Annotated in this window: 56 protein-coding genes (1 of these 56 cut by a window edge); 39 read left to right on the forward strand and 17 right to left on the reverse strand. The window is 62.7% G+C overall.

Translation table 11 applies throughout. From position 1 onward, the window contains the following. The first annotated feature begins 122 nt into the window (after nt 1–122). The 3 genes from argC to CTR53_RS18475 all read left to right on the forward strand — a co-directional run bounded on the left by argC (nt 123) and on the right by CTR53_RS18475 (nt 2,757). Nucleotides 123–1,169: an N-acetyl-gamma-glutamyl-phosphate reductase gene (gene argC / locus CTR53_RS18465; protein ID WP_290816975.1), complete on the forward strand. Its 1,047-nt coding sequence runs from the start codon at nt 123–125 to the stop codon at nt 1,167–1,169. Further along, nucleotides 1,166–1,696, forward strand: a complete 531-nt coding sequence (locus CTR53_RS18470; RefSeq protein ID WP_290816978.1) for a gamma carbonic anhydrase family protein — start codon at nt 1,166–1,168, stop codon at nt 1,694–1,696. The genes argC and CTR53_RS18470 overlap by 4 nt, the downstream gene beginning before the upstream one ends. A gap of 77 nt (nt 1,697–1,773) precedes the next feature. Beyond that, nucleotides 1,774–2,757, forward strand: a complete 984-nt coding sequence (locus CTR53_RS18475; RefSeq protein ID WP_290816981.1) for a pentapeptide repeat-containing protein — start codon at nt 1,774–1,776, stop codon at nt 2,755–2,757. Nucleotides 2,758–3,094: 337 nt separating this feature from the next. Here the strand turns inward: CTR53_RS18475 and CTR53_RS18480 are convergent, their stop codons facing one another. After that, complete coding sequence (locus CTR53_RS18480; protein WP_290816984.1) at nt 3,095–3,313, reverse strand: hypothetical protein; 219 nt, start codon at nt 3,311–3,313, stop codon at nt 3,095–3,097. A 62-nt stretch (nt 3,314–3,375) separates the two neighbouring features. Continuing rightward, on the reverse strand, nt 3,376–3,879 hold the full coding sequence (locus tag CTR53_RS18485; protein WP_290816987.1) for a hypothetical protein: 504 nt from the start codon (nt 3,877–3,879) through the stop codon (nt 3,376–3,378). A 395-nt stretch (nt 3,880–4,274) separates the two neighbouring features. On the opposite strand from CTR53_RS18485, the gene CTR53_RS18490 reads away from it, so the two are divergent. Further along, complete coding sequence (locus tag CTR53_RS18490) at nt 4,275–6,200, forward strand: methyl-accepting chemotaxis protein (RefSeq protein ID WP_290816990.1); 1,926 nt, start codon at nt 4,275–4,277, stop codon at nt 6,198–6,200. 59 nt (nt 6,201–6,259) lie between these two features. Here CTR53_RS18490 and pcaF read toward each other — a convergent pair whose 3' ends face one another. The 5 genes from pcaF to CTR53_RS18515 form a co-directional block, all read right to left on the reverse strand. Beyond that, nucleotides 6,260–7,462 carry a 3-oxoadipyl-CoA thiolase gene (pcaF, locus tag CTR53_RS18495; protein WP_290816993.1) on the reverse strand — a complete coding sequence of 401 codons (1,203 nt, stop codon included), beginning with the start codon at nt 7,460–7,462 and terminating at the stop codon, nt 6,260–6,262. A gap of 50 nt (nt 7,463–7,512) precedes the next feature. Further along, nucleotides 7,513–8,520, reverse strand: a complete 1,008-nt coding sequence (locus CTR53_RS18500; RefSeq protein WP_290816996.1) for a threonine/serine dehydratase — start codon at nt 8,518–8,520, stop codon at nt 7,513–7,515. A gap of 72 nt (nt 8,521–8,592) precedes the next feature. Next, nucleotides 8,593–9,456, reverse strand: coding sequence for an alpha/beta hydrolase (locus tag CTR53_RS18505; RefSeq protein WP_290816999.1), 864 nt, complete (start codon nt 9,454–9,456; stop codon nt 8,593–8,595). Then, a complete protein-coding gene (locus CTR53_RS18510; RefSeq protein WP_290817001.1) occupies nt 9,453–10,127 on the reverse strand; it encodes a haloacid dehalogenase type II in 675 nt (224 codons plus the stop codon). Before CTR53_RS18510 ends, CTR53_RS18505 begins: the two co-directional genes overlap by 4 nt. Before the next feature lie 14 nt (nt 10,128–10,141). Beyond that, nucleotides 10,142–12,244 (reverse strand): lytic transglycosylase domain-containing protein, encoded by a 2,103-nt coding sequence (locus tag CTR53_RS18515; protein WP_290817003.1) that lies wholly within the window; start codon nt 12,242–12,244, stop codon nt 10,142–10,144. A gap of 212 nt (nt 12,245–12,456) precedes the next feature. On the opposite strand from CTR53_RS18515, the gene dapA reads away from it, so the two are divergent. The 4 genes from dapA to CTR53_RS18535 are packed head-to-tail and all read left to right on the forward strand — an operon-like array spanning nt 12,457 to nt 15,611. Further along, entirely contained in the window at nt 12,457–13,392 is a 936-nt protein-coding gene (gene dapA / locus CTR53_RS18520; RefSeq protein WP_290817005.1) for a 4-hydroxy-tetrahydrodipicolinate synthase, read from the forward strand. A 6-nt stretch (nt 13,393–13,398) separates the two neighbouring features. Next, entirely contained in the window at nt 13,399–13,860 is a 462-nt protein-coding gene (smpB, locus tag CTR53_RS18525) for an SsrA-binding protein SmpB (RefSeq protein WP_290817008.1), read from the forward strand. Nucleotides 13,861–13,894: 34 nt separating this feature from the next. Then, nucleotides 13,895–14,566: a sulfite oxidase-like oxidoreductase gene (locus tag CTR53_RS18530; protein WP_290817010.1), complete on the forward strand. Its 672-nt coding sequence runs from the start codon at nt 13,895–13,897 to the stop codon at nt 14,564–14,566. Between the two features lie 40 nt (nt 14,567–14,606). Continuing rightward, the gene (locus tag CTR53_RS18535) at nt 14,607–15,611 is read left to right on the forward strand and encodes a zinc transporter ZntB (protein ID WP_290817012.1); all 1,005 of its coding nucleotides are present in this window, start codon (nt 14,607–14,609) and stop codon (nt 15,609–15,611) included. A gap of 1 nt (nt 15,612) precedes the next feature. Here CTR53_RS18535 and CTR53_RS18540 read toward each other — a convergent pair whose 3' ends face one another. Together CTR53_RS18540 and CTR53_RS18545 are read right to left on the reverse strand one after the other, a co-directional pair. Then, entirely contained in the window at nt 15,613–16,512 is a 900-nt protein-coding gene (locus tag CTR53_RS18540) for a hypothetical protein (RefSeq protein WP_290817014.1), read from the reverse strand. A gap of 73 nt (nt 16,513–16,585) precedes the next feature. Next, entirely contained in the window at nt 16,586–18,100 is a 1,515-nt protein-coding gene (locus tag CTR53_RS18545; RefSeq protein ID WP_290817016.1) for a M81 family metallopeptidase, read from the reverse strand. Between the two features lie 90 nt (nt 18,101–18,190). On the opposite strand from CTR53_RS18545, the gene CTR53_RS18550 reads away from it, so the two are divergent. After that, nucleotides 18,191–19,783 (forward strand): ABC transporter substrate-binding protein, encoded by a 1,593-nt coding sequence (locus tag CTR53_RS18550; RefSeq protein ID WP_290817019.1) that lies wholly within the window; start codon nt 18,191–18,193, stop codon nt 19,781–19,783. A gap of 18 nt (nt 19,784–19,801) precedes the next feature. On the opposite strand, the gene CTR53_RS18555 is transcribed toward CTR53_RS18550, so the two are convergent. Together CTR53_RS18555 and CTR53_RS18560 are read right to left on the reverse strand one after the other, a co-directional pair. Continuing rightward, entirely contained in the window at nt 19,802–20,449 is a 648-nt protein-coding gene (locus tag CTR53_RS18555; RefSeq protein ID WP_290817021.1) for a uracil-DNA glycosylase, read from the reverse strand. Nucleotides 20,450–20,468: 19 nt separating this feature from the next. Next, nucleotides 20,469–21,176 carry an NYN domain-containing protein gene (locus CTR53_RS18560; protein ID WP_290817024.1) on the reverse strand — a complete coding sequence of 236 codons (708 nt, stop codon included), beginning with the start codon at nt 21,174–21,176 and terminating at the stop codon, nt 20,469–20,471. Between the two features lie 90 nt (nt 21,177–21,266). Here CTR53_RS18560 and folK point away from each other — a divergent pair, with 90 nt between their 5' ends. From folK to era, 9 genes are all read left to right on the forward strand, one after another. Next, nucleotides 21,267–21,815 (forward strand): 2-amino-4-hydroxy-6-hydroxymethyldihydropteridine diphosphokinase, encoded by a 549-nt coding sequence (gene folK, locus CTR53_RS18565; RefSeq protein ID WP_290817026.1) that lies wholly within the window; start codon nt 21,267–21,269, stop codon nt 21,813–21,815. A 115-nt stretch (nt 21,816–21,930) separates the two neighbouring features. After that, nucleotides 21,931–22,338, forward strand: coding sequence for a DNA-directed RNA polymerase subunit omega (gene rpoZ, locus CTR53_RS18570; protein WP_290817028.1), 408 nt, complete (start codon nt 21,931–21,933; stop codon nt 22,336–22,338). Between the two features lie 130 nt (nt 22,339–22,468). Beyond that, nucleotides 22,469–24,640, forward strand: coding sequence for a bifunctional (p)ppGpp synthetase/guanosine-3',5'-bis(diphosphate) 3'-pyrophosphohydrolase (locus CTR53_RS18575; protein WP_290817031.1), 2,172 nt, complete (start codon nt 22,469–22,471; stop codon nt 24,638–24,640). 29 nt (nt 24,641–24,669) lie between these two features. Then, nucleotides 24,670–25,257 (forward strand): orotate phosphoribosyltransferase, encoded by a 588-nt coding sequence (gene pyrE, locus CTR53_RS18580; RefSeq protein ID WP_290817034.1) that lies wholly within the window; start codon nt 24,670–24,672, stop codon nt 25,255–25,257. 11 nt (nt 25,258–25,268) lie between these two features. After that, on the forward strand, nt 25,269–26,021 hold the full coding sequence (locus CTR53_RS18585; protein WP_290817036.1) for a pyridoxine 5'-phosphate synthase: 753 nt from the start codon (nt 25,269–25,271) through the stop codon (nt 26,019–26,021). Continuing rightward, nucleotides 26,018–26,428 (forward strand): holo-ACP synthase, encoded by a 411-nt coding sequence (gene acpS, locus CTR53_RS18590; protein ID WP_290817039.1) that lies wholly within the window; start codon nt 26,018–26,020, stop codon nt 26,426–26,428. The genes CTR53_RS18585 and acpS overlap by 4 nt, the downstream gene beginning before the upstream one ends. A gap of 93 nt (nt 26,429–26,521) precedes the next feature. After that, complete coding sequence (gene lepB / locus CTR53_RS18595) at nt 26,522–27,298, forward strand: signal peptidase I (protein WP_290817042.1); 777 nt, start codon at nt 26,522–26,524, stop codon at nt 27,296–27,298. Between the two features lie 8 nt (nt 27,299–27,306). Beyond that, nucleotides 27,307–28,056 (forward strand): ribonuclease III, encoded by a 750-nt coding sequence (gene rnc, locus CTR53_RS18600; RefSeq protein WP_290817045.1) that lies wholly within the window; start codon nt 27,307–27,309, stop codon nt 28,054–28,056. After that, nucleotides 28,053–28,979, forward strand: a complete 927-nt coding sequence (gene era / locus CTR53_RS18605) for a GTPase Era (RefSeq protein ID WP_290817047.1) — start codon at nt 28,053–28,055, stop codon at nt 28,977–28,979. Before rnc ends, era begins: the two co-directional genes overlap by 4 nt. Before the next feature lie 10 nt (nt 28,980–28,989). On the opposite strand, the gene CTR53_RS18610 is transcribed toward era, so the two are convergent. Both CTR53_RS18610 and CTR53_RS18615 read right to left on the reverse strand, forming a co-directional pair. After that, nucleotides 28,990–29,910: an AEC family transporter gene (locus tag CTR53_RS18610; protein ID WP_290817050.1), complete on the reverse strand. Its 921-nt coding sequence runs from the start codon at nt 29,908–29,910 to the stop codon at nt 28,990–28,992. A gap of 70 nt (nt 29,911–29,980) precedes the next feature. Beyond that, nucleotides 29,981–30,349: a hypothetical protein gene (locus tag CTR53_RS18615; protein WP_290817052.1), complete on the reverse strand. Its 369-nt coding sequence runs from the start codon at nt 30,347–30,349 to the stop codon at nt 29,981–29,983. A gap of 215 nt (nt 30,350–30,564) precedes the next feature. Between CTR53_RS18615 and CTR53_RS18620 the strand changes: the two genes are divergently transcribed. From CTR53_RS18620 to CTR53_RS18645, 6 genes are all read left to right on the forward strand, one after another. Then, nucleotides 30,565–32,535, forward strand: a complete 1,971-nt coding sequence (locus tag CTR53_RS18620) for an AsmA family protein (RefSeq protein WP_290817222.1) — start codon at nt 30,565–30,567, stop codon at nt 32,533–32,535. Next, nucleotides 32,532–33,416, forward strand: a complete 885-nt coding sequence (locus CTR53_RS18625; RefSeq protein ID WP_290817053.1) for a YihY/virulence factor BrkB family protein — start codon at nt 32,532–32,534, stop codon at nt 33,414–33,416. Before CTR53_RS18620 ends, CTR53_RS18625 begins: the two co-directional genes overlap by 4 nt. Nucleotides 33,417–33,473: 57 nt before the next feature. Further along, nucleotides 33,474–35,246: a dihydroxy-acid dehydratase gene (gene ilvD / locus CTR53_RS18630; protein ID WP_290817055.1), complete on the forward strand. Its 1,773-nt coding sequence runs from the start codon at nt 33,474–33,476 to the stop codon at nt 35,244–35,246. A 120-nt stretch (nt 35,247–35,366) separates the two neighbouring features. Next, nucleotides 35,367–36,875: a M81 family metallopeptidase gene (locus tag CTR53_RS18635; RefSeq protein WP_290817057.1), complete on the forward strand. Its 1,509-nt coding sequence runs from the start codon at nt 35,367–35,369 to the stop codon at nt 36,873–36,875. A 511-nt stretch (nt 36,876–37,386) separates the two neighbouring features. Next, on the forward strand, nt 37,387–38,361 hold the full coding sequence (locus CTR53_RS18640; protein ID WP_290817060.1) for a fatty acid desaturase family protein: 975 nt from the start codon (nt 37,387–37,389) through the stop codon (nt 38,359–38,361). Between the two features lie 48 nt (nt 38,362–38,409). Beyond that, the gene (locus CTR53_RS18645; RefSeq protein WP_290817063.1) at nt 38,410–39,510 is read left to right on the forward strand and encodes a hypothetical protein; all 1,101 of its coding nucleotides are present in this window, start codon (nt 38,410–38,412) and stop codon (nt 39,508–39,510) included. A 254-nt stretch (nt 39,511–39,764) separates the two neighbouring features. Here the strand turns inward: CTR53_RS18645 and CTR53_RS18650 are convergent, their stop codons facing one another. Both CTR53_RS18650 and CTR53_RS18655 read right to left on the reverse strand, forming a co-directional pair. After that, nucleotides 39,765–40,193 carry a GFA family protein gene (locus CTR53_RS18650; protein ID WP_290817065.1) on the reverse strand — a complete coding sequence of 143 codons (429 nt, stop codon included), beginning with the start codon at nt 40,191–40,193 and terminating at the stop codon, nt 39,765–39,767. 93 nt (nt 40,194–40,286) lie between these two features. Continuing rightward, the gene (locus tag CTR53_RS18655; protein ID WP_290817068.1) at nt 40,287–40,979 is read right to left on the reverse strand and encodes a TetR/AcrR family transcriptional regulator; all 693 of its coding nucleotides are present in this window, start codon (nt 40,977–40,979) and stop codon (nt 40,287–40,289) included. 98 nt (nt 40,980–41,077) lie between these two features. Here CTR53_RS18655 and CTR53_RS18660 point away from each other — a divergent pair, with 98 nt between their 5' ends. From CTR53_RS18660 to CTR53_RS18670, 3 genes are all read left to right on the forward strand, one after another. Further along, nucleotides 41,078–42,271 carry a nitrate/nitrite transporter gene (locus CTR53_RS18660; protein WP_290817071.1) on the forward strand — a complete coding sequence of 398 codons (1,194 nt, stop codon included), beginning with the start codon at nt 41,078–41,080 and terminating at the stop codon, nt 42,269–42,271. Between the two features lie 32 nt (nt 42,272–42,303). After that, the gene (locus CTR53_RS18665) at nt 42,304–42,981 is read left to right on the forward strand and encodes a glutathione S-transferase (RefSeq protein ID WP_290817074.1); all 678 of its coding nucleotides are present in this window, start codon (nt 42,304–42,306) and stop codon (nt 42,979–42,981) included. A 146-nt stretch (nt 42,982–43,127) separates the two neighbouring features. Beyond that, nucleotides 43,128–43,553 (forward strand): DUF427 domain-containing protein, encoded by a 426-nt coding sequence (locus tag CTR53_RS18670; RefSeq protein ID WP_290817077.1) that lies wholly within the window; start codon nt 43,128–43,130, stop codon nt 43,551–43,553. On the opposite strand, the gene xth is transcribed toward CTR53_RS18670, so the two are convergent. After that, entirely contained in the window at nt 43,550–44,320 is a 771-nt protein-coding gene (gene xth, locus CTR53_RS18675; protein WP_290817080.1) for an exodeoxyribonuclease III, read from the reverse strand. The genes CTR53_RS18670 and xth overlap by 4 nt on opposite strands. Before the next feature lie 40 nt (nt 44,321–44,360). Next, nucleotides 44,361–44,744: an iron-sulfur cluster insertion protein ErpA gene (erpA, locus tag CTR53_RS18680; protein ID WP_290817083.1), complete on the reverse strand. Its 384-nt coding sequence runs from the start codon at nt 44,742–44,744 to the stop codon at nt 44,361–44,363. 193 nt (nt 44,745–44,937) lie between these two features. Here erpA and argS point away from each other — a divergent pair, with 193 nt between their 5' ends. From argS to serS, 12 genes are all read left to right on the forward strand, one after another. Beyond that, entirely contained in the window at nt 44,938–46,677 is a 1,740-nt protein-coding gene (gene argS, locus CTR53_RS18685; RefSeq protein WP_290817086.1) for an arginine--tRNA ligase, read from the forward strand. A 3-nt stretch (nt 46,678–46,680) separates the two neighbouring features. After that, a complete protein-coding gene (locus CTR53_RS18690) occupies nt 46,681–47,562 on the forward strand; it encodes an SPOR domain-containing protein (protein WP_290817089.1) in 882 nt (293 codons plus the stop codon). Continuing rightward, on the forward strand, nt 47,549–48,592 hold the full coding sequence (nagZ, locus tag CTR53_RS18695) for a beta-N-acetylhexosaminidase (RefSeq protein ID WP_290817092.1): 1,044 nt from the start codon (nt 47,549–47,551) through the stop codon (nt 48,590–48,592). Before CTR53_RS18690 ends, nagZ begins: the two co-directional genes overlap by 14 nt. 7 nt (nt 48,593–48,599) lie before the next feature. Then, complete coding sequence (locus CTR53_RS18700; protein WP_290817095.1) at nt 48,600–49,283, forward strand: site-2 protease family protein; 684 nt, start codon at nt 48,600–48,602, stop codon at nt 49,281–49,283. 60 nt (nt 49,284–49,343) lie between these two features. After that, nucleotides 49,344–50,237: a ScpA family protein gene (locus CTR53_RS18705; protein WP_290817098.1), complete on the forward strand. Its 894-nt coding sequence runs from the start codon at nt 49,344–49,346 to the stop codon at nt 50,235–50,237. 6 nt (nt 50,238–50,243) lie between these two features. Continuing rightward, complete coding sequence (locus CTR53_RS18710; protein WP_290817225.1) at nt 50,244–51,227, forward strand: SMC-Scp complex subunit ScpB; 984 nt, start codon at nt 50,244–50,246, stop codon at nt 51,225–51,227. Further along, nucleotides 51,196–51,336, forward strand: a complete 141-nt coding sequence (locus CTR53_RS18715) for a hypothetical protein (protein WP_290817101.1) — start codon at nt 51,196–51,198, stop codon at nt 51,334–51,336. Before CTR53_RS18710 ends, CTR53_RS18715 begins: the two co-directional genes overlap by 32 nt. Further along, nucleotides 51,329–52,405 carry an ABC transporter ATP-binding protein gene (locus CTR53_RS18720; protein ID WP_290817104.1) on the forward strand — a complete coding sequence of 359 codons (1,077 nt, stop codon included), beginning with the start codon at nt 51,329–51,331 and terminating at the stop codon, nt 52,403–52,405. The genes CTR53_RS18715 and CTR53_RS18720 overlap by 8 nt, the downstream gene beginning before the upstream one ends. Nucleotides 52,406–52,524: 119 nt before the next feature. Beyond that, a complete protein-coding gene (locus tag CTR53_RS18725) occupies nt 52,525–52,776 on the forward strand; it encodes a twin-arginine translocase TatA/TatE family subunit (protein WP_290817107.1) in 252 nt (83 codons plus the stop codon). A gap of 65 nt (nt 52,777–52,841) precedes the next feature. Then, nucleotides 52,842–53,273, forward strand: a complete 432-nt coding sequence (gene tatB / locus CTR53_RS18730) for a Sec-independent protein translocase protein TatB (RefSeq protein ID WP_290817109.1) — start codon at nt 52,842–52,844, stop codon at nt 53,271–53,273. Continuing rightward, nucleotides 53,270–54,151 carry a twin-arginine translocase subunit TatC gene (gene tatC / locus CTR53_RS18735; protein WP_367159002.1) on the forward strand — a complete coding sequence of 294 codons (882 nt, stop codon included), beginning with the start codon at nt 53,270–53,272 and terminating at the stop codon, nt 54,149–54,151. The genes tatB and tatC overlap by 4 nt, the downstream gene beginning before the upstream one ends. A gap of 26 nt (nt 54,152–54,177) precedes the next feature. Further along, nucleotides 54,178–55,195, forward strand: partial view of a serine--tRNA ligase gene (gene serS / locus CTR53_RS21320; RefSeq protein ID WP_367159003.1) — the 5' portion only. The gene runs 419 nt beyond the window's last position; 1,018 of the gene's 1,437 nt are visible here — the first part of the coding sequence; the start codon lies at nt 54,178–54,180; its stop codon lies beyond the right edge, outside the window.

The following is a 55,195-nucleotide window of genomic DNA, read 5'->3' on the forward strand; positions in this document are numbered from 1 at the left end:
TTGGCTGATTTAGTGGGTCAATTCCGCGTCTGAAGGGGGCAATTTAGCTATTGAACCCGGCGGCTGGCGCGTTATACCCATCCTCCTCGTCTTTTCAGGCCCTTTTTCCTCAGGAGGTTGTTATGGCCACGGACGCCATTCGGGTCGCGATTTTGGGTGCCAGCGGTTATACGGGCGCGGAACTGCTCCGCGTGCTGCTGCGTCATCCGCGCGTCCGCGTGGTCGCCCTGACGGCCGACCGGAAGGCAGGCGAGGGGATCGACACGGTCTTCCCGCAGTTCATGGGCCTCAACCTGCCCAAGCTGGTGACCATCAAGGAGGTCGACTGGAGCGGTGTCGACGCCGCTTTCTGCGCCCTGCCGCATGGCACCACGCAGGAAGTGATCGCCAGCCTGCCGGAGCATCTGAAGATCGTCGACCTGTCGGCGGACTTCCGGCTGCGGAATCTCGACGAATACGCGAAGTGGTATGGCCACGAGCATCGGGCGCCGAAGCTGCAGGACGAAGCCGTCTATGGCCTGACCGAAGTCTATCGCGACCAGGTGGCCAAGGCGCGGCTGGTGGCCAATCCGGGCTGCTATCCGACCTCGGCCCAGCTGCCGCTGATGCCGTTGCTGGAAGCCGGCCAGATCGACCCCGATGACATCGTGATCGATGCCAAGTCCGGCGTGTCCGGTGCCGGCCGCGCGCTCAAGGAAGGCTCGCTCTATTGCGAGGTGGCCGAGGGCACGCACGCCTATGGCATCGGGTCGCACCGGCATGGTCCGGAGATCGAACAGATTCTCTCAGACGCTGCTGGTAAGCCGATCGTCGTCAATTTCACGCCACACCTCATGCCTATGAATCGTGGCATGCTGTCGAGCATCTATGTGAAGCTGAAGCCGGGTGTCAGCGCGGACGACCTGCGGGCCACGCTGGTCAAGCGCTATGCCGAGGAGCCCTTTGTGCAGATCACGCCACAGGGCGTTGCGCCGCAGACGCGCCATGTGCGCGGCACGAACTCTTGCCATATCGGCGTGTTTGCCGATCGGGTAAAAGGCCGCGCCATGCTGTTCTCGGTGATCGACAATCTGATGAAGGGTGCGAGCGGTCAGGCCGTGCAGAACTTCAACGTGATGTACGGTCTGCCGGAAACCATGGGGCTCGAGCAGATCGCGCTCTTCCCGTGAGTTTGATCCTGCCGTTCGGTGACAAGCATCCGGCCATCGCGCCGGATGCCTTTGTCGCGCCGAATGCGACGGTGATCGGCGATACCGGGATCGGTGCACGCAGCTCGATCTGGTTCGGCGTGGTGATCCGCGGCGACGTCAACAGCATCCGTATCGGCAGCGATACCAATATCCAGGACGGCAGCGTCGTGCATGTGACCCGGGCGAAATTTGCCACGGAGATCGGCTCGGGCGTCACCATCGGCCATCTGGCTCTGGTGCATGGCTGCCGGCTGGAGGATCACTGCTTCGTCGGCATGCAGGCGACCGTGATGGACGGCTGCGTGATCGAGAGCCAGGGCATGCTGGCCGCCGGAGCGCTGCTGACGCCGGGCAAGCGCATTGCGGCGGGCGAACTCTGGGCCGGGCGGCCGGCCAAACTGATGCGCCGTCTTGATACGGACGAATTGCGGAATATTACCGAAACGGCCGCGCATTACGCTCGGCTGGGTGCGACCTATCGGGCCCAGCTGGCAACGGCGTGTTAACACTTTCTTGAACTGCCCTAATTACATTCCATCTCATAACTCGTAATCCGGCTCGCCGCCGGCACGCGGATGGAAACATGACGACCGGCGACGCCCATAACGGCCCTTGGCCCGACGATCTGTACGATCAGATCAAGGCGCATGGCGAATTCCTGTCAGGCCGCCTTGGCAAGCTGACGCGCGGCAAGCAGCTTACGCTTGTGGGTGCCGACCTCACCGGCATCAAGCTGGTCGGCATGAACCTGCAGCGCACCGTCTTCCGTGGCTGCCGTTTCTACTGCGCCGATCTGCGCAACACCGATTTCAGCCAGGCTGTGCTCACCGGCTGCGACTTCTCCGGTGCCGACCTCACCAATGCACGCTTTGTCTGGGCGAACCTGCGCGGCGCCGATCTGTCGCGCGCCATCCTGAAGGGTACGCGCTTCGAGAATGCCGACATGCGGCCGATGACCGATCCGCCGGTGCCGCCGCACGGCAAGGGCGGCGTCGTGTCGCTGAGCGAAACCACGCTGCACAATACCAACCTGACGCAGGCCAAATTGCTCGGCGCGTCTTTCGTCGGTGCCATCCTCGATGGCTGCATCCTCGACAATGCTGACCTGGAAGGCGCGGATTTTTCCTATTCGACGCTGAGCAATGTGCAGTTCAAGACTGCAAAGCTGCACAATGCGAATTTCAATCTCGCCGATTTTCCCGCCGAGATGCTGCAGCAGTTGCAGGGCAGCGGCGCCAAACTGCCGAAAGTGGTTGCGCCGGAGGTGCTGGAGCAGGTGGTGCAGGATCACCAGACCTGGATCGATACCGATGGGCAGAAAGGTCGCCGTGCGATCATGGCCGGCTGGTATCTGTCGCGCGCGCATCTGGCGCTCGCCAATCTCAATGGCGCCGACCTGCGGCAGGCCAATCTCTCGAATGCCAATCTGCATGGCGCCAAGCTGATCTGCTCGGATATGCGTGACAGCAATCTGATGTATGCCAATCTGACTGATGCGGATCTGCGCGGTGCGCTGATCGAAGGCTCGCGCGGCCTGCCTGTCGTCCTGAACGACAAGAAGAATTAGAACCCGCACCGGGCAGGGCGGTTGTTAGCCGTGACGTTGTCTTGCGGCCTGAGATAAATTGTGCTATTATTCCCATAATCAGAACATGTGTTCGCATATTCTGGTATGCGCATCGGCGCAGCTTTGGATAAAACATCGCCGTTCTTGGACATCGTCAATAATAAAATCAAAGTCTTGGCACAGATAGTCAATGACTTAGGCGGGATTCAACTGGCCTAAACTGGCTGAAACAGGACGGAACTGGCTCAAACAGGACGGAACTGGCCCCGAACGGGACAGAACTGGCCTCGAACGGGACGGAACGGGCTCTGAAGCGATGAAACTGGGGAGCCGGATTTCAGCGCCGGCGTGAGGCAGCCGAACTGCTGGCGCTGGTCGAGTTCATGCCTTTGACTGCGCGCAGGATACGGCGCCACACCAGCATGCCAACGAAGTTGCTGCCCAGCGTCATCTCGGCGAGCTGACGGTTGGCATGCGATTCCGCGCCGCGTGCGCCGTAATCGGCGATCAGGTCGCGGGCCGTGCGGTAAATCTCAGCGTCGGAACTGTTGTCCATGGCCGCTACACTGCTGGCAAAACGTTAGCGAAGTATGGCGGAAAATGGTTAATGCCGCAGCATTAAACCGGGTCGCGGACCTTGCTGACGGCAATGCCCAGATTGTCGAGCAGATCCTTCTGCAGCCGGTCGGTCATGCCGCGCACACCCTGGGCCAGCACGACATACATCGCATCGACATGGATGCTGATCACTTCCAGCTGGGCTTCGTTCGGCAGGGCCAGTTCGGCGATAAAATCCTTCAGCGACTTGGCGAGGTGGCTCAGCAGAGGGTAGCCGAAAGTGCCGCCCATGCCTTTGATGTCAAATGCCAGTTCGGAAATCGTCGTCAGGATGAAAATGCGCGACAGTGGATCGTCCTCGGCCGCTTTTACCTGCACGCGCATCTCGCGCAGCTTGTCGAGCACATCCTTGGAGAAGGCATCGGCGGATTCGGTGATCACCGCTTCGATCCGGCTGCGCACCTCGTCGGTGAGCGTGAGATCGACGCCGGTCTGGAAATTGACAGCCTTCTGCCGCAGCGCCTGCGGCGCCTTGATGAACTTTGCTTTTTCGGGCTTGGCCATGCCCAGCCATTCTCCGACAGAATGCCCCAACATTCTTGCATGAATGACATGGGCTAAATGCCCGTCGTGCGGGCATTTGGGTTATATCGGCCGGTGCAGGCGCTGTATAGCGTCAGCCCGGGTCACAGGCTTATCGGGGCAGGTGAAGCGGCCGTTCGTATCCGCGTTGCCAGGGCTCGTCCGTGTGACGGGAGGATGAAACTCAACCGCAACTTGATGGCGAGCAGGGAGTAAACTTTTCGACTAAAGTCGGATGGGGCTAAGGGCTTAGATCGCCGGCTTATTCTGCCCAACCGGGTATTCATTAAGCTACACTGTCAAAAAACAGGACAAGAGCGGACGCCCGAACCCGACAGGGCTGGGTTTGTAAGGCGCCGACGCGGGAGGAGTTACACATGGTTTCTGGTCTGCCCACGGGTCTGCGCGTCGGCGTGGCAATTGGCAGTCTGATCGTTGTCGCTGGCGGTTGGGTCTGGAGTGCAACTCATTCTGCCGGCGGCATGATGCTTCCACTGATTGTCAGTCTGGTCGCCGTTGTCGTCGGTGGCGCGATGATTGTTTCCCTCAGCGGAACGACTGCGATTGCCGATCTGTTGCGGAACTGGCCGGCCGCAGCCGGTCAGGTCGACACTGCGCCTTCGAATCTGCGCGAACCCTTGCAGGCCATGGCGCGGCGCTGGGGCGAGGAAACCAGCCGGCGCGAAGCGCTGGAGCATCGTCTGGCAGAGGTCGAGGCCGAACTCGACCGCGTGCAGAAATCCGACAGCGCGGTGATCAGCGAAATTTCCGAGCTGTGCGGCGACATCGACAGCGGCGTTCTGAACCGGCGCGTTGCCGCGCATGAAGGCGAGGCCCAGGCGCACGGTCTGGCTGAACGCTTCAATCATATGGCTGAAACACTCGATGGTGTAGTGGGCGATCTGAAGGCGCTGTTCGCGCGCATGGCCGAGGGCGATCTGTCGACTGGCGTGGACAACACCTATAGCGGCGATTTCGCCGTCATCCGCGAAGGAGCAATCCAGGCAGCGGAACGACTGGGCGGCGTGATCGGCACGATCGTGCAGGCCGCGAACTCGATCTCCAGCGCATCGGTGGAACTCAATCGCGAAGCCAAGGGACTGGCGCAGAGCGCCGAAGCGCAGTCCGACAGTCTCGACCGCACGGCGGCTGACGCGGCCTCGCTGAGCGAAGCCGCGCGCGCCAACGAAGCCGCCGCCAAGCGCGCAAGCCAGCGTGCCGAACAGGCCCGTGCCGCCGCACAGAATGGCGTGACCGTGGTGCGGCGTTCGGTCGATGCGATGAATGAGATGGCGGAGATGTCGCAACGTATCTCTGAGATCACTTCGCTGATCAATGAGATCGCCTTCCAGACCAACCTGCTGGCGCTGAACGCTTCGGTGGAAGCCGCGCGTGCCGGTGAGGCCGGTAAGGGTTTCGCCGTGGTGGCGCAGGAAGTGCGTGCGCTGGCGCAGCGCTCCGCCAATGCATCGAAGGATATCGGCGCGATCATCAAGCAGTCGGACGACAAGGTGAAGTCTGGCGTGACGCTGGTGAGCGAGACCGGCAAGGTGCTGAACGGCATCGTTGAGGCGATTGATTCGATGGGCCAGCAACTCGACGAGATCGAGCAGGCCAGCACCGAACAGTCCGGCCGGGTCAATGCCGTCACCGGCTCGATCACCGAGATCAACGCTGCCACCCGCGGCTATCTTGCCGTTGTACAGCGGACCGGCAAGGCGATTCAGGATATCGACCAGCAGGTCGCCAACCTCGCCACGCAGATCGCTTTCGTCACCACCACGGAAGACCGGCCCTTCCTGATTGCTGCGAAAGATGCTGCGGCACGCATCAGCGAAGGCTTCGAGGATGCCGTGCGGCGCGGCCAGCTCAGCATGGAAGATCTGTTCGACGAAAACTACGTGCCGATCAAGGGCTCCAATCCGCAGCAGTACATGACCCGGTACGTCAAGTTCACCGACGAATTCCTGCCCAAGGTGCAGGAGCCGCTGCTGTCGTCGAATTCCAATATCGCATTCTGCGTCGGTATCGACCGCAACGGCCTGATCCCGACCCACAACCTTAAATACTGTCAGCCGCAGGGCAATGACCCGGTCTGGAATGCGGCGAATTCACGTAACCGTCGCCTGTTCAACGATCCCGTCGGTCTGGCCTGCGGTCGCAACACCAAGTCGTATCTGTTGCAGTGCTATCGCCGCGACATGGGCGGCGGCGTCTTCATCCTGATGAAAGACATGTCGGCACCGATCACGGTGCAGGGGCGTCACTGGGGCGGCTTCCGTATCGGCTACAAGACGACCTGACCGAAACAAAAAAAAGGGCCGCCCAAGCGGCGGCCCTTTCGCTGTGCGGGCAGCGCCGCTTAAACGCGTTCGATCACCATGGCGATGCCCTGACCAACACCGATGCACATCGTGCAGAGCGCATAACGGCCGCCGGTGCGTTCCAGCTGGTTCAGTGCGGTGGTGACAAGGCGGGCGCCACTCATGCCGAGCGGATGACCGATGGCAATGGCACCGCCATTCGGGTTCACGTAGGTCGCATCGTCGGGCACGTTGAGCTGGCGCAGCACGGCAAGTCCCTGTGCGGCGAAAGCCTCGTTCAGTTCGATCACATCCATGTCGCGGATCGACAGCCCAGCTTTGGCCAGTACCTTCTCGGTGGCCGGCACCGGACCGATGCCCATCACGCGCGGGGCGACGCCGGCAGTCGCGGTGGCGATGACGCGACCGCGCGGCGTCAGGCCATGCTTCTTGGCAGCGGCTTCCGACGCCAGGATCAGCGCGGCGGCCCCGTCATTCACGCCCGAGGCATTACCGGCCGTCACCGTGCCGCCCTGACGGAACGGCGTCGGCAGCTTGGCCAGCGCTTCGAGCGAGGTCTCGCGCGGATGCTCGTCGCGATCCACCACCACCGGGTTGCCCTTGCGGCTCGGGATGGTCACCGGCGTGATCTCGGCCTCGAACAGGCCGAGCTTGATCGCAGACAATGCGCGCTGCTGGCTGCGCAGCGCGAAAGCATCCTGGTCGGCGCGACTGATCTGATACTGCTCGGCGACATTCTCGGCTGTCTCGGGCATGGAGTCGACGCCGAACTTCTGCTTCATCAGCTTGTTGACGAAACGCCAGCCGATGGTGGTGTCGTAGATTTCAGCAGTACGTGAGAAAGCGCTTTCGGCTTTGCCCATCACGAAGGGAGCGCGGCTCATGCTTTCCACGCCGCCGGTGATCACCAGGTCGAACTCGCCGGTCTTGATGCCGCGCGCGCCCGCGCCCGTGGCTTCGAGGCCCGAACCGCACAGGCGGTTTACGGTGGCGCCCGGTACCTTTTCGGGCAGGCCGGCCAGCAGCAGCGACATGCGACCGACATTGCGATTGTCTTCACCGGCCTGGTTGGCGCAGCCGTAGATCACGTCGTCGACCGCTTCCCAGTCTACAGCAGGATTGCGTTGCATCAGCGCCTTGATCGGTACGGCGCCCAGATCGTCGGCACGTACACTGGACAGCGAGCCGCCGTAGCGGCCCACGGGTGTACGAATGGCGTCACAGATGAATGCCTCGGTCATATGTCTCTCCCTAAGGTCTCTCGGCCGAGTTGGAAAAACGCCGACGGGTGTTACACCGGCGGCGTGCGGGCGATGATGGCGGAGTAAAGCGAGGAGTCAACATTTCCGCCCGAACAGACCACGACCACCGTGCGGTTAGCGCACGGGACTTTGCCATTCAACACCGATGCCAAGGCGGCGGCGCCGCCGGGTTCGACCACCAGCTTGAAATAATTGAAGGCGGTCGCCATCGCCGTTTCGACTTGGGCATCCGTCGCGGAAACAGCGCCTTTCAGATTGCGGCTCATCACGCCGAAGGTAATGTCGCCGGGATGTGGCGCCATCAGCGCATCGCAGAAGGTCGTTCCCTTGCCGGCATGGTCGACGATCCTGCCGGCCTTCAGTGAGAGATCGATATCGTCGAACTGGTCTGGCTCGGCGCAATAGACGTCAGTGCCGGGCAGGCGATCCTTGATCGCCAGCGAAATACCCGAAATGAGGCCGCCACCGGAAGCCGGTGCGAGGACTGCATCCGGCTTGATGTCGCATTCGGCGCATTGCGCGGCAATCTCCAGACCAATGGTGCCCTGACCGCTGATGATATAGGGATCGTTGAAGGGCGGCACGAGGGTCATGCCGCGTTCGTCGGAATAGCGACGACCGATGGCCTCGCGGTCTTCCTTGTGGCGGTCATACAGCACAACCTCGGCACCATAGGCGCGGGTGTTGCCGATCTTGATCTTCGGCGCATCGCTTGGCATCACGATGACGGCTGGCGTGCTGGTGATCTTCGACGCCCAGGCGCAGGCCTGGGCATGATTGCCGGACGAGAAGGCGACAATGCCGCGCTTGCGTTCCTCGGCATTCAGGCGGCTGATCCGGTTATAGGCGCCACGAAACTTGAACGAGCCGCTGACCTGCAGCGGTTCAGCCTTGATCAGCAGGCGGCCGCCCAGGCGCTCGTTCAGAAACTGGCTTTCCAGCAAGGGAGTGCGGACTGCGACGCCGCGCAACTGGCGGGCGGCATCCTCGACATCGCTGACGGTGGGGAGGGGGGGCAGTTTTGCAGGCGCGTTCATGATCGGCTCGCTGTTTGACGGAAGCCGTAACTATAGCATGCGGGCGTCAGGGTTACAGGTCTGTGAGGCCAGTTACAGGTCGGTGAGGAAAGCGTCGATGGCGGTTTCCGCCGCCGGTTCATCCAGCATCGGGACATGGCCGATATCGGGGACTGTTACAGCAATCATACCGGCATGTTCGCGCTTCATGCGAATGAAGGTGTCGGCCGTCAGGATGTCCGACAGCGCGCCGCGTAGTGCCAGCACCGGCAGGGGGCGCAGGCTGCGGAACAGCGGCCAGAGATCGGGCAGCGGCTGTTTTGCCTGTTCTCTCAGTGCCACGGAAATATTGAGGTCGTAGGCGAGCGTGAGACCTTTCCCGGTTGCAGTCTCGGTAAACGTGCCGCGCGCCATCCGCTGCCAGCCGGCATCGTCCAGCACGGGGAAAGCTGCTGCATATCCCTTGCGCAGATGGGTGATGGCAGCATTCCAGTCAGGCACCTGCACGGCCTGGCCGACGTAGCCGGCAATCCGCTGACGACCATCCTCTTTTACATCGGGGCCGATGTCGTTCAGGACCACACCGGCCAGCAGCGTCGGAATGGTCGCACCCAGCGCCATGGCGATGATACCGCCGAGCGAGGTACCCACGACAATCACGCGGCGGATATGCGTCACCGCCAGCAGGTGCTGGATATCGTCCAGATAGACCGGCACTTCGTAATGCATCGGGTTCGGGTCATGTGCGGACCGGCCGCGGCCGCGATAGTCGAGGCAGATGACGCGTCGCGTTGGCGCGTGACGCAGCGCGAATTCATGAAAGTCGTTCGAATTGCGGGTCAGGCCCGACAGGCAGAGCAGCGGCGTGCGCGCGCCTGTGCGATCGCCGTAATCGCGGTAATACAGCCGCAGGCCATCATGACTATGGAACCAGCCCTCGCGGAATTCGGCTGTCATCCAGCCGCACCCAGGATGTTCGGCACCTCAGTCAGGCTGCGCAGCACGACATCGGGCGGATGAGGCAGGCGCTCGGCCGGCTGGCCGCTGCGGTTGATCCAGATGGCGTAGAAGCCGGCCCGCTTGCCGGCATGGATATCCCAGCCGTTGCTGCTGTGGAAGGCAATCGCATTGGCCGGCAGCACGAGCTTTTCCATGGCCAGCCGATAGATCCTGGGATCAGGCTTGTAGATACCGACATCCTCCACCGAGATTTGGTGATCGATCAGCGTGTCGATCCCGGCCGAGCGGCAGGCCGCTTCCAGCATCGCCGGCGCGCCGTTCGACAGGATGCCGGTGACAAAGCCGGCGTCTTTCAACTGCCGCAGCATAGCCGGCACTTCCGGATAGCAGGCCAGATTGAAATACAGGTCAAGCAGACGCTGCCGCAGGCCGGCATCCTTCAGGCCGCGTTCTTCCATCGCGAAGTCCAGCGCATCCGCCGTGACCTGCCAGAAGTCGGCATGTGCGCCCATCAGACTGCGCAGCCAGGAATAGTTCAGCTGTTTGGCGCGCCATGTATCTGCCAGCGGTTGCCAGTGCGTCCCGAGTTCGTCGGCAAGTGCGCGGGCCGCAGCAGCCACGTCGAACAACGTGCCATAGGCATCAAACAGACAGGCCTTGATTCCCATAGCAACACCTCAGATCAGCAGGGCGACGTGCTGCAGGCTTGCCGCGGCAAACCACGCATGTCGATGTATATCCGGTCCACGCTGCCCGGCTGGTTCTGCAGCAGATGGCGGTAGACCTGTACGCTCTCCAGCACCCGCTGCACATAGTTCCGGGTTTCCGAGAAGGGGATCAGTTCGATCCAGTCGATCACATCGACATTCGGCTGCCGCGGATCGCCCCAATCCTGAATCCATCGGCGCACGCGCGCCTCGCCGGCATTGTAGCCGGCCAGTGCCAGGACGAAGTTGTTGTCCCAGTTGCGCAGTAGACCCTTCAGGTAATGCGAGCCGAGCTGCACGTTGTACCCGGCATTCCGGGTCAGCTGGTTCTGATCGAAGCCGAGCTTGAGTTCCTTCGCTATGCCTTTGGCGGTGGCTGGCATCAACTGCATCAGGCCGCGGGCGCCGGCCGGCGAAACGGCAGTCTGGTTGAATTCGCTTTCCTGCCGCGACAATGCCAGTACCAGCGCGGTTTCCGGGTCGTCCACGCGCAGCATCGGCTCGACCAGCGGATAGGCCTCGTGCAGCAGGATGATGCCCTGACGTGCCGAGCGTTTGCTGGAGGCAACCGCAAGGTCGACGCGGCGCAGGTTACGTGCAAGTTGCGCCACCAGCTTGTGCTCTTCGGGTGTCTTTGCGGTATGGACGAGGCGCATGATGAAAGGACGCAGCCGCTCTTCCTGGTCGAGCTCGACCAGAATCTGCGCCGCACGCACCACTTCGCGGCGCTGGAACTGTCGCGCCTGTTCCGCCGTCGGCTGGATCACATCGGGCAGATCGAGCGGTCGCTTGGCATCCAGTTCATGCGCCGCCAGCTGGCCATAGAACGTCGTGCCATGCAGCGCCGCCTGTTCATACGAGTGGCGTGCCTGTTCGGTATCGCCCAGCGCCGTATGGGTGCGGCCAAGCCAGTAGGCGGCACGTGACAGGCTGACCGGGAAACGCACGCTGTCCTGCAGGGCGGTGAAATGCTTCAGCGCCGCCTTCGGTTCCTGGAGCAGGCGCAGCGCGATCCAGCCGGCGAGCCATTCGGCATCAGCTTTGGCGCCGCCGCCCTTGAGTCCATGACCGGCCGCGAGACGGTAGGCTTCGGAGATGCGGCCCTCGACCAAGGCTTTGCGGGCGCGGAAATGGCGTTCGACCCACCATTTCTCGGCACGGCCCAGATCGTCGGGCGCGTTGTAGAGCAGAGCTTCGACGCCGTCATTCATGCCGCGCTTGCGCTGCCAGCGCAGACGATCGTAATTCAGGCCGCCGTCGTCCTGCAGATGGGCCGGCAGTCCGGTCACCAGCTTTTCGGCACTCGCCACATTGTTGGCAAGCGCGATGCGAGCCTCCGCCAACAGGCGGCTTTCGGCATCGAGTCTGGGCAACATCCGTCGTGCAGCTTCGATATTGCCATCCCACAGCAGCCGGTCGGTACGGGCAGCATTGTCAGCGACGCTGAAACGCTGGCCAAACTCCGCCCAGAGTACCTTTTCGTCGCGCAGCGACAGATTGCCGTCGACCCAGGCGCGCCGCATGACGGGAAAAGCATCCGCCTCGCGGCTCAATCGCAGCAATGTTTCGCCGAGCCGCAGCAATCCAAGGCCGGTTTCCGGCGGATGCGCGTCGAACCAGGCAAGGATGCGGCCGTCAGGTGTACCGCCATCGATCGCTTCGTCGGCACGGCGCAGCAGGGCTTCGCGGGCCGGCCAGTCAGGCTTGCTGTCTATGAACTTGGTGATTTCCTCGAAACCCGCGCCGCTGTTGGCCGACTGCAGCCAGAGCCAGCGGACCAGTTGCGCGATCATCGGCTCCTTGGCCGTGGCGGCGATGCGGCGCGCGGCATCGAAGCGGCTGGCGGCAGCTTCCTGAAAGGCCTTGCGTCCGATCTCGCGGTCGGCTGCGCTGAGAATCTCATGCTGGGCCGGCAGCCTGGTCTGTTCCGGCCGGGCCGGGGGTGTGCCGCGACGGGGTTTCGCCGAGGGCAGCGGTGTTGCCGTGGTCGTCGAGGCCAGGTCAGGCGAGGGTTTCGTTTCCGGGATCGGCCGGGCGGCGACCGGCGCGATCAGACCAAGGCACAGGCCCGCGAACAAGGCTACGGTCAGACCCCGATACAGACCGGGGCGCCGGCGGACAGAGGGACAATCGACACAATGCAGCGGCACGGCGAATCTTTCGCAAATCCAAATGGATGATAGCAGTCAGCCGGCCTGGGCAAAAGCTCGGCTTGCCCTTGTTTGGGGCTGCCGGCGCGAGTAAGGTCGCGGCGACCCATTTCGTAACGCGCAAAGGTAAAGGAACCATCATGTTCAAGGGCTCTTTCGTCGCACTCATCACCCCGTTCAAGAAGGGGCTGGTGGACGAGAAAGCGTTCGGCGATTTCGTCGAATGGCAGATTGCCCAGGGCACGCACGGCCTGGTGCCGGTTGGCACCACCGGCGAATCCCCGACACTGAGTCATGACGAGCATAAGCGCGTGGTGGAGATCTGCATCGAGGTGGCTCACGGCCGCGTTCCGGTGATGGCCGGTACCGGCTCGAACTCGACCGACGAGGCGATCGAATTGACCCTGCATGCCCAGGAAGCCGGGGCCGATGCCGCTCTGATCGTGACGCCGTATTACAACAAGCCAAGCCAGACTGGGCTTTATGCCCATTACAAGGCGATCCACGACGCGACGAAGATTCCGATCTTCATCTACAACATCCCGCCACGCTGCATTATCGACATGTCGGTCGAGACTATGGCCGCGCTGTCCAAGCTGCCGCGCATCCGTGGCGTCAAGGATGCCACCGGCAATCTGGAGCGTCCGCTGCTGCAGCGTATCGCGTCGGGCACTAAGTTCTGCCAGCTGGACGGCGACGACACGACCGCGCTGGGGTTCAACGCCCACGGTGGCACCGGCTGCATTTCCGTGACCGGCAACATCGCGCCCAAGCTGGTGTCGCAAATGCAGGAGGCCAGCCTGTCCGGGGACCATGCGAAGGCGCTGGCGATCCAGGAAAAGCTGATGCCGCTGCACAAGGCGATGTTCGCCGAGCCCAGCCCGGGCCCCGTGAAGTTCGCGGCTGCAATGCTGGGCATCTGCTCCGACGAAGTGCGCCTGCCGATGGCCCCGCCGTCGAAGGCGACCACCGACCGCGTCAAGGCGCTGGTCAAGCAGCTCGGTCTTGTCGGTCCGAAGGCGAAAGGCGGCAAGTCTGCCGCCAAGGCCAAGGGCAGCAAGAAAAAGAAGAAGTAAGTCTTCATGCCGCAGCAACCGCGCACGGTGGCCGAAAACCGCCGGGCGCGTTACGACTATCATCTGGATGAAACCTACAATGCCGGCGTGGTTCTCGTTGGCTCGGAGGTAAAGAGCCTGCGCGACGGTCGTGCCAGCATCCAGGATTCCTACGCCGCCGAGCAGGGCGGTGAAATCTGGCTGATCAATTCGCACATTCCGGAATATCACGGCGCGAACCGCTTCAATCATGAGCCGCGGCGCCATCGCAAGCTGCTGCTCAAGCATCGCGAGATCGATAAGCTGGTCGGCGCCCTGAAGCGCGGCGGCGTGACTTTGGTGCCTCTGACCATATATTTCGACGAGCGTGGCCGGGCAAAAGTGAAGATCGCTTTGGCGCGTGGCAAGAAGCTGCACGACAAGCGCGCATCCGAGAAGGAGCGCGACTGGAAACGTGAGCAGCACCGGTTGCTGAAGACCAAGGACTAGCCGGCTCGTTTGAAACAGCAGGCGGAGGCGAGCGATGAGCGATGACTACAAGCCCGGCCTTCTCGGCCAGATCAAGGACAAGCTGATCGCTTCCAAGCAGCAATGGGCCAGGGATGGCCGGCTGCTGACCGGCGAAACCTCGTCGCCCGACAGGCGCCGCCTGCCGCCGGGCCAGCGCCTGACGCGCGATTGGCCGGTGCTCGATCTCGGTGTACAGCCAAATATCCTGCTCGACCGCTGGCAGCTGACCGTCGGCGGCCTGGTGGAAAAACCGCTCAAGCTGAACTGGAACGATTTCCTCGATCTGCCGCAGAGCGACACGGTCTCCGACATCCACTGCGTCACCGCCTGGTCGCGGTACGACAACAAGTGGTCGGGCGTGCTGGCGCGGGATTTCCTCAAGGCAGTCCGGCCCCGGCCCGAAGTGAAACACGTCGTATTCCAGTCCTACGACGGCTATGCCACGAATGTGTCACTGGAGATGTTTGCCGCCCCCGATGTCCTGCTGGCGCATTCCTGGGAGGGCGGGCCGCTGACCCGCGAACATGGCGGACCGGTTCGGATCGTGATGCCGCAATTCTATTTCTGGAAATCCGCCAAGTGGGTTAAGCATATCGCGTTTCTGGATCGCGATGCGCCGGGCTACTGGGAAGTGCGCGGCTATCACAATACCGGCGATCCGTGGAAAGAAGAACGGTACGGCTGAGTCTCAGCTGGCCGGAGTGAAACGTGCAGTCGGGGGACGCATGGATCAGCAGCGCGGATTGATTTACGGCCAGCAGCCTGGCCTGCGCTTTGCCCTTATTCTGGATGGCACCGGCGGTGCGCGGGAAGTCGGCTGGGATGAAATCCGGCAATGGCGTCCGGCGCAGGGTGTGATCTGGGTGCATCTGGAGCGCGACGACCCGACGGCCGCCAGATGGCTGCGTGAGGAGAGCGGCCTCGACATGGTGGTTTGCGACGCGTTGCTGGCGGAAGAGTCGCGACCGCGCATCCAGGAAACCACTACCGGGCTGATCGCCGTGCTGCGTGGCGTCAATCGCGATCCGAACGAGAATACGCTGGATCTGGTGCCGATCCATTTCTGGGCCGACGAGCACCGGATGATTTCGCTGCGCGACAAGGATCATTACCTGCACGCCTTGCGCGATATCCGCGAGGATTTAGGCGAGGGGCAGGGGCCGCTGCATATCGGGCATCTGCTGACCAAGGTTGCCCGCCGCGTGTTCAAGTATATCGAACCTGTGCTCGAACAGCTTGAGGACGAGGTGGATGCCTTCGATCATCAGATCGAGGAATGCGACGTGCGCGAAGCGCGCGGAGAACTGAGTGATATGCGGCGACGCGTGATTTCGTTGCGCCGCTACATGGCGCCGCAGCGCGAGGCGATGTTTCGCCTGCAGGGTGCGACAGGAAACTGGATCACGTCGCGCGACCGCCAGCACCTGCGCGAACTGACCGACAAAGTCCTGCGCAGTGTGGAAACACTGGATGCTTTGCGCGATCGCCTGACGATCCTGCATGAAGATCTGACAACGCTGATGAGCGAGCAGATCGCAGCGACCACCAATCGTTTGACCGCCCTGACTGCCATCCTGCTGCCGCCCAGCCTGATCGCAGGTCTGCTCGGCGTGAATGTCGCCGGTATTCCCTTTGCCGACGAGCCCTGGGCCTTCGGCGCTGTCTGCGGAACTACGGTGGGGTTGCTGATCGCGGAAGTTCTGCTGCTGCGCAAGATGAAGTGGTTGTGACCTAAAGTCGTCGACCTGCGCGGATCAGCGGATGGGCAAGCCCCTCGGCAATCAGATCGTGCGGATGCATGCGCCCGAACCATTGGTTGGGCGACCAGGCGTCGTTCGCAGCATCATAGTCGAACCACGGCGCCAGACCGACCACCAGATGGCAGCGTGACTGCATTGTCAGCCCGCTGGCGAAAACGCGATGCGGCTGGTTGGTATCCCATGACCAGGCAAAGCCATGCCGTAGGTGATGGCGCTGTGCCGTGGCCGAGCCGGGTTCCGGCTGCAGCAGCACGGTTTCAATCTCCAGCAGGTATTCCGGCGCGGTCCAGACCGGAATATTGATGCGCAGATTGTGGAAGATGCTTTCGTCGCGGTGCCAGCCGTAGCCGTCCTGCAGTGCTGCCGGATTGTCGCCGGGAATCACGCTGAGGCGCGAACGGATCACCGGCAAGGTGAAGCCGCGCAGCAACCCGCCCAGCGCACCGTGGTTTGCCGCCGGTGTGAGCCGACGGAAGCCATAGCCGTCGTAATAGTCGCCCTTCAGCTTCGGCATCTGGGCGCGGGTCGCGTCTGAAGCGTAGAAGTACTGGCCGTTGCGCAGATGCGCCGAGCCCAGCGTCGCGCTGTGCGGATCGCCGGCGACGTCAGGATTGCAGGTTAGCGACAGCGAGCCGTAGGCCGGATTGGCGACGTCGTCGGCCGTATTGCGAAAGCCGCGCAGGCTATAGCGCGCGATCACTTGGCGGCAGGCCGTCTCCAGCGCCGGCAGATCGAAGGACAGGTCGTAGCGCTGCAGCGCCGAGGTCCGCCCGAGGAATGGCTGCATCGCCGCTTCGAGATCGAACCGGTTGCTCAGATGGGCAAACACGGTTTCGTGGTCGGGAATGATCGAGGTCTGGATCGGGGGCATCTTGCTAAGTCATTGATTTATTATACCCTGCATTATATCATGTTGCCTAAATGTTCTCAAGAAGAATGGGCGCTTATGGCGCCCATGTCGTCTCCGGATCGAGGGGGTAGATCGGCCGTGGTACCTGGCGCCAGGGGACGTTCCTTAGCACCGGCGTGGTCAGACCGGGCACATCCACCTCGATGATGCGGTCGTCGGAATAGAACTCATCAAAGCCGGCGCGGAAATGGCCGCGCGATTTCACTACCAGGCTGCGCAGGGTCGCGATGTCGATCCCGAAGGTTTCGAAGAACATCGGATCGAGCGCCTGATGACGGTTGGTCATCGCGACGACCTGAATGCCGCCGACCTGAACGACCGCGGCCGGACCCATATCCAGTGTACGGCCAGCCGCCATGCCGCGACGGCCGACGAACAGCCCGTCGCTCAGCGCAACCACCTTGCCTTGTGCGGTGAAGGCTTCGGAAAATGTGGTGGTTTCGTTGCGGTTGAACTTCGCCTCGAAAGTCGCGCCGATCCCCAGCTTGTGCGCTTCGGCGGCCAGCAGCGGATCGTAGACCGGGCCGATGGCGCAGCCGGTAACGCCGGCCTTGTGGAAGGCGCTGAGAATATAGGCGGTGTTGCCGCGTCCGCCGCCGCCGGGATTGTCGGCCACATCGGCAAATAGCAGGGCAGGTTTGGCCGGATCGCGGCTGCAGGCCAGCGCCATCTCGGTGCAGCGTTCCAGGCTGGTGAGACTGGTGGTGAAGCGATGACGCTGGCTCCAGACGTGACTGGCAACATCGCGTGCCACCATTTCAGCCTGTTTGGCATCGGTCGCAGTCACGATCACCGATGTACCGTTCTTGGGCGTATCTCCTAACGAGAAGCCCGACGAGATCGAGACGTCGATCACGCCGCCGCCGACCTTGGTCTGACCGTAGGCAATCACATCGGCATAAGGCCCGGATTTGGTATTCTGGCTGGTCGAGGGCGGAATGAAGGGCAGCTTCACAAAGGCCGAATGCGGCTTCATGCCTTCCAGCATGGCCTTCAGGTGGCGCGCGCAATCGGCGCCGCGATCCGGCATATCGGTATGGGGATTCTCGCGATAGGCAACCAGGATATCCGCCAGTTCCACCATCGCCGGACTGACGTTGGCATGCAGGTCCAGCGTTGCAACCACCGGCACATTCGGCCCGACGATCTCGCGGACGGCGCGGAACACCGTGCCGTCAGGATCGATATCGACCGTTGCGGTCGCAGCGCCATGCTGCGACAGGAAAACTGCATCCACCGGACCGGCCTCGCGCAGCAGCTTGCGCATGCGCTCCATGACCCAGTCGAAGAACTCCTGGTCCACCGGTCCGGAGGCGCCGACGGCGGCCATAACCAGCGGCACGCGTTCCCAATCTGCGAGGCGATCCATTTCTGCCGTGAAGCCGGTCAGTGTGGTCGGAATGCGCGGATTGCGGCTTTCCAGGTCGGCCAGCAGGCCTTCGCCTTCCAGCAGCACGGCGGATTCGAACTCCTCCCGGGTTGAAACCGGTGCGTGACCGTTGCTTTCCAGCATGAAGCCGCCAATGGCGATGCGATAACTGCGCGGCATGGCTTTATGTCACCCTGTCTGATTGACTCAAAACACGAAGGCGTTTGTTATAGGTCCGACGCGACGCCAAAAACCAGAAGGAAAAACGGCATGCTCCCAGTTTCCCGCCGCCTGTTCATGGGCGGAACTCTTGCGACGCTGGCAGCTGCCGGTATTGGTTCGCGAACCTTTGCGCAGAGCGGCACGTCGTCGCTGACGATTGGTACCAAGCTCGAACTCAACACGCTCGATCCGCATTTCTTCAACGGCTTTCCGCAGGCCTCGTCGCATTCGCTGATTTTTGACGCGTTGATCGGTATCGACAGCGGGTTGCGCCTGATTCCGGGCCTGGCGACGGCCTGGCGCAACATCGACAACCTGACCTGGGAATTCGACCTGCGGCAGGGCGTGAAATTTCATGATGGTTCCGATTTCACCGCCGATGATGTGATCGCCACGCTGGAGCGCGTGCCGAAGGTGCCGAACAGCCCGAATCCTTTCACGCAGTTCACCCGTTCGATCCAGAGCACTGAAAAGCTGGGGTCGCACAAGATCCGTTTCAAGACGGCAACGCCGTCACCGACTTTGGCATCCGATCTGGCACGCGTCTTCATCATCTCGAAGAAGCATGTCGCTGCCAGCACCGCCGATTTCAACAACGGCGCTGCCGGCGCTGCCATCGGCACCGGCCCCTACAAGGTGACTGAATGGGTAAACAGCCAGCGGCTGGTGCTGGCCCGCAACGACGCTTACTGGGGCGAGAAGCAGCCGTGGGCCAAGGTGACCGAGAAGGTGATCAAGGGCGATGCCGGGCGTATCGCCGCGCTGCTGTCGGGTGATGTGGATGCCATCGACGAAGTGCCGACCATCGATATTCCGCGCATCAAGCAGGACAAGCGTTTCAACGTCGTCAGCGGTGCTTCGGCCACCGTGCAGTATATCGCCATGGATGCCGTGCGCGATGTCAGCCCGTTCATCTCCGCCAAGGATGGCCAGCCGGCGCTGCTCGGCAATCCGCTGAAGGATCGCCGCGTGCGCAAGGCGCTGTCGCTGGCGATCAACCGCAAGGCGATCGTCGACCGTATTCTGGACGGTTCGGCCACGCCGGCCTCACAGTTCCTGCCGTCGCGCTTCGACGGCACCAGCACCAAGCTGAAAGTCGATCCCTACGATCCTGAAAAGGCCAAGGCGCTGCTGAAGGAAGCCGGCTATCCCAACGGCTTCAAGATCACGCTGCATGCCACCGGCGATCGTTATCCGAAGGACAAGGATATCGCCCAGGCGGTCGGCCAGTTCTGGACGCGGATCGGCCTGCAGGTCAGCGTCGAGGCGCTGCCCGGCACCGTCTTCTTCTCGCAGGCGACCAAGCAGGAGTATTCCTGCTTTATGGCGCAGTATGGCACGGATGAGGCTTCGATTGGTCCGCGCGCACTCGTTCATACGCCGGGCGGCATCTACGGCACTGCCAACCGCACCAAGTTCTCGCATACCGATCTGGATGCCGCGATTGAGAAGTCGCAGAGCGAGATGGATCCAGTAAAGCGCAAACCTCTGGTACAGGCCGCCATCGAACTGTCGATGCACGAACAGGCCATCATCCCGGTCTTCCATCCGAATGCGGAAATGGCCGGTAAGGCAAATATCGCCATCACGCCGCGTCCGGAACGGCGCTTCAATGCGCTGATGATGAAGCCGAAGGCTTAAGTCGTGACAGGTGGCGGCTCAGCCCGCCACCTGTTTGATCCTGTCGAATACCGAATGGAACATGGCCTCGGTGAGGCGGCCGGTATTGGTGTTGTAGCGCGAGCAGTGATAGCTGGAGAACAGCGTCACACCGCTCGCCAGCTTATGTTCCGCGCCATGGCCAAACGGAGCCGCGGACCGCTTGACCTTCAGGACATCCAGCGTGGCGACATGCGCGATCTGCCCCAGCACCAGGATCGCCTTCAGGCCTGCCATCGCGGCGATCTCGCCTGACAGGAAGGTCTTCATGCAGGTCTTGGTTTCTGCAGGTGTCGGCTTGTTTTCCGGCGGCACGCATTTGACCGCATTGGTGATGCGGCTGCGCACCAGTTGCAACCCGTCATTCGGATCAGCTTTGAACTGGCCTTTCGCGTAGCCGTATTTGATCAGCGTCGAATACAGCAGTTCGCCGGCATAGTCGCCGGTGAAAGGCCGGCCGGTGCGGTTCGCGCCCTTCACGCCAGGTGCGAGACCCACGATCAGCAGCGCAGGCTGTGGATCGCCCCAGGGCGGCACCGGGCCATTGAAAAAGGTGGGGAAGGTGGCGCGATTGGCCATGCGGTATTCGACCAGCCGCGGGCAGAGCGGGCAGTTGTGACCCGGCAAAGCGGGAACAGCGGTCGTCATTGGGGCAGGGCGGTCTGAATCAGCGCAGATGCTTGCGCGGATCGGCGGTGTCGATCTCGTCGAAGTCATCCATGGCATTGGCCGCGCTCGAATGAGCCACATTCCCACGGTCGTTGCCGCGATCACTGCCCCGGTCGCTATTCGGGCCGCTGCGCAGCGTGGCATGCACGCCGGCAGAGCGCGACTGGTCGCGCGCGGCGGCATCGCGCATGATCTTCGGCATCAGTTCCTGCAACTCGATGAAAGTATCAGCCTGGCGGCGCAGTTCGTCAGCCACCATCGGCGGCTGGGTGCGGGTCGAGCTGACGACGCTGACGCGCACACCCTTGCGCTGCACGGCTTCCACCAGGCGGCGGAAATCGCCATCGCCGGAGAACAGCACGACATGGTCGATATGCGGCGCCATCTCCATCACGTCGATAGCGAGTTCGATATCCATGTTGCCCTTCACCTTCCGGCGGCCCATGGCATCGGTATATTCCTTGGCAGGCTTGGTCACCATGGTGAAGCCGTTATAGTCGAGCCAGTCGATCAGGGGGCGCAGCGGGGAGTATTCCTGATCCTCGACCAGCGCCGTGTAGTAGAAGGCGCGCACCAGTTGCGATTCCTTGCGGAAGCTGTCGAGCAGGCGGCGATAATCGATTTCGAAGCCGAGGCTGCGGGCGGCGGAATAGAGATTGGCGCCATCGATAAATAATGCGACGCGCTCCTGCTGATAAAACTTCATCGGCTATCCTCTTCCATATGACTTTGTTATAAAACGCAGACGCGTTATGCGACGTTCTTATGCAGTCAGTGTGCAAACTCTGCAATCGCGATGGCAAGTGGAAACGTTGTAACAAAATCAGGCGGCGGGATATTCGTCGCGCTTGGCGCGAATCTGCCGAGCGCGGAACATGGTTCGCCGCGCGCAACGCTTGAGGCCGCGCTGTCATTGCTCGCTCACGAGGGTATCGCGATCCTGCGACGCTCTTCCTGGTGGCAATCCGGACCGTTGCCGGCATCCGAGCAGCCTGACTTCATCAATGGCGTGGCCGAAGTCGAAACGGCATTGATGCCGGCGGAGCTACTGGCGGCGCTGCATCGGGTCGAATCGGCCTGCGGCCGGGTGCGACAGCAGCGCTGGGAAGCCCGTGTGCTCGATCTCGACCTGATCGACTATCGCGGCCAGGTTCAGCCGGAGCCGGAGCCGGGCCAGGTCGGGCAGGGTGGAACCCCCCATTTGCCGCATCCGCGGATGGCCGAACGGCTGTTCGTGCTGCTGCCGCTGCAGGAAATCGCGCCGGACTGGCGCCATCCGCGCAGCGGCGCAGCCTTGCCGGACCTGATTTCCGCGGCGCATCCTATGAGAATCAATAAGTTATAAGGAATTTCTTGGTCCCGATGCCGCGTTTCTGCTTGAATGGGCCTTGCATCGCAGCGGAAACGCCCTTAATAACCCGCTTCCGCCGTTTTTCTCCTGTTTTGCCCGAGGGTAAGCCATGGCCCGCGTCACCGTCGAAGATTGCGTTACCAAGATCCCGAACCGCTTCGAGCTGGTTCTGATCGCCGCCCAGCGCGCCCGCGCCATCGGCACCGGCGCGCCGCTGACCGTGGATCGTGACAACGACAAGAACCCGGTCGTCGCCCTGCGCGAAATCGCCGATGAAACCGTGGATATCGAAGGTCTGCGTCAGCGCATGATCGGCGATATGCAGGACAGCCCGGAAGTTGACGAGCCGGAAGAGGACAACATGGCCGCCCTGATGCAGTCGGGCGAATGGGCCGGTGTCCCGCAGGACAATGAAGACCTCGCCGAAGGCATGGGGATCGAAGAGGCCGATGGCGACGATGCGGATGATGCGGCAGAAGAAGCTGCTGGAGAGCCGGAAGCCCCCGCCGAAGAGTGATCTGGCGGCTTTATTAAGGTTTTTCCTCCCGCTGGGCTTGTCCCCGGCGGAAATTGGCCCAGAATAAGTCTTTAGGAACAACCGTTTGCCGGAAGCGGAGAACGGACTAAAGACGATGCGCCCGCGAGTCATGCGTCAGGTTGAACTGCTGGAAAAAGTCCTCGCCTACGATCCGTCGGCGGATGAGGACCTGCTGAATCGCGCCTATGTGTTTTCGATGAAAGCGCATGGCGCGCAGAAGCGTGCGTCGGGCGATCCGTATTTTTCCCATCCTGTCGAAGTGGCAGGCATCCTCGCCGGCATGAAGCTCGATGCGACGGCCATTGCGACCGGCCTGCTGCATGACACACTGGAAGACACCGTCGCGACGCCGGACGAGATTCAGAAGAATTTCGGCGCCGATGTGCTGCGCCTCGTCGATGGTGTGACCAAGTTATCGCGCATCGAACTGCAATCGGATCGCACGCGGCAGGCGGAGAATTTCCGCAAGCTGCTGCTGGCAATGTCGAACGACATCCGCGTGCTGCTGGTCAAGCTGGCCGACCGGCTGCACAACATGCGCACGCTGCATTTCATCAAGGATCCGGACAAGCGCCGCCGCATCGCCAAGGAGACGATGGAGATCTATGTCCCGCTTGCCGACCGCATCGGCATGCAGGACCTGCGCGAGGAGCTGGAAGACCTTGCCTTCGCCGAACTGAATGGCGATGCGCGCGCATCCATCATCGCGCGCCTGGACCAGTTGCGCACCGAGAGCGGCAGCCTGATCGATCGCATTGTCGACAAGCTGAAGCGTACGCTGGCGGAGCAGGGTGTCGAGGCCTGGGTGTCGGGACGCGAAAAGCGGCCTTTCTCGATCTGGGAGAAGATGCAGCGCAAGAACATCGCGTTCGAGCAGTTGTCTGACATCATGGCCTTCCGCGTCGTGGTGGCCGATGTCGCGGCCTGCTATCACGCACTGGGCGTGGTGCATCAGACTTGGCCATCGGTGCCGGGCCGCTTCAAGGATTATCTGTCGACGCCGAAGCAGAACGGCTATCGCTCGCTGCACACCACGGTGATCGGCCCGGAAAACAAGCGCATCGAAATCCAGATCCGTACCAACGAGATGCACACCATCGCCGATCTCGGCGTCGCGGCGCACTGGCAGTACAAGCAGAATGGCGGCAGTCGTACTCCGGCGCCGGAAGCTGAGGCGCGTCAGTATCGCTGGCTGCGCGAGTTGCTGGAAATCCTTGACCAGGCGTCGGATCCGGAAGAGTTCCTTGAGCATACCAAGCTCAACATGTTCCAGGATCAGGTCTTCTGTTTCTCGCCGAAGGGCGACCTGATTGCCTTGCCGCGCGATGCCACCGTGGTCGACTTTGCCTATGCCGTGCATTCCGACGTCGGCGATACGGCGGTTGGCGCCAAGGTGAATGGTCGCGTAGTGCCGCTGCGCACCGTGCTGCGCAATGGCGACCAGGTGGAAATCCTGCGTTCGAAAGTCCCGGCACCCAATCCAACCTGGCTGAATTTCGTCAAGTCGGGCCGCGCCAAATCCTGCATTAACCGGTTCATCCGCCAGCAGCAGCGCGGCCAGTATCACGAACTGGGCAAGGCGATCCTGACCAAGGCATTCAAGGAGCATGACAGTTCCGCCACCGAGAAGGTGCTGGAGCCGGTCGTGAAGGTATTGAAGCTACGAAATGCCGATGAAGTTTTCGTCGGTGTGGGCGAGGGCAATTTCACCTCGCGTCAGGTGATCAACATCGTCTTCCCCGGCCAGAAGGAAGACGAGGCCGACAAGGCGCCACCGCTGCCGCGGCCGCATCGCCAGCCGGCCGATCACAGCAAGGCCGGCAGTGGCATCCCGATCCGTGGCCTGATCCCGGGCATGGCGATGCATTTCGCCGGCTGCTGCCATCCGCTGCCGGGCGACCGTATCGTGGGCATCGTTACCACGGGTAAGGGCGTGACCATCCATACCATCGACTGCGAGACGCTGGAGCAGTTTGCCGAACAGCCGGAGCGGTGGCTCGATCTCGCCTGGGATCCGCCGTCCGATGCCGAGAAGACGCATGGCCATGTCGGCCGCGTCAACCTGCTGATCAACAACGAGCCGGGTGCATTAAGTGCGGTGACTACTATCATCGCCAAGCACAAGGGCAATATCACCAATCTCAAGATCACCAATCGCACTACCGATTTCTTCGAGATGTTTGTTGATATCGAGGTGCGCGACGTGAAGCATCTCACCAACATCATCGCGGCGTTGCGCGCCACCTCCGTCATCAGTTCGGTGGAACGTGCCCGCGGCTGATCAACTGACCAGAAAGAGACCGCAAGACCATGAATCGTGAGGACGTACTGCAGCATTACCGTGACTCCGGCGCCCTGCTGGAAGGCCATTTTCTGCTCACCTCCGGCCTGCACAGCCCGGTTTATATGCAGTCGGCCCGCGTGCTGATGTTCCCCGAGCGCGCCGAAGCGCTGTGCAAGGCGCTTGCCGACAGGCTGCGCGCCAAATACGGCCCAAAGCCGGTTGATCTGGTCTGCTCGCCGGCCATGGGCGGCGTCGTTGTCGGTTACGAACTCGCCCGCCAGCTCGGCGTGCCGGCGATCTTCACCGAGCGTGTGGATGGCAAATTCGCGCTGCGCCGCGGTTTCGATATTCCGCAGGACGCGCGCGTGCTGATGGCCGAGGATGTGGTCACCACCGGAAAATCGAGCCGCGAATGCATCGACTGCATTGAAGATCATGGTGGCAAGGTCGTGGCGGCATCGTGCATCGTCGACCGCTCCGATGGCGAAGTCGATCTCGGTGTGCCGCTGTTCGCGCTTTGCGGCTTCAAGGTGCCGTCCTATGCCGCCGATGCGCTGCCGCCCGAGTTGCAGAAAATCCCGGCGATCAAGCCCGGCTCGCGCGGCCTGAAATAGGAAACTCCGCCATGACTGCGCGCAGCCTCCGTCTCGGCGTCAACATCGACCACGTTGCCACCATTCGCAACGCGCGCGGCGGCCGGCATCCCGATCCGGTCCGTGCCGCCAAACTGGCAGCTGTCGCTGGTGCCGATGGCATTACCGCGCATCTGCGCGAGGATCGCCGGCATATCTCTGACAGTGACATCGACCGTCTGATGGCCGAGATCAATCTGCCGCTCAATCTTGAGATGGCGGCCACCGAAGAGATGGTGGCCATCGCGCTGCGCCACAAGCCGCATGCCGCCTGTATCGTGCCGGAACGCCGCGAGGAGCGCACCACCGAGGGCGGCCTCGACGCCGCCGGACAGTTCGCACATCTGAAGCCGATGATTGCCAGACTGTCGGATGCCGGCATCCGCGTGTCGCTGTTCATCGAAGCCTCCGAGAAGCAGCTCGATGCCGCCAGGTCGCTCGGTGCGCCGGTGATCGAAATCCATACCGGCAAATACTGCGAAACCGAGGGCGCAGAACAGACCGCGGAACTGGAGCGTATTCGCAAGGCGGCTGCCCATGCCGAGAAGCTCGGCCTGGAATGTCATGCCGGCCATGGCCTGAATTTCGAGACGGTGGCGCCGATTGCGGCCATACCCACCATCGTCGAACTCAACATCGGCCATTTCCTGATCGGCGAGGCGATCTTCGGCGGGCTGGATGGCGCGATCCGCCGCATGCGCGCATTGATGAACGATGCGCGCGGCCTGACGGCAAAATCGGCATGATCATCGGCCTGGGGTCTGACCTGATCGATATCCGCCGGATCGACAAGACCATCCAGCGTTTCGGCGACCGTTTCCTCAATCGCATCTTCACGCCGGTAGAGCGCGCGCGGTCCGATCGCCGTCAGCTCACCCGTATCGAATCCTATGCCAAGCGCTATGCCGCCAAGGAAGCCTGCTCCAAGGCGCTCGGCACCGGCTTCCGCAAGGGCGTGTTCTGGCGCGACATGGGCGTGATCAACCTGACCGGAGGCAAGCCGTCGATGGCGCTGACCGGAGGGGCGCTGGCACGTCTTGAGAGCATGTTACCCGCAGGATATGAAGCCCAGATCGACATCTCGCTGACCGATGAACCGCCCCTGGCCCAGGCCATCGTCATCATCTCGGCAAGGCCGAAAACGCCCGTTTGATCAGGCCCTTAGCCAGCGCTTGACTTTGCCGGGCGGAACACGGCTTGATGCCGCTCCGGCGCGCCGGATTATACGCGTAAGGGATTGATTTATATGGATCAGGAGCAGGCAGTGGCAAAGGCCAAGACGCGCGGCGGCGACATTTGGGACAGCCTGCGCACGCTGATCTACGCCGTCCTGCTGGCGATCAGCATTCGCACCGTCGCCTATGAGCCGTTCCATATCCCGTCGGAATCGATGCTGCCGACCTTGTGGGTCGGCGACTATGTCTTTGTTTCCAAATTCGCCTACGGCTACAGCAAGTATTCCATCATCTTCAGCCCGCCGATCTTCGAGGGCCGTGCCCTCGGTTCGTCGCCCAAGCGCGGCGACGTGGTGGTCTTCCGCTGGCCGCGCGATCCGTCGATCGATTATATCAAGCGCGTGATCGGTCTGCCGGGCGACCGTATCCAGGTCCGCGACGGTGCGCTGCTGATCAATGGCGAGCCGGTGAAGCGCCGTCGCGTCGAAGATTTCGAGCGCCACGACCGCTTCGGCAACGTGACCGAGCGGATTGAGCAGTGGGAGGAGACGCTGCCGGGTGGCGCGACCTTCAACACGCTGAACCTCTTTAACTACAATGCCGGCGACAATACCGGCGTCTATACCGTGCCGGCCGGCCATTACTTCATGATGGGCGACAACCGCGATAATTCGCAGGACAGCCGCGTGCCGGTCGAAGTCGGCGGCGTCGGCTATGTGCCGGCCGACCATCTGATCGGTCGCGCTGAAGTGCGCTGGATCTCGATCGACCAGAGCGCGTCGCTGCTCAAGCCCTGGACATGGTTCAGCGCCCTGCGCTGGAGTCGCATGTTCACCGGTATCAACTGAGGCCGGCGTTGAACGCGGAGACCCGCAAACCGGCACTGGAGCAACTTCAGCAGGCGCTGGGCCATAAGTTCGCCGACACCAAACTGCTGGAAGAAGCGCTGGTACATCCCTCGGCCAACCCGCGCCGCAGCCGGGCCAAATCCGCCCGCACTAAGACCGCCGAAACGCCGCCGGCCGTGCGCGACTACAACCGCCTCGAATTCATCGGCGACCGCGTGCTGGGCCTGGTTGTTGCCACGCTGCTGGCTGAACGCTTTCCGCAGGCTGAAGCTGGCGAACTGGCGCTACGCTATAATGCGCTGGTCAAGCAGGAGAGCCTGGCGCGTTTCGCGCAGTCGCTCGGCTTGGGCGACTTCATTCAGCTGTCGCGCTCCGAACGCGATTCCGGCGGCGCTGGCAAACCGGCGATCCTGGCCGACGCCTGCGAGGCCGTGGTCGCGGCGCTCTACCTCGATGGTGGGCTCAAGGTGGCCGAACGCTTTGTACGTCGCTACATGGAGCCGGCGTTAACTGAAGTCGCCAATGGCGCCGCCAAGGACCCCAAGACCGCGCTGCAGGAATGGGCAGCCGCGCGTGGCATGGCCGCGCCGCGCTATGAAATCGTCAGCACCGAAGGCCCGCCGCATGAACCGCATTTCACCGTTGCCGTGAAGCTCGGAAGTGGCGAACCAGCCAAGGGGCAGGGCGGCTCGAAACGGGCCGCTGAACAGGAAGCCGCCGGTCGTCTGCTCGACCGGCTTGTCACCGAGAAAGCATGACTGAAGACATCGAAGTTTCCCCGACGGCGCCGCATTGCGGCTACGTCGCCATCGTCGGCGCGCCGAATGCCGGCAAGTCCACGTTGCTGAACCGGTTGGTCGGCGCGAAGGTTTCCATCGTCTCCAAGAAAGTCCAGACCACGCGCGCCCGCATCACGGCGATTGCCATGCAAGGCGAGACTCAGCTGGTCTTCCTCGACACGCCTGGCATCTTCACGCCGAAGCGCCGGCTGGACCGGGCCATGGTAAATGCGGCCTGGAGCGGCGTGGATGAAGGAGATGCGGTGCTGCTGCTGATCGATGCCGAACGCGGCTTCGACGAGGAGAGCCGCGCCATCGTCGATGCCTTTAAGAACCGCAAACGCAAGAATGTTTTGCTGGCGCTGAACAAGGTTGATGCCGTGCAGCGCGAAAAGTTGCTCGGTCTGGCCAAAGAAATCAGCGAGGCTTACGATTTCGAACGCGTCTTCATGATCTCGGCGGAGAAGGGCACCGGCGTGGATGATGTGCGCGCCGATCTGGCCAAACGCATGCCGGCCGGTCCATGGCTCTATCCGGAAGACCAGCTGGCCGATGTGCCGATGCGTTTCCTGGCCGCCGAGATCACGCGCGAGCAGGTCTATCGCAGCCTGCATGACGAACTGCCTTACGCGATCACGGTCGAGACCGAGAACTGGAAAGACCAGAAGGACGGTTCGGCCCGTATCGATCAGGTGATCTTCGTCGAGCGTGACAGCCAGAAGAAGATCGTGCTGGGCGAGAAGGGGCAGATGATCAAGCGTATCGGAGCTTTTGCCCGCAAGATCATGGAAGAGCAGTTCGAGCGTCGCGTGCACCTGTTCCTGTTCGTGAAGGTGCGCGAGGACTGGGGTGATGACCCCGAGCGCTATGAAGCCATGGGGCTGGATTTCCCCAAGGGCTGATTGCTTTCGGCTAAACGCCTGCCAGTAGCATGAAGATCGGCACGGTCACGAATGCCAGGACCGTGCTGACCGTGACGATGGCGGCGGCCAGCGGCGCATCGCCACCCATCTGTCTTGCGAGAATGTAGCTGGTGCTCGCCGTCGGCATGGCGCCCCACAGCACCATCACCTTGGTTTCCAGCGGCCCCAGGCCCCAGAGTTTCGCCGCGCCAAATAGCATCAGCGGATAGATCGCCAGCTTCAGCACGCTGGCCAGCAGCACGGCGCGGCCGCCGTTGCGCGCCGCCTCCCATTGCAGGCCGGCGCCCACGGTCAGCAGGCCCATTGGAGCTGCCATGCTGCCCAGCATCTTGAACACCGGCTCGATGCCCTGCGGCAGGGACAGGCCGGCGGCATTCATGGCGATACCGATCAGACAGGCGATGATCAGCGGGTTCTTGATCAGGAACAGCGCCTGCCCCTTCAGGCTGGTACTCTGTCCATGCGCGCCATAGCGTGCCAGCGTCAGCACGCAAAGCACGTTCAGCACCGGGATGGCGAGCGAAATGGCGATGGCAAACAGCGTGATGCCGGCGCCGCCCTCCAATGCCGCCACGGCGCCGAGGCCGACGAAGGTGTTGAACCGCAGCGAGCCCTGGAACAGCGATGTAAATCCAGGCCCGTCAACTTTTGCCAGGGGTCGCAGCAGATAAACCAGCGCGGCCTGCAGCAGGATCACGGCCAGCAATGCGCCCAGCATGCCGGTCGGGTCGAGATTGCCGAGCCGCGCATTGCTCAGATTGTCGACCAGCAGAACCGGGAAGAAGATGTAATACGTCATCTTGTCGGCCAGCGGCCAGAAGGCTTCGCCGGGGAAATTATAACGCTTGAGCGCGCCACCGAGCGCGATCAGCAGGAAGATCGGAATGATGGCAAAAATGACGGAGAGCATATCGGACTCGGGCGGGGAGATACTGCGGACGAGTCTAGCCCAGGCGGCGCCCTAAAACTAATGCCGAGAACTAATGCTCAACCAGAATGATCAGCAGATCGACAGCGCGGGTGGCGAAGCCGAAGCCGAGATAAAGCGCGAGTGCACGCAGGCCGGCTTCGCGCCAGGCATGATATTTGTCCGAAGCCATTTTTGAGGAGGCGCGCGGGACGAGTGGCACCGCAGTGACCGTGACCGCCTCGTAGCTCGGCGTATCTATTTCCTCCGGCACGAGGAATTCAGCGACGCGGGTGCGGTCGGGCCCGTAGATGCGCCGCCAGCGGAAGGCTTCGGCCTCGGCGCGTTCGGCATCGCCATGGGAGGCGCGCGGAATCCAGCTGTCGGCCAGTCGTGTCATCACGACATAGCGGGGGATGATGATTTCCGTCTGGACGCCCATGAGACGTACTGTGTCAGGTCACGATTAACGAATTTTAAACAGCCGTTAATTTTTCCTCTCGCCGGCAATTTCTGACGGAACTCCAAGGACATACCAGGGGTTCTGTTATCCAACCGGAGATTGCCATGGCCACGCCCAATCCGCGGGGAAAAACACCAGAATCGCGGGAAAAATCCACCCCTCGGTCGTTCTGGCGCCGTCCGTGGTGGCACTGGATGGCGGGCGGATTGGCCGTATTGCTGGTTGCCCTCGTGGCGGTGGCTGCGCTGTTCGACTGGAACTGGCTGCGCAATCCGGCGCAGAGCTTCATTACCGCGACGACGGGCCGGCAGACCGTGATCAACGGGCGGCTGGATGGCGAGTGGTCACTCACCCCGCGTTTCGTCGTTGAAGATTTCCATATGGCCAACGCTGAATGGGCAAAGGAAAAGGAACTCGTCAGCTTTGAGCGTGCCGAGATCGTGGTCGATTTACGCGAGATGTTGCGCGGCCGAACAGTGCTGCCTGAAATCAAGCTGGTGAAGCCGCGGGTGGCACTGGAGCGGCGCGCCGATGGCGAGGGTAACTGGACCTTCGGCGTGAAGGTGGCCAAGGATGTTGCCGCGCCCGAGGATCGTACCGAGATGCCGCTGATCGGCCGGCTCCGTATCGAGGACGGCCGCTTCCTTTATCGCGACGAGAAGGTTGGTGTCGATATCGATGCTGAAGTCGCCACTGTGGTCGGTGCCAACAGCGAGGGCAGGGATCGCGTGCGGCTCGGCGGTCGCGGCACCATGCATGGCGAAGCCTTTCGGCTGCGTATGACCGGTGGTTCGCTGCTGTCGTTGCGCGAAAGCGAGGAACCCTATCCGCTGACTATCGAAATGGTGGTGGGCGAGACGCGTGGCCGCATCTCCGGAACGCTGGCCGATCCCATCAAGTTCGAGGGGCTCGACCTCGATATTGCGCTGAGCGGTCCCGATCTCGCCCGGCTGCAGATCATCACCGGCGTACCGCTGCCGATGACGCCGCCTTACGATCTGAAAGGCCGTTTGCATCGTGACGGTGCGGTCTGGCGCATCGAGACTATGGCAGGCCGGGTCGGCAACAGCGATCTGGGTGGCATGATCGAGATCGATACCGGGCGCGAGCGACTCTACCTAGAGGCCGATCTGCGTTCGAAGGTGCTGGACTATCGCGATATCGGGCCTCTCGTGGGCCTGCGACCGGAAGAAGAGCGCCCGCCGAACACCGACGCCATGACCGAGAACCAGAAGGCGGCGGCGCAGAAAGCCGGAAAGCCGGCAGCAGATAAGGGCCCGCCGCCGCGCGTGCTGCCTGACGCGCCGCTGGCGGTTGAGCAGATCCGCGAAGTCGATGCCAAGGTGAAGTTCCACGGCGACAAGGTGGAAGCGCCCAATACGCCGCTCAGTGCGGTCGATCTCGACCTGCTGCTGGAAAACAGCGTGCTGCATCTGCGACCGCTTAAACTGGGTGTCGCCGGCGGACAGGTGAATGCCGATATCCGTATCGATGCGCGCAGCGATGCCGTGCTGACGCAGTACGACGTGAAACTCAACAAATTCCGGCTCGAACGATTCCTGGAATCCGCCGGCCTGAAAGACAGCGGCAGCGGCGAGATCAGCGGCCGTATCCAGCTGGTCGGCTATGGCGACACGGTGCAGAAGTCGCTCGGCAGCGCCAACGGCCAGATCCGCATGGCGATGGAGAACGGTTCGCTGTCGAACCTGGCGATGGAACTGGTCGGACTTGATGTCGGCCAGGCAGCACTTTTCTGGGCCGGTGGCGACAAGCAGATTCCGCTGCGCTGCTTCGTCACCGATTTCAACGTCGAGCAGGGCCTGATGACGCCGCGCGTCTTCGTGCTGGATACCACCGACACGACGGTCACGGCCGAGGGCAGCATCAGCCTGACGCAGGAACTGCTTGGGCTGAAGATCAAGGCACATCCGAAGGATCCCAGCCTGCTGGCGGCGCGCACGCCGATCAACATCAAGGGCGCCTTCAGCCGGCCGTCGATCGGCGTCGATGCCGGTCCGCTGGCGGCGCGCGGCGCGGGCGCGGTGGCGCTTGGCGTGCTGCTGACGCCGCTGGCCTCGATCCTGGCCTTCATCGAGCCGGGCCTGGAAAGCGACAGCGACTGTGCGGCGCTGCTCAAGCAGGTACAGAGCGGGCGGCCGGGATGAATATCCGGCTGCTGAGCCTCGGCCGGCTGCTGATCAATACCGGCCGCGCGATGATCAACAGCCTGTCCTTCGAACTGGCTGGCTACATCGCCTATACCGGCCTGCTGGCGATCTTTCCCTTCCTGATCTTCCTGGCAGCGCTGGCCGGCTTCCTCGGCACCTCTGCCGGCGGGCTGGCCTCGGTGCAGAGCATGCTCGACCTGCTGCCGCAGGATGTCGCGCAGACGCTGTCGCCGGTGATCCATGAGGTGATCGATACCCGCGACGGCGGGTTGCTCACGCTCGGTCTGCTCGGTGCGCTCTGGGTGGCGTCGAACGGCATCGACGCGCTGCGGATCGCACTCAATGCTGCCTATGACATCGAGGAAGCGCGGCCCTGGTGGCTGATCAAGCTGGGCAGCATCGGGGCCATTATCGTCGGTGGCGTGGTCTTCCTGCTGCTCTCGGTCCTGGTCATCCTCGGCCCCGTCATCTGGAAAGGGCTGCTCTGGCTGTTTCCGCTCGGAGAGGGCGACATTTGGGCCTTCAGCACGGTGCGCTATCTGCTGGCCACCCTGGTGCTGATGACCGCCCTGCTGGCGCTGCATCGCTGGCTGCCGGGCGCCTGCCTGCGGGTCCGCAACCTGCTGCCCGGCGTGATCGCCACCACCATACTCTGGCTGTCTGCCGCCAGCCTGTTCTCGATCTATGTTGCCAAACTGGGTAGCTACAGCGCCACCTATGGCAGTCTCGGCGGGGTGATCGTCACCCTGGTCTTCTTCTATGTCTCGGCCGTGCTTTTCATCTTTGGCGCCGAACTGAACTCCGCCCTGTTGCGGCGCGAAAAAAGGCAGGCGGACAAAACCACGCCCGCGGACGCAAAGCCTCTGGCCGGAAGCTGATCCGCTGGACTATGCTCCGTCCCCTGTGCTTTGCCTCAAGGGATGGGACCAGCAGCCATGGCAACCAAGAAGAAGACCGCCGCGCCGAAAAAGGCCAGGAGCGGCCGGGCCAATCCGAAACTCGACAAGGCGAAGCTGCCGAGCCGGCATGTCACGGTCGGTCCCGAGCGCGCCCCGCATCGCAGCTACTATTACGCGATGGGCATGACCGAGAAGGAAATTGCCCAGCCCTTCGTCGGCGTCGTCACCACCTGGAACGAAGCCGCGCCCTGCAACATCACACTCGGCCGTCAGGCCCAGGCGGTGAAGAAGGGCGTTAAGGCCAATGGCGGCACGCCGCGCGAATTCACCACCATCACGGTGACCGACGGCATCGCCATGGGTCACCAGGGCATGAAGTCATCGCTGATCAGCCGCGAAGTCATTGCCGACAGCACCGAACTGACCGTGCGCGGCCACTGCTACGACGCCATCGTCGGTCTGGCCGGCTGCGACAAGTCGCTGCCCGGCCTGATGATGGCCATGGTGCGCCTGAACGTGCCGTCGATCTTCATGTATGGCGGTTCGATCCTGCCCGGCCGTTTCCGCGGCAAGGATGTCACCGTCATCGACGTGTTCGAAGGTGTCGGCAAGTTCGCCGCCGGCCAGATGGATGCGGCCGAGCTGCACGAACTGGAATGCGTGGCCTGTCCGTCGGCCGGCAGCTGCGGCGGCCAGTATACCGCCAACACCATGGCCTGCGTGTCGGAAGCCATCGGCCTGGCGCTGCCGGGTTCGGCCGGCGCGCCGGCACCGTATGAGACGCGCGACCAGTATGCCGAAGCCTCGGGCAAGCAGATTGTCGAGCTGATCAGGCTCGGCATCCGTCCGCGCGACATCGTCACCCGCAAGGCGCTGGAGAATGCCGCCCGCGTCGTCGCCGCCACTGGCGGTTCGACCAACGGCGCGCTGCATCTGCCGGCGATCGCGCATGAGGCCGGCATCCGCTTCGACCTCGATGATGTCGCCAGGATCTTCAAGTCGACGCCCTATATCGCCGACCTCAAGCCGGGCGGGCGTTATGTCGCCAAAGACATGTACGAGATCGGCGGGGTGCAGGTGGTGCTGAACGAGCTGCTGAAAGGCGGCTTCATCCATGGCGACTGCCTGACCGTGACCGGCAAGACCATCGAGCAGAATCTGAAAGGCGTCACTTTCCCGAAGAACCAGGATGTGGTGCGGCCGATCAGCAATCCGATCACCAGGACCGGCGGTGTGGTCGGCCTGAAGGGCAATCTGGCCCCGCGCGGCGCCATCGTGAAGGTGGCGGGCATGAGCCGGCTGAAGCATGTCGGTCCGGCGCGGGTGTTCGACTCCGAAGAAGCCGCCTTTGCCGCCGTGCAGGCCAAGAAGTACAAGGAAGGCGACGTGATCGTCATCCGCTACGAAGGCCCCAAGGGCGGTCCGGGCATGCGCGAGATGCTGTCCACCACCTCGGCAATCTACGGCCAGGGCATGGGCGAGAAGATCGCGCTGATCACCGACGGGCGTTTCTCCGGCGGTACGCGCGGCTTCTGCGTCGGCCATGTCGGGCCTGAGGCTGCGGTCGGCGGCCCCATCGGCCTGATCAAAAACGGCGACATCATCACCATCGATGCCGTGAAGGGCATTCTGAGCGTGGATGTTTCGGCGAAGGAATTCGCCGCGCGCAAGAAGAAGTGGAAGCCGCGCAAGACCGCGTACCAGTCGGGCACCTTGTGGAAATACGCCCAGACCGTGGGCGATGCCCATGACGGCGCGGTGACGCATCCCGGCGGCGCCAAAGAAGTGTCGGAATACGCCGACATCTAGGCGCGGCGGTTTTCATACAACATTGTCATGCCCGGCCTTGTGCCGGGTATCCACGCCTTTGTCTGAAGAGAAGACGTGGATGGCCGGGACAAGCCCGACCATGACACCGGGGAGATATACATGACCTATCGCATCGCCATTGCCGGCTTCCAGCACGAGACCAATACCTTTGCGCCGACGCGCGCGACGCTCGACCTGTTCATCAAAGGCGAGGGCTGGCCGCCGCTGACCGAGGGCAGGGACATCGTCGAGGTTTTCTCGCCGATGAATATTCCCATCGGCGGCTTCATGAATGCGGCGAAGCCGAAGGGCTGGGAGCTGCATCCGATCGTCTGGGCCGCCGCCGCACCCAGCAGCTATGTCTCCACCGAGGCGTTTGAGTATGTCGCCGGCAAGATCGTCAATGGCATCGCCGCGCTGAAGGGCCGCATCGACGCGGTCTATCTCGATCTCCACGGCGCCATGGTGACCGAGGCGCATGAAGACGGCGAGGGCGAGCTGCTGCGCCGCGTGCGCGCCCTTGTCGGTCCCGACATGCCGATCGGCGTCAGCCTCGATCTGCATGCCAATGTCACGCCGGAAATGGTGCAGCATGCCGACGTGATGATCGCCTATCGCACCTATCCGCATCTCGACATGGCGGTGACCGGCGCACGCGTGCTGCGCCATATGGAAAAGCTGCTGACAGGCGAGCGGAAAAAACAGGCCAAGGCCTTCCGGCAGATTCCCTTCCTGATCCCCCTGACGGCGCAATGCACCTTCATCGAGCCGTGTAAAAGCCTGTACGACACGCTGGGCGAAATGGAGCGCGGCGCCGTCAGCTCGCTCAGTTTCAGCCCCGGCTTCCATCCGGCCGACATCCATCACTGCGGCCCGACCGTGATCGCCTATGGCGACACGCAGGAGGCAGCGGATAAGGCGGCCGACGATTTCGCCCGCCAGATCACCGAGCGCGAGGCGGAGTTCAAACTCAACCTGCTGAGCCCGCGCGACGCCATCGACCGGGCGCGCAAACTGATCCAGGGCGGCGCGCGCAAATCCATCGTGCTGGCCGATGTGCAGGACAATCCCGGCACCGGCGCGACCAGCGACACGACGGGCCTGCTGGCGGCCCTGGTCGCCGAGCATGTGCCCGATGCCACGCTCGGCCTGCTGTATGACCCCGAGGTGGCAAAGATCGCGCACCAGGCCGGCGAGGGCAGCGAGATCGAGGTCAGCGTCGGCGGCAAGCTGCTCGATGTCGAGGGCGCGCGGCCCTATCGCAGCCGCTTCAAGGTGGCGAAACTGGGCAGCGGAAAATTCCTCTGCACCGGGCCGTTCTACAAAGGCACCAGAATGGACCTCGGCCTGATGGCACGGCTGCAGGTCAACGGCGTCGACCTGGTGATCGCCTCGGCGCGTGTGCAGGCGGCCGACAAGGACCAGTACCGCCATCTCGGCATCGAGCCCGGCGAACGCCAGATCGTCGGCGTGAAAAGCACGGTGCATTTCCGCGGCGACTTCACCGACATCGCGCATGACATCCTCAACGTGGAGAGCCCCGGCGCCTTCATCGAACGAGCGGAGACGCTGCCCTACAAAAAGCTGCGGCGCGGGATGAAGCTGGCGCCCAAGGGAAGAGCATTTTAGGGGCGGGCGTTCTGACCACTGCATACGACTGAATGCAGCATCGAAGGGCGTCGCAGCGCTTCGTTCCGGTTCGTGGCTGTTCGTTTGCGCTCGTTCGTGTTCGTTGGCGTTCGTTTCGCTTCGTTTGGTGCTCGTTGGTGTTCGTTGGTACTCGTTTGGGTTCGTTCGTCTTATCGGCGGCTATCGGTCCGTAACGGCGCGTATCGCCAGGGCCCGCATACGCATGCAGGCAGACGGAGAGCCAATAAGAACATATGTGGAACTTACTGGCTGATTTCAAGGGGGTTACGCAATTTTCAATAGCCGTCATGGCCGGGCTTGTCCCGGCCATCCATCTGTCGGACCGACCGCGCGATAACGGCAGGGTCCGACGTGCCGATAGACGGGATGGATGCCCGGCACAAGGCCGGGCATGACGGTGTTGGGGAAGTATACGCCGGCGAACCCGCACATGACGGTGTTTCGGGAATCGCCTAGACTTTGCCCAACGACAAACGCGAGGAAACGGCCGGTGAGCAGCACGGCGCGGACAGTCTTCACCCCGGACGAGATCAGGACGCTCAGCCAGCGCTCGGACTGGATGGGCGCGTATCTGGTGCTGCATGCCTGGGCGCTGATCGCCGGTGCCATGGCGCTGTTCGTCTGGCTGCCCAATCCGCTGACATTCCTGCTGGCCGTGATGGTGATCGGCGGGCGGCAGCTCGGCCTCGCCATCCTGATGCATGATGCCGCCCATGGCCTGCTGTTCAGAACGCGCCGGCTGAACGAATTCGCCGGGCAGTGGCTCTGCGCCTTTCCGGTGGGCACCGACCTGCATCTCTACCGGCCCTATCACCTGAAACATCATCGCCACACGCAGCAGGCCGACGATCCCGACCTTGTGCTGTCGGCGCCATTCCCGATCAACCGCACCAGCCTGAAGCGCAAGATCTGGCGCGACATCACCGGCAATACCGGTGTCACGCGCCGCAAACAGCAGATTATGATGACGTGGGGTGCCGAGCCGGGCTTAAGCTGGCGCGAGCGTTACGCGCGTCTGAAAGAAGGCGGCCTGGTCGGCTTCGTCATCACCAATGCGCTGATGCTCGCGGCGATGAGCGCCGTCGGCCTGTGGTGGCTCTGGCCGGTGTTGTGGCTGCTGCCGCTGCTCACCTGGTACCAGCTGGTCAGCCGCATCCGCAATATCGCCGAACATGCCGTGGTGCCCGACAACGACGATCCGTTGCGCAACACGCGCACGACCTATGCGAACCCGATCGCGCGCCTGCTGCTGGCGCCCTACTGGGTGAACTATCACCTCGAACATCATCTGCTGCTGAGCCTGCCCTGCTGGAAACTGCCGGCGGCGCATCGTGTGCTGATGGGGAAGGGGTTGCGCGACCAGATGGAACTGCGCGGCGGCTATAGGGAAGTGCTGCGTATGGCGGCGAGTGCAGTGGGCGACAATGGCGGCGGATCAGGCGGGGCGAAGCCGGCGCATATTTGAGGGAGTATCTTTGTAGGCACAGCAGAACTCTTAAGGGGAAGCGCTTAAATGTTTCAGTTGCGGGGGGCTCGTTTCCGTTTTGACGATGGACGCGAAAAAACAGTCAGATTAATGGCAGAGAAGATCGATGTGGGGACACACATCACTCTTCTTATGGGAGTCAATGGAACAAGTAAGAGCAGAATTCTTGCCAGTTGCGCAGCATATGTAACGGCAATGCTCGAAAACGAAAGATCGGCAGGAAAAACGGCGCAGAAAAGATTAAAAATAGAACAATCTAGCGGTTTTTCTTGTGTAGATGTCAGTCTCGGCTTTGCAGGAACCGAGAATGATTACCCCTTTTATGGATTTTGGGGGAATTACTTACCGACTAAAGTTCTAGCAATCTCCAATTTAGTTCGTGATCGATTCCACTTTTCCAGCTCCACCTCAAATTCCTCGAAAAAAACCGAGGAGTACTACAAGTATCTGGGGGTTCGGCAGGGAACAAATCTCACCACAACCGGCGCAATGGACAGAACCGTTAGTGAGGCCTTTCTCGCCTTGTGTGAGGATGAAGAAAAATTTCGCCTTTTTAAAGAATGGATAGGCCCTTTCTTTCCTGCAGCAGAGATCGCAATAGGCTTCCAACGCATTTCTCGTGACGAGCTAAACAGTATTTCTGCCGACCCTCGTGGTTCAGTTGAGAAGAGAATTGCTCGGAGACGAGGGGGATTTTCTACGAGAAATTTAGGGAGCTATACAGATGCCCTTATCACAGTCATCAACTATCATCCTCTCAACATCGTGCTTGCTTGCTCAACTTGTAATTCCGACAGGAAACAAACTTTCGACCCGGTTGCCCAAAAGGGTCGGTCTTATAAAGCGACAAAGTTTAATATTGTTCATCCCTACTTAGACAAGCCGGACGAGCATCTGTTTTTTGAGGGGGCGGAAATGGCGGTTTTAGTTCGGCCGGTGAATGCTTCTCAAAAGGGAGCTGAAACTATTAGGCTTTTTGATCTCGCCAGTCCCGAGCGCAGCAAGGAGCGTGCTAAGGATTTGCTTTTTGATGACGATCTTTCTCATTTGCATGATTCTACTAGGCTCTTGCTTGAACTGACGCTGACACACAAAGCTGAGAGGGCGCTGCGCCCAAAAATCAGATGAAGGCTTGGTGGGTTTTTCCTTCCACTCCTTCATCAGCAGATGTGCCCGTGCCGGTACGGCTCGCCGACGTTGTCCTGCGTGCAGCGCAACTGACACGATTCGCCGGTCTCTATGCCGTGAATCTGAGTCTAAATTATCTCTCATTTCCTTATAAAACCCTGCCTGTCCGGCCCACGGAGCGCTTTCAGCCGGGCCGGACAGGCTTGGGTTCAGCCGTGCAGCGTTACGTTACGCCGCGCGGCCGATCACCTCACTCATTCGGCAACGGCAATGCCGCTGCCGCCGAGTTCGGCGGGGAAGTCTTTCAGTTTCGGCAGGCCGTCCTTCATCGGCAGCACGGTCTCGGCGTAGTTCACATGCACGCCGGGCTGGAATTTCACAGACGGAATGGTGGCGGCGTAGACATCGGTGAGGCCAAAGCCCGGATGGCCGGTCATCAGATGGCCGCCGCATTTTTTGCAGTACTGGCGTTCGCTGCTCGGGTTTTTCACGAAGGTGGCGACGGAGTCCTGGCCCTTCGTCACCTTCACGTTTTCCGGCTTCCACAAGGTGAAGGCATTCACCGGGCCGGCCGACCAGGAGCGGCAGGAGGCGCAGTGGCAATAGCCCATCGCTTCGGGTTCGCCAGACACTTCTATCTCGACGGCGCCGCAGAAGCAGGCGCCGGTATGCTTGTTCGTCATGTTCGATCTCTGATTGGTTTTTGCGGGAAGCGGGCGCGCGCGGGTTATCGCTGCGCAGCCCGGCCAGTCACGGCGCGTGCGGTCAGGTCGACGTCATTCGAGCGGTCCTCCAGCCTGGGCTGCGCTCCGTGATGTGGCCCGCTTGCGCGTGCCGCCCTGACCAGCTGGCTTCGGCTTCCCAACCGTTGCAGAGGTCGTTTTCGTCGGCGCCTGCGTGACAGGCGCCTGCATGCAGTCGAGCACCGCCTTGAAGGCGGTCAGCACCATCGATGTGCGGTCCATGCCCCAGGCGATCATCGTGCCGCCTTCCAGCGCGCTGAACACCACCATGGCCGCCTGCTGCGGCGGCATCGGCGGCGCGATCACGCCGGCAGTGACGCCCTCGGCGATCACCTCGGTCAGCCAGTCGATCTGCATCTGGAAAAAGTCCTGGATCAGCGGATAGCTGCTGGGCGGCAGCACCATGCGTTCGGCCGCCAGCGCGCCGCAGACCGGCATCATGCCGCTCTCGACCGCGAAGAGGAAACTGTTGGCATAAACGCGCATCCGGTCGCGCGCATCGCTGTGGTCGTGCTTCATCTGCGCCAGCGCCGCGCGGCTGCGCTCGATGCAGCGGCGGAAGATTGCCAGCACCAGGTCTTCCTTGGCGGCGAAGTGATAATGCACACTCGCCTTGGTGATGCCGAGATCGGCGGCGAGGTCGGCATAGCTGAAGGCCGTGTAGCCGCGCGTGCGGACCAGCACTTCGGCCTTGTCGAGAATCAGGTGCCGGGTGTCGACGATCATGTTGCCTGCTTACCTACTGATAGGTAAGTTGTCCAGCGCGGTCCATCTCACAAACCGTTGATTTAATTCATAATACTTAAGGGTTATGCGGAGAAACGATGACCGGAACAGCCGACAGGAAGTCTTCGCGCGCGCTGCCGGTACTGGTGGTGGCGCAGTTCTTCGGCACCTCGCTCTGGTTTTCCTTCAATGCCGCCGCCATCGACCTGCAGGTTCTGCTCGGGCTGTCGGCCAGCGATATCGGCTGGCTCACCAATGCGGTGCAGATCGGTTTCATCGCCGGCACGCTGCTGATTGCGCTCTCCGGCCTGGCCGACTGTTTCGCCGCGCATCGCATCTTCTTCGTCTCCTGCCTGATCGGCGCGGCCACGAACGCCGCCTTCATCTGGCTCTATCGCGACTATGCGCTGGCCTTCGCGCTGCGCTGCCTCACCGGCATGGCGCTGGCAGGCATCTATCCCATCGGCATGAAGCTGGTGATCGGCTGGACGCGCGGCGCCACCGGCAACGCGCTCGGGCTTCTCATCGGCATGCTGGTGCTGGGCACGGCCCTGCCGCATGGCATCAAGGGCGCGGGCAGCGGTGTGCCGTGGCAGATCGCGGTGGCTGCGGCCTCCGTCCTGGCGCTGCTTGGCGGCGTTGCGGTGCTGTGGCTGGGCGAGGGGCCGTATCTGGTGCGCGGCACTGCAAAACCCTTGAGCGGTCGTGCGGTGCTGACGGCGTTCCGCCTCCCGGCCTTCCGCGCGGCGGCGTTTGGCTATTTCGGCCATATGTGGGAGCTCTATGCCTTCTGGACCGTGCTGCCGTTCCTGCTGCTGATCGCGCAGCCGGATCTGGCCGCCGGCGCGGTGTCGCTGCTGTGTTTCGCCGTGATCGGGATCGGCGCGCTGAGCTGCGTGCTGGGCGGGCTGCTGAGCCGGCGCATCGGCAGCGCATGGGTGGCGGCGCTCATGCTCGGCCTGTCGGGCGCCTGCTGCCTGCTCTATCCGTTGCTCAGCGACAGTTTGGCATGGCCGCTGCCGCTGGTGCTGCTGCTGGTCTGGGGTTTCGCCGTGACGGCAGACTCGCCGCAGTTTTCCTCGCTCTCAGGCGCCGCCTGTCCGCCCGAAGCGGTGGGCAGCGCGCTGGCGATCCAGAATGCCATCGGCTTTGCGATCACCGCCGTGGCGATTGCGCTGGCCACCGCGCTGCTGCCGCTGCTCGGGCCTTACACAGGGCTGCTTCTGCTGCCCGGGCCGGTGCTGGGTCTGATCGGGCTGGCGCCCCTGTTGCGGAGGGGGCGGACCTCGTAGTATCGGCGCGCTATTCGCTGAGGGGGATTCGCATGCTCACCGTCCATCATCTGAACAATTCGCGCTCGCAGCGCGTGCTCTGGCTGCTCGAAGAACTCGGCGTGCCCTATCAGGTGAAACGCTACGAGCGCAACAGGGCCACCATGCGCGCGCCGGCCGAGCTGCAGAAGGTACATCCGCTCGGCAAGTCGCCGGTGATCGAAGACAACGGCCGCATTTATGCCGAGACCGGCGCCATCGTCGAATACCTGCTGGAGACTTACGATACCGCCGGTAAGCTGCAGCCGCCTGTGGGGAGCGATGCGCGCCGCCAGCAGACCTACTGGCTGCATTACGCCGAAGGCTCGGCGATGCCGCTGCTGCTGCTCAAGCTGGTGTTCCTGCGCATGCCGATGGGGGTGCCGTTCTTCCTGCGGCCGCTGGTCAAGAAGATCGCCGCCACCGGACAGGCGAAAGTCACCGACCCGCAGCTGGAGCAGCATCTGCAATACTGGAACACGACCTTGCAGCAGAATGGCGGCTGGTTCGCCGGCAACGCGATGTCGGCCGCCGATATCATGATGAGCTTCCCGCTCGAAGCGGCGAATGCGCGCATGAGCCTCAGCCGCGAACGGCATGGCGCGGTGCTGGAATTTCTGGATCGCATCCATGCCCGGCCGGCCTTCAAAAAGGCGCTGGACACCGGCGGGCCGTATGAGCTGCTGAAATAAGAAAAGATCCGTCATTCCCGCGAAAGCGGGAACCCAGTCGGGCCGTTGTTCTGGATCCCCGCTTTCGCGGGGACGACGAAGGGGTGAACCATTGCCTCCGTCCCGCGTTGTCCTAGTTCGATCTGCTGAACAGCGCGGAGGGACGGATGATGGCCAATACCCAACAGGCGGCTGCCAAGGCCAAGCTTGAAGGCAAGAGCCGCGGTAAAAAGCAGCTTGAGCCCGACGCAAAGCATCCGATCACGGTGGACGAGTTTCCCGGCCGCGTGCGCGTGGCCTTCAACGGTCATCTGATCGCCAACACCGCCAATGCCGTGCGGCTGCAGGAAGCCGACTATCCGCCGGTCTATTACATTCCGCGCCACGACTGCGACTGGCGCCTGTTCACCCCGAGCGACCACACCAGCCATTGTCCCTACAAGGGCGAGGCGTCGTATTTCCATCTTGATGTCGATGGCAAACGCGCGAAGGATGCAGTCTGGAGCTACGAGGAGCCCAACACGGCCGTATCGCGCATCGGCGGCTTCGTGGCGTTTTATCCCGATCGCGTCGACCGCATCGAAGCCGACTAGGCGGAAATCTCGCAGACCACCGGCGTGTGGTCGGACGCCTTTTCCTGGCCGCGCGGGCCGCGGTCGATCTCGCAGGCAACGAGCCGGTCGGCCAGTGCAGGCGAGAGCAGGAAATGGTCGATGCGCAGGCCGTTGTTGCGCGGCCAGGCACCGGCCTGGTAATCCCAGAAGCTGTACTCGACCTCGCGCGGATGCAGCGCGCGCCAGGCTTCGGTCAGGCCGAGATTGCACAGCGCGCGCCAGGCGCGGCGGCTGTCGGGATGGCAGAGCGCGTCCTCGGCCCAGCCGGCCGGATCGTATACATCGACATCTTCCGGGCAGATGTTGAAGTCGCCGGTCATCAGGAAGGGCTGGCCTGAGCCGAGCAGCGCGATGGCGCGCTGGCGCAGCCGCTCCATCCAGCGCAGCTTGTACTCGTATTTCTCGCCGGGACGCGGATTGCCGTTCGGCAGATACAGCCCGCAGACGGTGACGCCGTTGACGTCGCCCTCGATGTAACGCGACTGTTCGTCGGTGTCGTCACCGGCGAGGCGGATGCGCACATCGTCCGGTTTGGTCAGGCTCAGGAAAGCGACGCCGTTATAGCTTTTCTGGCCGTGGCTGGTGACGTGATAGCCGAGGCTTTCGAATTCCAGGCGCGGAAAGTCCGGATCCTGGCATTTGATTTCCTGCAACACGCAGACATCGGGTTTCGCATTGCGCAGCCAGCCGGTGACATTGGGCAGGCGCGCCTTGACCGAATTGACATTCCAGGTGGCGATTCTCATGGCCGCGAGTATCGGCCAGGGCGGTGGCTGCGCCTAGGGTTTAAACCGCAAAGGAATTGCCGCAGCCGCAGCTGGAGGTGGCGAGCGGATTGCTGATGCGGAAGCCGGCGCCGGACAGGTCTTCGACGAAATCGAGTTCCGAGCCACGCAGGTATTCCAGTGACACGGTATCGACCAGCAGGCGGGCGCCGTCGCGGCTGATCACCACGTCGTCCGGAGTTTCGTCGGCATCCAGCGTGAAGCTGTACTGGAACCCCGAGCAGCCGCCGCCCGAGACGCTGATCCGCAGGCCGAGCGCCGGATTGCCTTCCGACTCGGCCACTTTCAGGATTCGCCGGGCCGCAGACGCGGTCAGACCCAGCTCGCCGCTGGCGGGAGCGGTGGGGGCAGCGGAATTGCCGGTCTGGGTCGCGATCTCGGTCATACGGTGCTCTTGGGATCGTTTACGCTTGGTTTACCAATAATTTGCGACATTCGATCAGCAATTTAGGGGCTGCCGCGCGGAAGTCAATTTGGCAGATAAGGCATTTCCCGGCACCGCGTTGCGGCAGGGCGGCCATATGGCTACTTTCCGCCGAAACACCGCCGCCCAGTAGATACAGAAAAGCCTAGCCGACATGAACGTTTTTTCCGAATTCCGCCGCGACGTGCTCCGGGCTGTCGAAAGCCTTGGTTTGCCGGGTGACCTGCCGCTCAAGGCGGTCGCCGTCGAGCCGCCGCGCGATCCTGCCCATGGCGATCTCGCCACCAATGCGGCCATGGTGATCGCCAAGCCGGCCGGGATGGCGCCGCGCGCGCTGGCCGAAAAGCTGAAACCCCTGCTGGAAGCCAATCCTCATGTGACGGCGGTTGAGATCGCCGGGCCCGGTTTCATCAACCTGCGGCTCAAGCCCGACTACTGGCAGGCCCAGGTCGCCACCATCCTGCAGGCCGGCACCGCCTATGGCGACAGCAAGGCCGGGCAGGGCATGAAGGTGAATGTCGAATACGTCTCGGCCAATCCGACCGGCCCGATGCATGTCGGCCATTGCCGCGGCGCGGTGTTCGGCGATGCCTTGGCTGCGCTGCTCGACAAGGGCGGTTTCGACGTCACCCGCGAATACTACATCAACGATGCCGGCGCCCAGGTCGATGTGCTGGCGCGCTCCACGCATTTGCGCTACCGCGAGGCGCTGGGCGAGAGCATCACGATTCCGGAAGGCCTCTATCCCGGCGACTATCTCAAGCCGGTGGGCGAAGCGCTGGCGAAGAAATACGGCGACAGGTTCAAGACCGCGCCGGAGGCCGACTGGCTGACGCTATTCCGCAAGGAAGCCACCGAGGCGATGATGGGGATGGTGCGCGAGGATCTCGCCGCGCTGAATATCCATCATGCCGTGTTCACCTCGGAAAAGGCGCTGCACGAGAGCGGCGCGGTGCAGACCGCCTTCGACCGGCTACAGCAGCGCGACCTGATCTATACCGGCGTGCTGGAGCCGCCCAAGGGCAAGCTGCCCGATGATTACGAAGCCCGCCCGCAGGCGCTGTTCAAGGCCAGCGAATTCGGCGACGACACCGACCGCCCGCTCAAGAAGTCCGATGGCAGCTGGACCTATTTCGGTGCCGACATTGCCTATCACGACGACAAGTATCGCCGCGGCTTCAACCAGATGATCGATGTCTGGGGCGCCGATCATGGCGGCTATGTCAAGCGCATGAAGGCCGCCGTCAAGGCGATCTCGAACGGTGAAGCAGAGCTCGACGTCAAACTGGTGCAGATGGTCAACCTGCTCGACGACGGCCAGCCGGTGCGCATGTCGAAGCGCGCGGGGACTTTCGTGACGCTGCGCGATGTGGTGGACGAAGTCGGCAGGGATGTCGTGCGTTTCATCATGCTGACGCGCAAGAACGACGCGCAGCTCGATTTCGATTTCAAGAAAGTGACCGAGCAGTCGAAGGACAATCCGGTCTTCTATGTGCAGTATGCGCATGCGCGCATCTGCTCGGTGCTGCGCAACGCGAAGACCGAAGTGCCGGGTGTCGATACCGCCGATGCCGCACTCGCCAAGGCGGATATGACGAAGTTGTCACACCCCGCCGAACTGGCGCTGGTCAAACTGCTGGCGTCATGGCCGCGGCTCGTCGAGTCGGCGGCCGAAGCGCATGAACCGCATCGCGTGGCCTTCTTCCTGCAGGATGTGGCCGCAGCCTTCCACGGCTTGTGGAATGTCGGCCGTGACGATGTGGGGATGCGTTTCCTGTTGCCCGAGGATGGCGACCTGACCCGTGCGCGGCTGGCGATGCTGCGTGCCGTGGCGCTGGTGATCGCTTCGGGCCTTGCAGTGATGGGTGTGACGCCCGTCGAAGAAATGAGGTGAGTGATGAGCGATTTGCGTGGCGACCGTAATATGCGTCCTGTACCCGGCGAGCCTCCTGGCAGCCCCGGCATGCGCAGCCCGAGACGCCTGATCACGGCCGGCATTGCGTTGGGTGCAGTCGCGGCTTTCGGCATCGGCATCTGGTTCGCCTATGATCAGGGTGTGAAGCGCGGCGCGTCCGGTGCGCCGCCGCTGATCCGCGCCGATCAGGCGCCGGCCAAGGTGGCGCCAGAAAATCCCGGCGGCATGCAGGTGCCGAACCAGGACAAGCAGATCTATGAACGCCTGCCGGGCAACACCGCGCAGGCACCGGGCAGCCAGACCGAACGCCTGCTGCCGCCGCCGGAACGGCCAAGCGCCGCGCCGACCCAGCCGAACGTGGCGACCTCCCCATCCGTCACTGTGCCAAACCGCAGCGCTCAGCCGGTGCCCAATCAGTCTCCGGCCGCTCCGGGTGTGCCGAACCGTACGGATGCACCGGCGGCGGCGGCAACGACGCCGGGCCAGCCCCAGGCAGTGACGCCGCCCAGCCAACCGGCGCGCACCGCTGCTGCATCGACGCCGGCACCTGCTCAGCAGAGCCAGCCGCAGGCTGCCGCTGCACCAGCCGCACGCACTGTGACCGCCACGCCGGGCGGCAGCGCCAAGATTCAGCTCGCCTCGCTGAAGGACCAGGCTGCCGCAACCTCGACCTGGAACCGGTTGCAGAAGAAATTTCCCGACATCCTCGGCGGACTGCAGCCATCCTATGAGCGGGTCGAGATCGCCAACAAGGGCACCTTCGTCCGCCTGCAGGCCGGGCCGCTGAAGGATCGCGGCGACGCCCAGGCTGCTTGCAGCGCGCTGGCTGCCAAGAATCAGGGCTGCATCGTTGTCGGACGTTAAGTCGGTAGAGTGGGGCGCCTATGCGCCCGTCATCGTCGGTTGCGCCGGTTCGCAGCTGACAGCGGAAGAGCGCGTGCTGTTTGGCGTGCGCAAGCCGCTCGGCCTGATCCTGTTCGCACGCAACATTGTCGATCCGGCGCAGGTGAAGGCGCTGGTCAGCGATTTCCGCGGTGTGGTGGGCAACGCCTTTGCTCCCGTGCTGATAGACCAGGAAGGCGGCCGCGTTGCCCGCCTGAAGCCGCCGCACTGGCCGGTTTTTCCGCGTGGCGCCGTTTTCGGCGAGCTTTACGCGCGCGATCCGGCCATCGCCGAGGAAGCCGCCTATCTGAACTATCGCTATATCGGCGCGGAGCTTGCGGCGCTGGGCATCGATGTCGATTGCGCGCCGGTGGCCGACCTGCCGGTCGAGGGCGCACATGACGTGATCGGCGATCGTGCCTATGGCCGCGACGCAGATACGGTGGGGCTGATCGCCGAAGCCGTAATGCGCGGCCTAGCCGAAGCCGGCGTGATGCCGGTGATCAAGCATATTCCCGGGCATGGCCGCTCGCATACCGACAGCCACCTGGATTTGCCGGTGGTGGATACTCCGGCCGAAGTGCTTGAGCGCAGCGACCTGTTGCCGTTTGTGGCCCTGCGGCATGCGCCCTGGGCGATGACGGCGCATATTGTCTACGCAGCCTATGACGGCGTGCTGCCGGCGACGCTCTCACCTAACGTGATCAAGCGGGTGATCCGCGACCGCATCGGTTTCGACGGCGTGCTGATTTCGGACGACCTCACCATGAAGGCGCTGAAGGGCAGCCCGGCGGTGACCGGTGTTGCCTCGCTGAAGGCCGGCTGCGACCTGGTGCTGCATTGCTCGGGCGACCTGCCGGAGATGCAGGCGCTGCTCGCCGCCTTGCCGGCGATGAGCCCTGAAGCGGCTCGCCGGATCGCCCGTGCCCGTGTGGCGCTGCCGGCGCCGAAGCCGTTCACCGATGCCGAGAAGCTGCGCCACCAGGCGCTGCTGGAGCAGGTGCCGGCCTGAGGCGGCCATGCTGGATACTCTTTACACCGCCTCGACCTGGATCCTGCCGGCTCTGCTGGCCATCACCCTGCATGAAGCGGCGCACGGCTTCGTGGCCTGGTGGCTGGGCGATCCGACGGCGAAAGACGCCGGACGGGTGACGCTCAACCCGCTGCGACATGTCGATCCGATGGGCACGGTGGTGCTGCCGGCGATGCTGCTGCTGGTGAAGGCGCCGTTCCTGTTCGGCTGGGCCAAGCCGGTGCCGGTCGACTTCCAGAACCTGCCTTCGCCGCGTCGCGATATGGCCATCGTCGCGGCAGCCGGACCGGGCATTAATCTGTTGCAGGCCTATATCGCGCTGCTGCTGTTTCACCTGCTGCCGATGTTCGGCCTGACGGTAGATAAATGGCTCGCCGAAAATTTCGAAAATGCTATTCAGATCAATTTGATATTGTGTGTATTTAATATGTTGCCTTTACCGCCGTTGGATGGCGGCCGGGTGGCGGTCGGTTTGCTGCCTCTGGCGCTGGCGCGTCCCTTGGCCCGGCTGGAGCGCTATGGCATGGTGCTTCTGCTGATTCTGCTGCTCGCCGTGCCCTTGGCGGCCAGTCAATTCGGCATCGACTGGAACCCGTTGTTTGCGCTGATCACTCCGGTGGTGAACTGGCTGGCGGATTCTCTGCTTGCATTGTCGGGACACGGCGGTTAACAACCCCGGCCCGCAATTAAAAGATTGACCTTCAAAGGTTTAGGCAAGGATTTCAAAGTAGTGACCGAGGCTGCCGAGATACCTGCATCCGCGCCCGACGCCCCCGCCGGGAACCAGCCCGGGGGTGAGCCCTTCGAGGCCGCCCAGCGCGATGGGATCGCCGATGACGGAGTGCGGATCGGCGAACAGCTGATCCTCAGCCTGGACGCTTTCGAGGGCCCGCTCGACGTGCTGCTGGCACTGGCGCGCGACCAGAAGGTCGACCTGCGCAAGATTTCCATTCTCGCCCTGGCCGAACAGTATCTCGGCTTCATCGCCGAATTGCGCAAGGTACGCATTGAGGTCGCCGCCGACTACCTGGTGATGGCCGCCTGGCTGGCCTACCTGAAGTCGCGCCTGCTGCTCCCCGAGCCGGAGAAGGAAGGCGAGCCGTCGGGCGCCGATATGGCTGCTCGCCTGGCCTTGCAGCTGCAGAAGCTGGAAGCCATGCGCCGCGCGTCTGAGCAGCTGATGGGTCGCGATCAGGTCGGCTTGGCCATGTTCCTGCGCGGCCAGCCCGAGGGCGTTCGCGTCATCCGTAAGTCGATCTATACATCGACGCTCTATGAGCTGCTGAAATCCTACGCCGAGTTCCGCGCCTCCAAGGGCTCGTCGGAAGTGCTGACCATGAAGATGGCGCGCCGCCGCATCGTTTCGGTGGAAGAGGCGCTGGCCCGTCTGCGCAACATGATCGGCCAGATCCCCGACTGGGCGACGCTGCAGTCCTTCCTGCCGACGGAACTGGACGACCCCTTCACCATCAAATCGGCGATTGCCTCCACTTTCAATGCCAGTCTCGAGATGGCCAAGCAGGGCCTGATCGAACTCAGGCAGTCGCAGACCTTCGGTCCCATTTATATCCGCCGCGGCCATGGCAATCTGTCGGCCGAGGCCAATGCCAATCCGGAAGAGTAAGACGTGATGCAGTCCTACGACGCACTGCCGGCCGATGAAGATCGCCTGGACGAAGAAACCAAGATCATCGCCGCCGCGGAAGACGAGGCTGACGACGAGGCCGCGCTGACGGCTGGCGCCGCACAAAAGCGTCGCGATGACGACGACGGTGATGATGACGGCGACGAGGACGACGACGACGATCTCGACGACGAGGACGATGAGTCCGATGACGACGAAGAGGACGAAGAGTCAGACGGTGATGACGAAGATGACGAGTCCGATGACGATGAGGAGTCGGACGACGATGATGACTCTGATGACGATGATGATGCCGACGACGAGGATGAGGATGAGGACGAAGAGGCCTCGGCCGAGGTAGCCGCGCCGCCGGCCGCCCGGAAGCCGCGCGCCAAAAAGACCGAAGCCGAGCCGAGCGAGGAGGACGAAGCCTCTGCCGCCGAGGCCGGGCTGAGCGACGCCGAGAAGGAAGCCGCTTTCGCCACCGCGATCCGCATGGCCGAGGCGCTGCTGTTCGCCGCTGCCGAGCCGCTGGACGAGGCCACCCTGCGCAAGCGCCTGCCGCGCGGCACCCGCGTGCCGGCTGTGCTGGCCGCACTGGACGACATCTACCGCAGCCGCGGCGTGGTGCTGAAGAAGGTTGCCGGCCGCTGGTCGTTCATGACTTCGCCTGACCTGCAGCACATGCTGGAAGAACATCGCCAGGTGCAGCGCAAGCTGTCGCGGGCCGCGCTGGAGACGCTGGCGATCATCGCCTATCACCAGCCCTGCACGCGCGCCGAGATCGAGGATATCCGCGGTGTTTCCCTGAGCAAGGGTACGCTGGACCTGCTGATGGAGATCGACTGGGTGAAGGTGCGCGGCCGCCGTCGCGTGCCCGGTCGCCCGGTCACCTANNATCGAGGAACTGCGTGCTTCCGGTCTGCTGGAAGCCCTGCCGGCGTCTGGCGGCATCCCGATGCCGGGCGAAGCCCTCACCGATGCGGGTGAAGATCCGCTGGATGAGGACGATGACGGCCGCGAATACCTCGAACCCCTGGTGGACGAGGAAGCTGACGAGAAGGCCGCCAAGGAAAAGCCTGCATCCGACGATGAGTGAGCGGTCCGCCGCAAGCCAGGGCGCCAGCAGGGCCGGCCTCGATCTGAGTGCGGTCAGCCATGACTACGGCCGTCGCCGCGCTGTTGACGGTATCGGCTTTGCCGTTGCGCCGGGCGAAATCCTCGGTCTGCTCGGGCCGTCGGGCTGCGGCAAATCCACCACGCTTCGTCTTGTTGCAGGTCTCGAGGATCTGCAAACCGGGGCTATCCGGATCGGCGGCGAAACCATGGCCGACCGCAGCATCAATATCCCGACCGAGCGTCGCCATGTCGGCATGGTGTTCCAGGACCATGCGCTGTTCCCGCATCTGAGCGTGGCGCAGAATATCGCCTTCGGCCTCAGCCATGTGGCCGCCGCCGAGCGGCAGGGACGGATCGAGCGCTGGGGCAGGCGGCTGGGCCTGTCGAATTTGCTGACTGCCTATCCGCACCAGTTGTCAGGCGGCGAACAGCAGCGCGTCGCATTGGCCCGCGCTATGGCACCAGAGCCGCGCGTGATGCTGCTGGATGAGCCATTTTCCAGCCTCGACAGCCGGTTGCGCGACCAGATCCGCGACGAAACCGTGGAAGTGCTGAAGCAGGCCGGCACGGCGACGCTGCTGGTGACGCATGACCCGGAAGAGGCGATGCGGATGGGCGACCGCATTGCCATCATGAATACCGGCCGGATCGAGCAGATCGACACTCCGGCGCAGGTTTACGCGACGCCGGCCACGCCCTTTGTGGCCCGCTTTCTGAGTGAGACGAACGAACTGCCGGTGCAGGTGCGTGGCGGTGCAGTGGATACGCCGTTCGGCCGCCTGCCGGTGCCGTCTCGTCTGGCCGATGGCAGCGCCGCTTTGCTGATGTTCCGGCCCGAGGCGCTGCAGCAAACCGGGGCCGGTGTTGCCGGCACGGCTGCCGTTACGGTGGAACGCGCTACGGCACTGGGTGCCTATGGTCGCCTGGAAATCGGCGTCGCCGGACAGCGCTTTGCTGCCCGCCTGCCAGCCGGGCCGCTGCCGGCGAGCGGCGCGGTGCTGCATTTCGGGCTGAACCCGGATTTCTGCTTCGTTTTTCCAGCCGCTTAGATGCAGCGAAGAGGCTGAGAAACCGGGGCCGAAGATTGCCTCGGGCGGCCGATCTCTGCCATAGTGCGGCCTGCGTAAGCCGGGCCCGCCCGGGGCCCCGCTTTGGAGGAGATAAGGGTATGGGTAGCTTTAGTTTTTGGCACTGGCTGATTGTCCTGCTGGTGATCCTGATCATCTTCGGCGCCGGCAAGCTGCCGAAGGTGGCTGGCGACCTTGCGTCCGGTATCAAGAATTTCCGCAAAGGCATGGCCGAACCCGGCGACGACAAGGACAAGACCGACGCGCCGCCGCCGGTCATCAACCAGCAGCCTGGCCAGCCGACCGGTACCGCGAACAGCGGCGCTCCGGCCGACAAGACCGCGCAGCATTGACAACAGCCCACCGGCAGCCGTTTTTGAAACGGGCCGGTACAGCAGCACGGATGGTTTAGGCTGCGATGTTCGACATTGCATGGTCGGAGCTCGGAGTAGTCGCGGTGGTGGCGTTGATCGTCATCGGCCCGAAAGACCTGCCCAAGGTGCTCCGCACCCTTGGGCAATGGACCGCGAAGGCGCGTTCGATGGCGCGCGAATTCCAGAGCGGCATCGACGACATGGTGCGCGAGACCGAACTGGATGAGCTGCGCAAGGCGGCCAAGCAGGTCAGCGATTTCTCGATCGAGAAGGAAGTGAAGAAGACCTTCGATCCCGACGGGTCGCTGGAAAAGCAGTTCGCCGAACACAACAAGGCGATCATGGATGCCACTGGCGCCGTTTCGCCGACGGAGACCGCTCCGGCTGAAACCGCGACCAGGATCGCCGATCCGGGGCCTGCGCCAGATGCCGTGGCAGAACCCGCACCCGAAAAGACCGAGACGCCCAAGCCGTGAGCGAGACCGAAACAGACGCCAAGCCGGAGGATGAGGTCGAAGCCTCCCGCATGCCGCTGCTCGATCATCTGATCGAGCTGCGCAACCGCCTGATGTGGTCGGCCGGTACGGTGTTCATCGCTTTTGCGGCCTGCTACTTCCTGGCGCCGTATATCTACCACCTGCTGATGCAGCCGCTGATCGATGCGACCGGCACCGAAGGCCGCCGCATGATCTTCACGGCGCCGCAGGAAGCCTTCTTCACCTATATCCGGCTGGCCTTCTGGGCCGCGATGCTGGTCAGCTTCCCGATGATTGCCGTCCAGATCTGGATGTTCGTCGCACCGGGCCTTTACAAGCACGAGAAGTCGGCCTTCGTACCGTTTCTGATCGCGACGCCGATCCTGTTCGCGATCGGTGGCGCCTTCGTCTACTTCTTCATCATGCCAATGGCGCTGAAGTTCTTCATTGGCTTCGAGGCACCGGGCGGCGACGGCAGTATTCCGATCCAGCTGGAAACCAAGGTCAGCGAGTATCTCTCGCTGGTGATGACGCTGATCTTCGCCTTTGGTATTGCCTTTGAACTGCCAGTGCTGCTGACCCTGCTGGGCAAGGTCGGCATTGCGACTTCGGCCGGCCTGGCAGCCAAACGCAAATATGCCGTAGTCGGCATGTTTGTCTTCTCTGCAGTGGTGACGCCGCCGGATGTGTTCAGCCAGGTCGGCCTCGCCGTGCCGCTGATCCTGCTCTACGAAATCTCGATCATCATGGTGAAGATGATCGAACGCGACCGCGGCAGGAAAGAAGCTGCCGAAAAGGCAGCCGAGGAAGCGGAAAACGCCCCCACTGAATCTCCCGCGCCGGCCAAGGACGAGTCTTATACGCCGCCTGCGCCGTGATGGCGGTGCCCTGAAGGTAACGCGTTATGCATGACATCAAACTGATCCGGGACACCCCGGAAGCTTTCGACCGGGCGATTGCACGCCGTGGCGTCGCGCCGCTCTCTGCCACCCTGATCGAACTGGATCGCAAGCGCCGCGCGGCGCAGACCGAGTTCGATGAGCTGCAGGGCAAACGCAATGCGTTGTCGAAGGAGATCGGTGCCGCCAAAGCCAAGAAAGACGAGGCGCGCGCCGCCGAACTGATGGCCGAGGTCGCCGCACTGAAGGAACGGCTCGGTATCCTGGAAGTCGAGCAGAAGGCGCATGAAGAAGCGCTGACCGATGCGCTGTCGCGGCTTCCGAACCTGCCGGCCGACGACGTGCCGAACGGGCTCGATGAAAAGAGCAATGTCGAGCTGCGCCGCACCGGTGCGCCAAAGACTTACAGTTTCAAGCCGAAGGAGCATTTCGACCTCGGCGAAGGGCTCGGTTATATGGATTTCGCCGCCGGCGTGAAGTTGGCGGGAGCACGGTTCACCGTGGTGAAGAGCCAACTCGCCCGCCTTGAGCGTGCGCTCGGCCAGTTTATGCTCGACCTGCACACGACCGAGTTCGGCTATACCGAGATGCAGCCACCGATGCTGGTGAATGACGCCACGGCGTTTGGCACCGGCCAGCTGCCGAAATTCGGCGATGACCTTTTTGCAACGATAGATCGAGCTGCAGTAAGTCATGCGTTGAAAGAGTTTAGTGAATCTTTCGTCGATAATAATAAAGCCTTACTCACTAGTGCGGCGCAGCCAACCCTCGAAATCGTGAAGGGAATCACGGCTGAAAGCAGACGACTGCTAAACGACCCTCGCTTCCGCTACTGGCTGATCCCGACCGCGGAAGTGCCGCTGACCAATCTGGCGCGCGACCTGATCATCGACGAGAGCGAGCTGCCCTGGCGCTTCACGGCGCTGACCGCCTGTTTCCGCTCGGAAGCCGGTGCGGCCGGCCGCGATACCCGCGGCATGATCCGCCAGCACCAGTTCAACAAGGTGGAACTGGTCAGCATCG

Source organism: Ferrovibrio sp., from assembly GCF_002796975.1.
Classification (GTDB): domain Bacteria; phylum Pseudomonadota; class Alphaproteobacteria; order Ferrovibrionales; family Ferrovibrionaceae; genus Ferrovibrio.

What these genes read in the sequence shown, in the direction of transcription:
- CTR53_RS18715 (WP_290817101.1), top strand. Translation starts at nt 51,196, where the DNA reads ATGCCGGGCGAAGCCCTCACCGATGCGGGTGAAGATCCGCTGGATGAG.
- CTR53_RS18625 (WP_290817053.1), top strand. Translation starts at nt 32,532, where the DNA reads ATGAATATCCGGCTGCTGAGCCTCGGCCGGCTGCTGATCAATACCGGC.
- CTR53_RS18615 (WP_290817052.1), bottom strand. Translation starts at nt 30,349, where the DNA reads ATGGGCGTCCAGACGGAAATCATCATCCCCCGCTATGTCGTGATGACA.
- CTR53_RS18660 (WP_290817071.1), top strand. Translation starts at nt 41,078, where the DNA reads ATGACCGGAACAGCCGACAGGAAGTCTTCGCGCGCGCTGCCGGTACTG.
- CTR53_RS18540 (WP_290817014.1), bottom strand. Translation starts at nt 16,512, where the DNA reads ATGCCCCCGATCCAGACCTCGATCATTCCCGACCACGAAACCGTGTTT.
- smpB (WP_290817008.1), top strand. Translation starts at nt 13,399, where the DNA reads ATGCCGCAGCAACCGCGCACGGTGGCCGAAAACCGCCGGGCGCGTTAC.
- pcaF (WP_290816993.1), bottom strand. Translation starts at nt 7,462, where the DNA reads ATGACCGAGGCATTCATCTGTGACGCCATTCGTACACCCGTGGGCCGC.
- CTR53_RS18500 (WP_290816996.1), bottom strand. Translation starts at nt 8,520, where the DNA reads ATGAACGCGCCTGCAAAACTGCCCCCCCTCCCCACCGTCAGCGATGTC.
- CTR53_RS18550 (WP_290817019.1), top strand. Translation starts at nt 18,191, where the DNA reads ATGCTCCCAGTTTCCCGCCGCCTGTTCATGGGCGGAACTCTTGCGACG.
- CTR53_RS18665 (WP_290817074.1), top strand. Translation starts at nt 42,304, where the DNA reads ATGCTCACCGTCCATCATCTGAACAATTCGCGCTCGCAGCGCGTGCTC.
- CTR53_RS18545 (WP_290817016.1), bottom strand. Translation starts at nt 18,100, where the DNA reads ATGCCGCGCAGTTATCGCATCGCCATTGGCGGCTTCATGCTGGAAAGC.
- tatB (WP_290817109.1), top strand. Translation starts at nt 52,842, where the DNA reads ATGTTCGACATTGCATGGTCGGAGCTCGGAGTAGTCGCGGTGGTGGCG.
- CTR53_RS18510 (WP_290817001.1), bottom strand. Translation starts at nt 10,127, where the DNA reads ATGGGAATCAAGGCCTGTCTGTTTGATGCCTATGGCACGTTGTTCGAC.
- CTR53_RS18725 (WP_290817107.1), top strand. Translation starts at nt 52,525, where the DNA reads ATGGGTAGCTTTAGTTTTTGGCACTGGCTGATTGTCCTGCTGGTGATC.
- CTR53_RS18555 (WP_290817021.1), bottom strand. Translation starts at nt 20,449, where the DNA reads ATGACGACCGCTGTTCCCGCTTTGCCGGGTCACAACTGCCCGCTCTGC.
- CTR53_RS18650 (WP_290817065.1), bottom strand. Translation starts at nt 40,193, where the DNA reads ATGACGAACAAGCATACCGGCGCCTGCTTCTGCGGCGCCGTCGAGATA.
- folK (WP_290817026.1), top strand. Translation starts at nt 21,267, where the DNA reads ATGGCAAGTGGAAACGTTGTAACAAAATCAGGCGGCGGGATATTCGTC.
- CTR53_RS18655 (WP_290817068.1), bottom strand. Translation starts at nt 40,979, where the DNA reads ATGATCGTCGACACCCGGCACCTGATTCTCGACAAGGCCGAAGTGCTG.
- ilvD (WP_290817055.1), top strand. Translation starts at nt 33,474, where the DNA reads ATGGCAACCAAGAAGAAGACCGCCGCGCCGAAAAAGGCCAGGAGCGGC.
- CTR53_RS18475 (WP_290816981.1), top strand. Translation starts at nt 1,774, where the DNA reads ATGACGACCGGCGACGCCCATAACGGCCCTTGGCCCGACGATCTGTAC.
- xth (WP_290817080.1), bottom strand. Translation starts at nt 44,320, where the DNA reads ATGAGAATCGCCACCTGGAATGTCAATTCGGTCAAGGCGCGCCTGCCC.
- CTR53_RS18485 (WP_290816987.1), bottom strand. Translation starts at nt 3,879, where the DNA reads ATGGCCAAGCCCGAAAAAGCAAAGTTCATCAAGGCGCCGCAGGCGCTG.
- CTR53_RS18700 (WP_290817095.1), top strand. Translation starts at nt 48,600, where the DNA reads ATGCTGGATACTCTTTACACCGCCTCGACCTGGATCCTGCCGGCTCTG.
- rpoZ (WP_290817028.1), top strand. Translation starts at nt 21,931, where the DNA reads ATGGCCCGCGTCACCGTCGAAGATTGCGTTACCAAGATCCCGAACCGC.
- lepB (WP_290817042.1), top strand. Translation starts at nt 26,522, where the DNA reads ATGGATCAGGAGCAGGCAGTGGCAAAGGCCAAGACGCGCGGCGGCGAC.
- CTR53_RS18575 (WP_290817031.1), top strand. Translation starts at nt 22,469, where the DNA reads ATGCGTCAGGTTGAACTGCTGGAAAAAGTCCTCGCCTACGATCCGTCG.
- CTR53_RS18585 (WP_290817036.1), top strand. Translation starts at nt 25,269, where the DNA reads ATGACTGCGCGCAGCCTCCGTCTCGGCGTCAACATCGACCACGTTGCC.
- CTR53_RS18670 (WP_290817077.1), top strand. Translation starts at nt 43,128, where the DNA reads ATGATGGCCAATACCCAACAGGCGGCTGCCAAGGCCAAGCTTGAAGGC.
- era (WP_290817047.1), top strand. Translation starts at nt 28,053, where the DNA reads ATGACTGAAGACATCGAAGTTTCCCCGACGGCGCCGCATTGCGGCTAC.
- CTR53_RS18690 (WP_290817089.1), top strand. Translation starts at nt 46,681, where the DNA reads ATGAGCGATTTGCGTGGCGACCGTAATATGCGTCCTGTACCCGGCGAG.
- CTR53_RS18635 (WP_290817057.1), top strand. Translation starts at nt 35,367, where the DNA reads ATGACCTATCGCATCGCCATTGCCGGCTTCCAGCACGAGACCAATACC.
- argS (WP_290817086.1), top strand. Translation starts at nt 44,938, where the DNA reads ATGAACGTTTTTTCCGAATTCCGCCGCGACGTGCTCCGGGCTGTCGAA.
- dapA (WP_290817005.1), top strand. Translation starts at nt 12,457, where the DNA reads ATGTTCAAGGGCTCTTTCGTCGCACTCATCACCCCGTTCAAGAAGGGG.
- CTR53_RS18645 (WP_290817063.1), top strand. Translation starts at nt 38,410, where the DNA reads ATGTTTCAGTTGCGGGGGGCTCGTTTCCGTTTTGACGATGGACGCGAA.
- CTR53_RS18505 (WP_290816999.1), bottom strand. Translation starts at nt 9,456, where the DNA reads ATGACAGCCGAATTCCGCGAGGGCTGGTTCCATAGTCATGATGGCCTG.
- CTR53_RS18535 (WP_290817012.1), top strand. Translation starts at nt 14,607, where the DNA reads ATGGATCAGCAGCGCGGATTGATTTACGGCCAGCAGCCTGGCCTGCGC.
- argC (WP_290816975.1), top strand. Translation starts at nt 123, where the DNA reads ATGGCCACGGACGCCATTCGGGTCGCGATTTTGGGTGCCAGCGGTTAT.
- pyrE (WP_290817034.1), top strand. Translation starts at nt 24,670, where the DNA reads ATGAATCGTGAGGACGTACTGCAGCATTACCGTGACTCCGGCGCCCTG.
- CTR53_RS18490 (WP_290816990.1), top strand. Translation starts at nt 4,275, where the DNA reads ATGGTTTCTGGTCTGCCCACGGGTCTGCGCGTCGGCGTGGCAATTGGC.
- CTR53_RS18530 (WP_290817010.1), top strand. Translation starts at nt 13,895, where the DNA reads ATGAGCGATGACTACAAGCCCGGCCTTCTCGGCCAGATCAAGGACAAG.
- CTR53_RS18620 (WP_290817222.1), top strand. Translation starts at nt 30,565, where the DNA reads ATGGCGGGCGGATTGGCCGTATTGCTGGTTGCCCTCGTGGCGGTGGCT.
- CTR53_RS18560 (WP_290817024.1), bottom strand. Translation starts at nt 21,176, where the DNA reads ATGAAGTTTTATCAGCAGGAGCGCGTCGCATTATTTATCGATGGCGCC.
- CTR53_RS18480 (WP_290816984.1), bottom strand. Translation starts at nt 3,313, where the DNA reads ATGGACAACAGTTCCGACGCTGAGATTTACCGCACGGCCCGCGACCTG.
- CTR53_RS18720 (WP_290817104.1), top strand. Translation starts at nt 51,329, where the DNA reads ATGAGTGAGCGGTCCGCCGCAAGCCAGGGCGCCAGCAGGGCCGGCCTC.
- acpS (WP_290817039.1), top strand. Translation starts at nt 26,018, where the DNA reads ATGATCATCGGCCTGGGGTCTGACCTGATCGATATCCGCCGGATCGAC.
- CTR53_RS18610 (WP_290817050.1), bottom strand. Translation starts at nt 29,910, where the DNA reads ATGCTCTCCGTCATTTTTGCCATCATTCCGATCTTCCTGCTGATCGCG.
- erpA (WP_290817083.1), bottom strand. Translation starts at nt 44,744, where the DNA reads ATGACCGAGATCGCGACCCAGACCGGCAATTCCGCTGCCCCCACCGCT.